Raw genomic sequence first — 54113 nt, forward strand, 5'->3', positions numbered from 1 at the left:
TGCTCGAGTTTTCTGACTACCTTTCTTCTGCAACTGATGGTCTGCCAGCGCTACATCACGACGTCGCAATGGATGCTGAACCGCCGGCTCTAGCCGCTGGCGTTATCGCCACGTTACTGGCGGGAGGTACCGCTGGCGATGTGGCGAGCCGCATGCTCGGCGCACTTCACTCGCACATTCGCGGGCGGCGCGGGGGCAGGCCTACCCCACAGACCGAGCTTGACCTGGCGGGTGCTCTTAGCGGGTTCCTCTCCTCGGGAAAGATCCGCGGCTCCAAGCGCCTGTTGATTGTCAGCGAAGTTCAGCGCATCTCAGAATTGCGGCGGCAACTGCAATTAACGGGCGACCCTGCGGAAGACTGGTTACACCTGCGCGGCCTGTTGGCATCGTCCACTGCGGAAGCCTTGAAGCAAGTAGCAACAGATGCTCGCTACCTACGACTGCTGCACCGAGGCTCAGTATTGCGAACCAATTTGGGTGCGTTGTGGCGCGCCCAGGGAGAGTACATGGGGGCTGAAGAGGCAGTCCGAAGTGCCTTGATGCAGGAGCATTTCGCTGCAGCTCAAAAGGACTGGCGTGGCATCCATCTGATGACGATACATAAGTCTAAAGGGAAGGAGTTCGACGAGGTCATCATCTACGACGGCCTTTACCAGCGCATTGCCAAAGCCCCGCAGGATCCAAAAATCTGCGCCCAGGATCTTTTAGTACTGCGGGTGGGCGTGACTCGGGCGATACGTCGGACCACCATTGTGACTCCGAAGCGCGATCCCTGCCCTTTACTGTGAATCAAGACTTCCGCTGCTTACACCTCTCCCTGCTAATCCGGCCGCAGCTGAGCGGTCGTAGGCACGCCTATCTGAAGAGGTAAAGAGCTCCTCAGTCCCAAAATTGCTGGCACAGAATGGTTCACGTTAAGTCCGCTTTTGGCCGATTCTGATGAAAAAGTCCGGCTTGGTTTCCACGGCAGAAAAGCACGCGCCTGAGATTGAAATCCTTGCTTTCAGCAGAGGCTTCCGGACTCGGATTTCACGTAGCAGCGTGCAAAAGAGGTGTATTCACCCATCAGTATTCGAGCATTTTGGGCAAACCGACTTTTTCAACAGAATCGACCGATAGTTGCCCTTCGCGACAGGCAGAAAACGACCCAATCCGGACGTTCGGTCTAGAGCTCAAAGCGCGGAGCTGCTTATCCTGTCGCTTGACACCCGTTACTCATCCCATCCTAGCTCTGCGTAGGAAATTTGGTCCTGATCGGGGAAGTCTGTCTGGTATTTACCCCATGCCATGAAGGAATGGTATTTGGTCATCGCCTCGAAGTAACTGTCAGCTTCGACCGTCCAGATCAATTGGGAGTTTGCTGAAAGAAGATTGCGCGCGTCATCACCGTGAATACCTGCCAGGCAGAAAGTCTGGCAACCATCGGGTTCCAGCCAAAGTTCATGTTTCATACTCATAGCTCGTTTTTTTGCCCGGCTTTATGGTGCCCGAAAAGCAGATCGAGTGGCCACTCTTGGCCGGTAATTGCGCGTTGGACTCAAAGGCCGCTGCTGGCCGACTTCTGCCTTCCACAACGGGCTGAAACCGACCCAAAGCTGACCTTCAGTTGGGTAAATTTTTGTCACCTCGTGAATGGCATCTTCAAGGACTTTGCGATCCGAGCTAAAATTTTTATGCATTTTTCAGAAACAACGAGCGGTGGTTCGTCAATCATGTAAAGCAGGTGTTCGAACGCTACTCCAGCCTCGTTGTGATCGACATAATCCAGAACTATTTCACCACCATTCTCTAAACCTGCCTGAGCTAATGCATGGTCTTCCGGTACAGGGCCGAGCTGGTCGTATGCAATGGACATCAGCGTCGAGATTTCCTCAAGTGCCTCAACGAAATCGGCCCTCAAGTCGTTGTTAAGGTGGCTCATAACAAACATTCCTTCGATTATGGTGACCTGCGTTCCGTTCCCGTCTGGTCGATTGTTGCCCAAGACCTGGTCTTTGCGCACGCGCTTGGGAAGCTAAGGTCGACTGTCCGCTCTTGGGTCACGCTTTACCCATTTCCTCGTACGAAGCATCGACGAACGTGATGTGCTCATCCCAAGCAGCTTCAGCTAGATCCCGGATGATTTCAGCGAGCGTCTCAACATCCACCCCCTGAGCTTCGATGCAGGCCAAGCGTCCGGGCGACCAGTCGATGACGGAACACTGTGGATACTTCCCTAGCAGTATGGACAGCGCTTCCTGAGGCGGCTCTTTGTGGGTATACATGAAGTCAAAGTACGGGGCACTGGCATTCTGAAGCGGGTACACCAGAGCCCAAGCATTTGATGGGCCGGGAAAGCATATGTGGACGTTACGATGCGCCCATTCCGGCCCACTGTGTTTGATGTGGCGAAGTACTTCGATGATCGAATGACAATTGGCTATTCGGATCATGCGATCAGGGGCAAACGTCCAGCCAGGCCCAGGCTGGGTTGCTGCGTTGCTGGTCAGAGGTGCAGTCATTCTTGTTTTTCTCTTCATCGCATTACCTTAGGTTCGAACGTCTGCTCTTGGCCGAGGCTGTGTAAAAACGTTTTTCAGCGCGACAGATACTCAAAAACGGACTGCAAATCGCGCTTCTACGAGAAATCCACGTCTGCTCACGTGCCGATAAATTTCAGATTTAACGTAGACACGCACACTTCAATTTTGGCGAAGCGTTTTTACACACCCTGGGCCGATAGCAGTCGCTCACGGAAGGGGCGTCACGGTCCTAGGACCACCATAAAAATTCCTACACAAACCTCGGAATCCCTCACCTTTCCCGCCGTTCTGATGAAGCCTATAGTCCATCTCGTCGCCCAAAATGGCGATTCGGGTTTGGCGACCCGAGATACGAATGCGAGGGCCGCCTGCTCATTTGCAGGCGTCGTCGCAACTGCAAAACCGCTGTACTATGGCGGTTGCGCGCGGGAGACCTTCGGGTCTGCCGGTTACTCGTTCCCGGTTCGCCAACCTGCGCGCAACTGCCACCCTATTCGTTTGGCGACGATCTGTTGGCGGTCTCATTTAACTGAACGAGGTCTCACCTATGGAAAGATACATGCCCCTCACCGGAATCGACCTGATCCCGGCCTCCCTGCTCATCGACACCCAAGCCCCACTCGACGTCCTGCAAGCCATGGCCGATTACCGCATCCGCACGGTCACGCAGGTGCTGGAAAACATCGCCTACCGCGGCGAACTCGGTTGCGACACGGTGGTGCTGTCGGACTTCTCCAAACTGCTGGCCATTCCGTTACGTGACGGCTGTGACTTGATGGACGTGATCGGCCGACGCTTACGGGCGGAGGTGAAGGAGTAAGTAGAAACGGGCGCCTCAATGGGCGCCCGTTTTTTTTGCAGTTGGGGTCTGTGCGTGAACGCGGCTGACGGATCTATTCGTGATCCGATTGACCGAAGCCACTTCACAAAAATATGTGAAATAAAATGTGAAGATGATTTTGTTTTAAGAACCTACAAAACCTCTGGAGGCCAGTAAATTAGCGCCTCTTCATCAAGTCAGCATGTGAAATAAAATGTGAAGATTTTCATACGGTAAAAAGCTGCTATGTGCGGTCTGCCATGGTTAGGGCGATGGATTAAATGAGAACGGGCGCCATCAAGGCGCCCGTTTTTTTGTGTCCATGATCAAAGTGGTTCCCCAGCACCCAACAGGCGGCTGACCGTCCCTCAGGAAGGCAAAGACCGGGTACCCAAGACGTTCAAGCAGGCCCTTGAAATGACAATCAAGCCCTCCGCTTAGAGCAGTTCTCCACAATGAGCCGAGTAACCGCCGCCACAATCACCTGATCCGCTTCCGGCGAGCTGAACAGCCGACATTGCGCATCCGGCAAATCCGGCAACCCTTGCCCTACCCCAATAACCGCCGAGATAAAAGGTGACTAGGATTAAAGGTGACCGATCGATTTAAAGCGTTTTTGGCGAATGGCGTGATGAAGCAAAGCAGTATGTCGCTCTGATGCATTCACACTTTTTCAGGAGGAAAAAATGATGCGAGGGATTATCGCAACGGGAGCGCTCTTGCTGGCCTTGGGCGGGTGCGCAACGTCACCTATGCGGGTTTCTGAAGCGCGGCCAGTGCCGGCCAGTGAGATGTACGCGATCAAAAGCCAGGGCACGCAAGATCCGGGACGCCTGACCATTTTCCGTGATGACGGGTTGGACGGTGCGGGATGTGACGTCGTGTTCTACATCGATGGTCAGCGCGCAGCCAAGATAGGTCCCGGTCAAAAGGCATCTTTCGTTTTGCCTGCCGGGAAAGTGAATCTCGGTGCCGGGCTCGCCGAGTCTGGATTATGTGCGGGTGTCGCGATCAAAACTGTTGCGGCCAACATCAGGCCAAGGAAAGAAGTGATTTACCGAATCAACTGGGATACGCAGGGGTTCAATTTAGACCCCTACGTTGAGTATGGACGTTGAGCCCTGGCAGACTGATGCCCGCAGATGGCTCAGGCAAATCAAGAGTCACTTGGCCTGATTCGATGGATAAAGACCGGCAAGCCGCGCGATCACAACACCCACGTAAAAGACGCCTGAAAATTCTTCGACCATCACCAGGGAGCGGGCGTGGTTGGTCAACGGGATAACATCACCGTAACCGGTGGTCGTGAGTGTCGTAAGGCTAAAATAGATCAGTTTGAAGAAAGTGCCGGGCTGTCCGAATTCGAGGTGGTTAGGGCCGAATGAGCCAGCGCTGGATATCTCGAGCAAGGCAAAGACAAAGGACCAAACAAAGGCCAGCATGATGTAACCCGCAAGCGCGCCATGCAGCTTGTCGGCTGTAATTGGCCCGCGCATGAGAATATAGCGAAGCACTCCGCTAAATGAGACAGCAAGAGACGCCACATAGGACATCCCGGCAAGTTCAAGAATCGCGATACTCTCAGCCCACAACGCCGTCCATTGAAGGCCAACCCCAAGCAACGCCAGACCCAGTTTCAGGATGAACCCCCGCCGAGTCTGCCTGGTGGCGAAAGCGCCCACGAGCAGCACGATTGAAAACAGTATGCCGAGCAACGTACGAGAAAACAGACCTTCCTCAAGAAAGGGAAACAGGAGGATCAATCCTAGTAAGAGCAGCAATAGATAGGTGCAGGGCCCTCGCCCTATTACCATCTGCGCTAAATCCTCTTCAGATTCGGCTTTATCTTGCGGATTGGCCATACCGGATTCCCAGAGATTGAAATAGCGCTCGAGACCTAACGTCGCACGGTTGAGATCTGACCTGGCGTTAGAGGCGTCGGCAGTGAAATTCTAGTCGCGAATGCAGGTAAGAGGAGACGTTCAACCAGACCCTTGAAACGACAATCAAGCCCTGCGCTTAGAGCAGTACTCCACAATCAGCTGAGTGACCGCCGCCACAATCGCCTGATCCGCATCAGGCGAGCTGAACAGCCGACATTGCGCATCCGGCAAATCCGGCAACCCTTGTTCTACCCCAACAACCGCCAATCCTTGCCCCAACTGACTGAGTGGCATGGGCGCTACCGCGAAGCCTGCCAGGGCCGCCGCCCGCAACCCGGCGGTGCTGCTGCACAACATGGCCATGCGTTGGGCGATTCCCGCCTGCGCCAGCCTTGTCAGCGCGGCCTCGCGATAAGGGCACGGCTCGGGGAACAGGGCCAGCGGCAACGGCGTGGGTAACCGGGCGACGGGTTGCGCCGACCAGGCCCACACCAGCGGTTCTTGCCATAGCAACAGCCCCGCTTCGCTGGTTTCGCACAGCGAACCGATGACCACCTCCAGATGCCCTTGCTTCATCAGCGCCAGCAACGTACTCGGAATGTTCACCTGCACCTCGATCTTCATCCCGGGGTACTGCGCTGCGAAATCCTGAACAGTGCGCAGCAATCGAGACTCGACAAAATCTTCGGACACCCCGATCCGCAGTCGCCCGTGAAACGGCGTGCGTGTCAGGTCTGTCCAGGCATCACGGTTCAGCGCGAGGATCGTGCGCGCATAAGAGACCAGGCGCTCGCCATCGGCCGTCAATTGCTGGGAACGGGTGGTGCGCGTCAACAGGGGTTTACCAATCTGTTCTTCCAATCGCCGCACGTGGCCACTGACCGCCGACTGAGTCAGGTGCAGCTTCTGAGCCGCACGGCTGAAGCCGTCTTCATCGACGACGGTGACAAATGTCTTGAGCAGCAGCGCATCGAACATAGTTTTATACGTGATCAATTGATGGCTAATTTACGATTTATATTTCAAATTCAACTATGTTGCAATGCTCACACCTGCCCTGCCCCCTCATCATTCAAGGTGTGCCATGACGACTCTTCTTCATATTCAGTGTTCTCCACGCAAGCAGCGTTCGGCTTCCCTTGAAGTCGCCCGCAGTTTCATTGCGCGTTATCAAGCCAACACCCCGGACACCGAAATCATCACCCTCGACCTCTGGAACATGGCGCTGCCGGAATTCGATGAGCTGGCCATGGAGGCCAAATACGCCGGGCTCAATGGCACGCCGTTGACCGCCGCACAACAAGACGCCTGGAACACGTTAAAAGCGTTGGCCAGCCACCTGCACCGCGCGGATGTGCTCGTGATGTCCGTACCGCTGTGGAATTTCAGCATCCCGTACAAACTCAAGCACTTCATCGACCTGGTATCGCAGAAAGACATCCTGTTCAGCGTTGACCCGGAACGCGGTCTGGAAGGCCTGCTGCACAACACACTCGCCGTGGTGATGTACGCCCGCGGCCTGGATTTTTCGGCACAGTCGAGCACACCGGCGGAGCGCTTCGACTTCCAGAAGCCCTACGTGGAAGCCTGGCTGAAATTTATCGGCGTCACGGATGTGCATTCGGTGATTGTGGAGAAAACCATCCTGGGGGAAGACGTTGATCGGCGCGCGCGTGAGGACGCGACTCAGCAGGCCACGCGCCTGGCGGACAGTGTGTCGCTGACGCTTCAGGCGCCCCGGTTGCACATCGATTCCGCACGATAGGCTGCGGACCACGAGGTCTGCGTCAATGGAGTGCAATAGCCTGATGCAGCAGGGGCGCCTGGTTCGGCCGGTGCCGGAGGAGCTTACGCTTGCCTGACAATATCAACCGAGATCTCCACCGCCGCAATCGTGCCTCTGTTCTCAAGCCAGTGCGTGGTGTTCCTGTCCTCGGGCCAGCCCACTCCCGGCCCATAATCCGTGGCGACTCCGTTTCGATGATCGGTGATCGTTCCTTGCAGAATGTAGACGGTGCCGGGTCTGTCGATATGGTTGTGAACCGGCCCGAAGACGCCTCCGGGCTCGATGGTCACCCTGCGCATCCTGAGTTGGCGCCCTGCCATACCCTCGATCTCGGGACCCAGGTCAATCGTTGCAAGTAACGTCACCGTAACGCCTTTGGTCTCAGGTGCCGCCTGTTCGTTGCTCATCGCACGCGCCCCTCTGTAGGTACAAGGCTTAACTAGAAGTAGAGACCTTAAAAGGTGTGCTCAGGCGGGAGGCGACAAAGGGTCGATTGCAGCCCATCGTGACAGGCAGAAATCGGCCACTCGATCCCAGTCACGAGTTGCTAGTTCGTCAGATGCTGAAGGTGATCCACCAAAGCAGCGTTTCGATACTGTCGCCGCGCGCCGGTCCGATATGACGAAGCGCCTGGACGACGGCCCCGGCCAAGCGCCCGGAGCAATCAAATGCTTATTCGCCCGCGTGGTCGTTGCCACCGTGCGCGGCGATGAACATGGCGACGGCCGACCGGCAATAGGATTCGATTTCGTTGTCGTCTTCTGCTCTCGCCTCATCGAAGCGCGCGATAATCAGAAGATCGGACCCTTTGAAAAGCGCGGCAAACAAGCGGGCGGACTGGAGAGGATCGGGCACGTTCAGAACCGCCTTCGCGTGCAACTGACGCAACAGGGCCTCGATTTGGGCGATGACATAGGCGGGGCCGGCTTCGTATTGGCGCTTGCTTAACGACTTTTGATTCGTCTTGTCGGCCATGATCATGGCTTCGACACTGCGCACGTCCGGGCTCAATAGCGTGCGAAGCAGGGTTGATCCCACCGCCATGAGCTGATCTTCGGCCGAACCGTCGACGCCTTCAAAAAGGGCCTGTGGTGCAAACTGATGGCAGTGGGCCGCGATGGCCGCGCTGAACAGCGCCTCCTTGTTCTCGAAGTGTCGATAGATGCTTAGCTTGGATATCTTCGCCCGCTGGGCGACCTTGTCCATTGTCGTCGCTTGAAAACCCAATTCCACAAAAAGTTCGCACGCGGCGTCGGCTATCGTTTGGCCAAGCGCCTCGTTGGCGGGCCGGCCGCGCCGGCCCTGGTTGTTTTCGGTCATAAAAATTCCAGTACTTGACAGTATTCTAATTCTTGAATTAGGGTACTTCAAAGTATCTTAAAAGCACCTTAAAAGTGCAAGCCAATCTCCCTTCATCCACAGCACGGAGCCTATCACCATGAATGACGTCATCATCATCGGCGGCAGCTTTGCCGGTCTTGCCGCCGCCCTGCAGCTTGGCCGTGCCCGCCGAAAGGTCACCGTTCTCGATACCGGCCTGCCGCGCAATCGCTTCGCCGACCACTCCCATGGCCTGCTCGGCCACGACCACAAGCCACCGCTGGAGATCCTGGCCGAGGCGCGGCAGCAGCTGGCGCGCTATCCCACGGTCAGGCTGGTCACTGCCCGGGCCGAGAGCATCTCCGGCGCCATCGACGATTTCTCCGTCCTCACTGGTGATGGCGAAAGCCTCAAGGCGCGCCGCCTGATCCTGAGCTATGGCGTCGCCGACCAGATGCCTGAAGTTCCCGGCTTTGCCGAAGGCTGGGGCACCTCCATCGTGCCCTGCCCCTATTGCGACGGCTTTGAAGTTGCCGGCCGGCATTGGGGCCTCGTCTGGTCCGGCCCGCCGTCGCACAACTACGTCAGGCTATACCACGACTGGACCGACACATTGACGGTCTTCGCCAATGGTCACGACATTCCACCCGACATCCGGGCCGATCTGGCGCGCCGCGGCATCCCTGTCGTCGATGGCCGGATCACCGAAATCGACCATGACGAGAGCCATAACACCACCGTTAGGCTCGACGCCGGCCCCGCTGTCGCGGTCGACATTCTGTTCGCGCATCCGCGCAATAAGCCGTCCGCAAGCCTGCATGAATCGCTGGGCCTCGCCACGGTCGATACCCCCCAGGGCATCGCCCTCAAGGTCGACGAGCGCCGCGAAACCAGCATGCCCGGCGTCTACGCCGCCGGCGACCTCGCCAATCCCCTCATGCCCTCTGTCACTACGGCATCATGGCAAGGCGCGACGGCGGGTATCTCCGCCCAACAGTCGATGTTGGTTTGAGAGTACAGATTCCCTTCTTCGGTGGTTGCTGGTTTCTGAATGTTGCTTCGAAGCAGCATCGATCACGCCAGTTTCAATTTCACAATAGACAGGAGCGCCACCATGGCCGACCAAAAGGCGCAAGACCGTAAATTCAAACCGCTAGACGATAAATTCCCGCTTGAGCGCCAACTCGGCATCGCGGCCGCGCCAGTCGTGCTCATCAACCTCTTCACGCTCGATTACGCCGACGAAGCGGGCTTCCTGGACGCTTTCAAGGCGGCTGCCCAGATCATAACGAAGCAACCGGGCTTCATTTCCATGCAACTGCATCGAGCGATCGGCGATAGCCCGACTTACCTGAACTATGTGGTGTGGGAATCCACCGAGACGGTCCGCGCCGGCCTCACCCATCCCGAGTTCGTCGCGAAGCTTTCGGCCTATCCGTCATCCGTCGTAGGCAGCCCGCACCTGTTCCAAAAGGTCGCCGTCCCCGGCTTTTGCACGGCCTAGTTAAGAACGAATCAAAACGAGGAGATGTCATGACAGAGCAAAATGCCTATCAGGTCGCCGACTGGAATGGCCAAAGCGGAGAGTACTGGGTCGCCAACCAGGCCCGGCTCGACGCCATGTTTGCGGTGTTCGGCCAGGCCGCGATAGAAGCCGCCGCGCCCGCGACGGGCGAACACGTGCTGGACGTCGGCTGCGGCGCGGGCGCGTCGAGTCTGGCTCTGGCCGCCCGCGTCGGCGTGGGCGGCCATGTGCTGGGCGTGGACATATCCGAACCGCTGATCGGCCGAGCGCGCGCGCTTGCGCCGCAGGATACGCCGGCCCTGTTCCAGGTGGCCGACGCCAGTAGCGCCGAGCTGCCCCAGGGCGCGTTTGACATCCTGTTCTCGCGTTTCGGAGTGATGTTCTTCGACGATCCGACAGGGGCGTTCGCCCATATGCGACGCGCGCTCCGGCCGGGCGGGCGGGTCGCTTTCGTCTGCTGGCGCGGCGTGGCCGAGAACGATTGGGTGCGCCTGCCGATGGGCGCGATCAAGGGCATCGTCCCGCTGACCGCACCGCCCGGTCCCGAAGCGCCCGGCCCATTCTCGTTCGGCGACCGGGGACGGGTGACGCGCATCCTGACAGCGGCCGGCTTCACCGATATCGCTATCACGCCCTTCGATGCTTCCATCCCGTTCGGCGAGGGCGGGACGCGGGATGCGGCGATCGACGACGCGGTGAAGATGGCGTTCGAGGGCGGCCCGCTGTCGCTTGTGCTCGCGGATCAGCCTGACGACATCCGCGCCCGCGCCTGGGCCGCGGTACGTGCCGCCTTCGCGGGCATCCCCGGCGAGCGGTCGGTGATGATCGACGGCGCGGCGTGGATCGTCATGGCACGCAATCCGGCAAGCTGACAGGGATTAACAGGGAGACGCCCCCGCCCGGTGGAGCGAGGCGTCTTTGGCCGGTGAGATTGATGTCCCTTTTGGCTTGGTCATCCGTCCCCGGCAAAAGCGAGCACTCGCGGATGGCCCAAATCGGCCAGAAGCCGTCACTCAGCGCACTTACAAAAGGAAGGACGATTCAGCTAACCTTGCTGCGATACCAGACGGCAGTAAGCGCATTATCAGCTTGGGATTTTCGTATTTCGAATTGCCCTGATTCGTGCAGGGTATGCCTCCAGCTGCTGCAACCGTAGCGCTTGGGCGCCTGCTCTGGATAGGTATTACCGATCCAGCGGATGGCTGCTTCCAGTCGAGTCCAGCCATCTTCGGCAAACTTGGCTTCTGCTTCCCGTAAACAGCAACATATTCCACTGCCAGGCCAATTGACTGAGCCATCCCCCCGGATACCATCGAAGAGCTCATTTGAGAATGCTTGGCTCTGCACAAGCAAAGCCATTTTAGCTCGTGCCTCATCCATGGCTTTGGCCCAGCATTGCAGGGTTAGGCAATGCTTATTGATGGTTTCGTAGCTTTCCTCAAGGAAACCATCCGCCGCCTGGCAGCCTGATTCAGACCAGAGATCGAAATGCTCAATGAAGTGGTGAACTAGCTTATTGCGCAGGTCGACCAGTTCCTTGATGGCGACCTTCGTTGCCTCATAGTGCTCGGCTGGCATTTCCAACTGGTGTCGATAGCTGAGCCAGATCAGGTCACCGGCATCGGCTTGCGTCTGTGATTCTTCATTTTGGGGCGACTGGGTCAGAAAGCTTTCGGTCAGCATCCCGACCAACGCGCCCATGGTCTTTTTCTGGGCTCGTGCGATCTTCTGCTCACGGATGGTATGCAGCCGATCCGCGGGACCGCTCAACTCGCCATGCGCGACTATGGCTTTCAGCTGTCGTTCGTATTGTTGCAAGCGCAAAAGGCAGCGTCCGAGCTTGCGCTGCACTATAGGTTGAAGGTCAGGTACACCATCCGAGGGGATGGTAGTGATTTCACTCATGAACAACGACTCAGGCGTAAGTGGTAGAGCTGGAGCGATTCACTGCAATACGATTGCCCTGCGAGGAGAGCTTGCAACGCGTAAATCGGACGCTTTTCAAGCTCAGTGTAGTTGAGCCAATCCGCCAAGACTTTTTCAACAGAATCGACCAAATGAAGACATTCGCCGAGCTACATGCAAGCACCCAGCAAGACCGGTCCCCTCTTCTTGTTGCCCGCCAAAACAACAAAGCCCAGCACCAGACCGGGTTTCAAGATGAGCGTGGAACGCTTATCAAGTATTCATTGAAAGGATGAGCACGATGAGCCGCACCAGCCATATCTGCCTGATGGCGACCTATAACGAGTGGATGAACGCAAAGATTTATGAGGCAGCCAGAAGCCTGCCAGATGAAGAGATCTCAGTGGACAGGAAAGCATTTTTTGGTTCAATTCTCGGGACGTTGAACCACTTGGTGGCCGGTGACACTCTCTGGTTAAAGCGATTCGCCAAGCATCCAGCGAACCACTTGGCTCTGGGACCAGTTATGCAGCTTCCTGCCCTCAAAAGCCTCGACCAGTTGCTGTTCTCAAATATCCGAGAACTTTCGGCACATCGAGCGTGGCTCGATCAGAAAATTGTCGAGTGGTCTCGCTCCATTGCAGAGTCGGATCTAGATCACACCCTCAATTACACAAGCATGAAGGGAGTACCGGCTGACAGGAGCTTTTATGGTTTGGTCATGCATTTCTTCAACCATCAAACGCATCACCGCGGACAAGTTACTACCTTGCTTTCACAAGCGGGTGTCGACATAGGTGATACGGATCTGGTCGTCCTCATTCCATCCGAGTCCCGCACAAAGTAGAAAAGCCCCCTGAACGATTTAGCCAATCTGTTGCGTCGACCGGTTGAATCCACAGCCAGGAGCGGACATTCCAGCTCCTCCAGCTTTACCCCTCAAAATTGAAGCCTCTCTTTCCTGCCAGGGGTCGTAGATGATCTCTCCGCCTTCCAACCTTGCATAGGTATAGGGGGTATGCCTATCATGCCCAGCACATAGGTAGGGGGGGTATCCCATGGGTCATATCGCAGCAAATAAAGACGATCTTCTCAAACGCGTAAAACGTATTGCCGGACAAATCCAGGCCGTTGAACGGGCATTGGAATCGGATCTCGATTGCGCCAAAACACTGCACCTTGTTGCCGCCACTCGTGGGGCTATCAACGGCTTGATGGAGGAAATCATCGAAGAGCATGCCCGGGAGCATGTTGCGAACCCTGCGCTCAGCGAAGAAGAGCGTAACAAAGGCGTCGAAGAGCTTCTTGAAGCCATTCGCCGTTACTCCAAGTGAACGCGTCCAGGGACACACTCAGGATGAGCAGCACCATCAACCACACACATGACCATGTGTTCCTTGGCTCAGCGCACGACGAAAATGCCAAGCGTACGCTTTGGGTTGTGGCACTGACCGTTGTGATGATGATTGGCGAGATCACCGCCGGCTATATAACTGGCTCGATGGCGTTACTGGCCGATGGCTTTCATATGGCGACCCATGCCGGCGCATTGGGCATCGCGGCGGCCGCCTACGGATACGCAAAACGTCATGCTTTCAGCCAGCGCTACAGTTTCGGTACCGGAAAGGTTGGAGACTTGGGCGGGTTCGCCTCGGCGCTGATTCTCGGTATGGTCTCCCTGGGGATTGGCGTTGAGTCTGTCATGCGCCTCTTGCAGCCGACGGAAGTTCAGTTCGGCACCGCTACGCTCATCGCGATTGCCGGTTTGGTCGTCAACATTGTCAGCGCCCTTCTGCTGGGTCACGGGCACAGTCATGGGCACGATCATGATGATCATGATCATGGCCATGCCCATCACGGGAACGACAACAACTTGAAATCGGCCTACGTCCACGTCGTCGCGGACGCGCTGACTTCGGTTCTGGCCATTGCTGCGCTGCTCGCCGGCCGATATCTGGGTTGGGTTTGGCTGGACCCGGTCATGGGCATCGTCGGCGCCATCGTTATCGCGCGTTGGGCATGGACCTTGATGGGGGTTACAGCAGGTGTATTGCTGGATCAGACCGATGCGCACGTTGCCGAGGAAATCCGCGAACTGGTCGAGAAACTGGGGGATGCCACCATCACGGACTTGCACGTCTGGCGTGTTGGACCGCAAGCGCATGCAGCCATCGTCAGCGTCCTGGGTGAGGCCACTGCTAGCGCCGACAGCATTCGTGAACGTCTCAAACCGGTTCATGAGGTCAGTCATCTGACGGTCGAGTTTCGACTGGCATGATTGCGCGCCTCAATCGCCTGACTCAATCACGTGTGGCCAAAGGTAACTGACAATGGCTAAAGAAATCGAAAATCCCTGCATCTCCGTTTGCCAGCTGAGTGGTGATCTGTGTGTGAGTTGCGGGCGAAGCAAGGAAGACATCAGAAAGTGGAAACGCATGAAGCGGCCTGAAAAAATGGCCGCTGTGCAAAGGGCGAATGTGCGCTTGAAAGGACTGAAGAAAACACACGGATAGTCACTTGCCCTGGAGGACCGCTTCGGGTCAAGAACGGCGCTCCGAGAGCGCCCCTCTTGGCCCCGCCAACCCACATAACCCTCAAAGCAACGTTTAAATGGCAGACTCTCCTTCACTTGATCGTTTCGGAGACCACCATGCTTCGCGCATTTGAACAAAGACTCGACCCCTTCCCGCCCGACGAAGTCCCTCCGCCACCCGAAGGCCTGGCTCGGTTCCTTTGGGCGTGCACACGGGGCGCCCGCGGCTATATTCTCGCGTTTGCGTTGCTCAGTGCCGGTGTGTCGATCTACGAAGCCTGGCTGTTTTCTTTCCTCGGTCAGGTCGTGGATCTGCTCTCGACCTGGCAAGCCGGTGGTGATGCGGCGGCCCAGGAAAGTCGCGTGTTGTGGGGTATGGGCATCGTCATGGTGGCGAGCATCGGGCTGGTGGCGTTGCGTACCATGGTGCAGCACCAGATATTGGCGATTAATCTGCCGTTGCGGCTGCGTTGGGACTTCCACCGCCTGATGCTGCGGCAAAGCCTTTCGTTCTTTTCCGATGAGTTCTCCGGCCGGGTCACCACCAAGGTGATGCAAACTGCACTGGCCGTGCGCGACGTGCTGTTCACCCTTATCGAGATCGCACCCGGCATCGGGGTGTATTTCATCGCGATCATCGCACTGGCCGGCGGCTTCGCACTGAAACTGATGCTGCCTTTCATTGCCTGGATCGTGTTGTTCGGGCTGGCCATGCTCTACTTCGTGCCCCGCTTGGGGAAAGTCGGACAGGAACAGGCCCATGCGCGCTCCTCGATGACCGGACGTATCTCAGACGCCTACACCAACATCACGACAGTGAAACTGTTCTCCCATTCCAATCGTGAAGCGCACTTCGCGCGCGCGGCCATGGAGGATTTCAAGCGGACCGGTTATCGCCAGATGCGCCTGGTCAGCCAATTCGAGATCGTCAACCAGGCGTTGGTGGTGGCGTTGATCATGGCAGCCGGCGGTTATGCACTTTGGCTGTGGCACCTGGGCGAAGTCGGCACCGGTGCCGTGGCGGCGATTACCGCCATGGCGTTGCGTATCAACGGCATGTCGCACTGGATCATGTGGCAAATGACTTCGCTGTTCGAGAGCATCGGCACCGTGCAGGATGGCATGACAACCCTGACCCGCGGCCCCAAGGTGCAGGATGCGCCGAACGCGGGCGTGCTGGTGACCTCCGGCGGAGCGGTAACCTTCGACAATGTGAGCTTCAACTACAATGGCGAACGCCAGGTGCTCGATGGCTTGAGCCTGAACATTCGCCCGGGCGAAAAAATCGGTCTGGTCGGCCGCTCCGGCGCGGGCAAATCCACGCTCATCAACTTGCTGCTGCGCTTCTATGATGTCGACAGCGGGCAGATTCGCATTGACGGGCAAGACATTGCGCACGTGACACAAGACAGTCTGCGTAGCGCCATCGGCATGGTCACCCAGGATACTTCCCTGCTGCACCGTTCCATTCGCGACAACATCGCCTACGGCCGACCCGATGCAAGCGACGCACAAATCCGCAGTGCCGCGGCCAATGCCCAGGCCGATGAGTTCATCAGCCAACTGAGCGACCGGCAAGGTCACACCGGCTACGACACCTTGGTGGGCGAGCGCGGCATCAAGCTGTCGGGCGGCCAGCGCCAGCGCGTCGCGATTGCCCGGGTGATGCTCAAGAACGCCCCGATCCTGCTACTTGACGAGGCTACCAGCGCGCTGGATTCGGAAGTCGAAGTGGCCATTCAGGAAAGCCTCGATGAAATGATGAAGGGCAAAACCGTCATCGCCATCGCCCATCGGCTGTCCACGATTGCGGCGATGGATCGACTGATTGTCATGGATGATGGACGCATTATCGAACAGGGCACCCACACCGAATTGCTCGCCAGGAACGGCCTCTATGCGCGGCTGTGGCACCATCAGAGTGGCGGGTTCCTGGGTGAGGACCTGGGGGTGACCGAGGTTATGGATCAGGAATGAGCGTGACCGGCCCAGGATGATCTGCAAGCGGCGGCTTGGAGTCCGGTTGCAGCCAGGCCGATCTGCCCCTCGCTCAGGCGGACTTCAGGGAAAAACGCGAAGCCGGGCGATTCAAGCCGTAATGCTCGCGCAGCGTACTACCCGAATATTCACTGCGGAACAGGCCACGCTTTCGCAGTATCGGCAGCACTTCATCGAGGAACACTTCAAAGCCTTCGGGGAATGCTGGCGGCATCACGTTGAAACCATCGGCGGCACCACGGCGGAACCACTGCTCGATCAAGTCTGCAATCTGCACCGGCGTACCGACCGGCACCCAATGCCCACGAGCACCCGCCAGGCGATTGATCAGTTGGCGTAGCGTCGGTTTCTCGCGGTCGACAATGTCGATGATCAATTTGAAACGGCTTGACTGGCTTTCGCTGCTGTCGAAGTTGATCAGGTGGCGCGGGAACGGTGCATCCAGATCGTGCCCGGTCAGGTCGACGCCCAACAGGCGGCGTAGCTGACCTAACGAGATATGCGGCAGCACCAGTTCGTTGAGCTCGTCGAACTTGCGCTGGGCTTCGGCTTCGGTGCTACCGATGTAGGGGCTGATGCCCGGGAGAATTTTCAGCTGGCGAGGATCGCGCCCCGCCGCCTTCGCCCGAGCACGGATATCGTTGGCGAATTCGGTCGCGCTTTGCAGGGTCTGGTGCGCGGTGAAAATCGCTTCGGCATGCCTGGAGGCGAAATCACGGCCATCTTCAGAAGACCCAGCCTGCACCTGCACCGGCCGCCCCTGTGGCGAGCGCGGAGAGTTGAACGGGCCCTTTACTTTGTAGTGGGTGCCCACGTGGTTGATCGCATGCACCTTGTCACCATCGGCAAACACCCCGGCTGTCTTGTCCAGCACCAGCGCATCGTCCTCCCAGCTGTCCCACAAGTCACCGACCACCTGCACGAATTCTTCGGCCTGAGCGTAGCGGTCAGAGGCCGAGGGATGTTTATCCAGACCAAAATTGGCGGCTGCAGCGGCCATGGAAGTGGTCACGATGTTCCAGCCGGCGCGACCCTTGCTGAGGTGGTCCAGCGCACTGAATGAGCGGGCCAGATTGTAGGGTTCGCTGTAGGTCGTGCTGGCCGTGGCGATCAGGCCTATGCGTTGGGTCACTGCGGCAATCGCGGCCAGCCAGGTGATGGGTTCGAAACGAATGCGCAAACCCTCATGCCCGCTTTCAGCCAGTGAAGGCGAATCGGCGAAAAAAATCGCATCAAGTTTCTCGCGTTCAGCGCGCAGTGCCAGTTGCTGGTAATAGCCGATATCCATGGACAATTCCGGCACCGACTGCGGGTGACGCCAGGCCGCTTCGTGATGGCCGTTCGGATAGATGAATAGGTTGAGGCTGAGCTGGCGTTCGGACATTTCCCGTTCCCTGAAAAAATTGAGTGTGAACATCAAGCCTGCGCGCGACGTCAGGCGCGGAGTCTCAGTGCAGCTCGGCAAAATCGCTCAGTACATCGTCGCGCAGGGCAATGAAGCGGCTGTCACTGCGGTTGCGTGAACGCGGCAGATCGATGTCGAGGATGCGCCGGATGCGGCCGGGGTTGGGCTGCATTACCACCACGCGGTCACCCAGGAATACCGCCTCATCAACATCGTGCGTGACCAGGATCATGGTGATTTTTTCCTTGAGCCAGATGTTTTGCAGCTCGCCCTGCAGGCGCGCACGGGTCAAGGCATCGAGGGCCCCCAGCGGTTCATCCAGTAGCAGCACGCTCGGGCGATTGACCAACCCGCGGGCGATGGCCACGCGTTGCGCCATGCCGCCGGATAGCTGATGAGGATAGGCATCGATAAAGTCTTGCAGGCCGACCAGTTCAATGTGCTCACGAACGGTGTCGCGTTTCTGCTCGGCGCTCAGGGGTGAATTCTTGAGGCCGACAGCAACGTTCTGCTCCACATTGAGCCAGGGGAACAAGCGGTGATCCTGAAATACGATGCCACGTTCCAGGCCAGTGCCTTCGATGGGTTTGCCATCCAGCAGGATGCGCCCGTCGTATTCTTCGTCCAGTCCAAGAATCAGTCGCAACAGCGTGGATTTACCGCAGCCGCTGGCACCGACGATGCTGATGAATTCCCCGGGAGCGATGTCGAGGTGGATGTTGTCGAGTACTTGCAATTGAGTCGAACTGCCCGGTCGGGAAGCGAAACGCTTGCTGATGTTTTCCAGGGTCAGGCTGTTGTTGAGCATGTTGCAATCCTTTTGAAAGTGCCAATCAACGAGGAGCGATGCCGTACAGGCGCTGCATTCGTCGCTCAAGTGTCCGGGCCAATGCGTTGAGGCCCCAGCCCACCAGGCCGATAACCACCATTCCAAATAACACCAGGTCCATCATGAAATGTTCGCTGCCATCAATCAGCGTGTTACCGATCCCCTCCCCCGATACCAGCAGGTATTCGGCACCGATGGTCGCCAGCCAGGAGTAGACCAGCGCCAGGTAAATCCCCGTGAAAATCGACGGCAAGGCGGCGGGAAGCATGACCCCGACGATGGTTTGCCAACGGGTGAAGCGGTATACCCGCGCCACTTCCAACAGGTTGGGTGGGACATTGCGTAAACCGTCGCAGGTATTCACCACCACCGGCACCAGCGCTGCCAGTGACAGGAACACGACCTTGGCCACATCGCCCAGGCCGAACCACACCGAGATCAACGGAATCCAGGCGAACAGAGAAATTTGTTTGAAGGTATTGAAACTCGGACCGACAAGACGCTGGAAATACCGCGACAGGCCCAGCAGGCAACCCAATACCAGGCCGAGCGTGGTACCGATAAAAAAACCACTGAGGTTACGCGCCAGGCTGGCAGAAATGGCCCGCCAGAATTTGCCCGAGGCAATTTGATCCCAGGCCGTGGTGGCGACTTTTTCCGGCGAAACGAGCAAGCCCGATTGGCTCCAGCCCTGGCTCGAAGCCAGCCACCACACGGCAATGGCGGCAATGGGCAAGACCCATCCGCGATATCGGCGGTGACGGCTACCGACCAACATGATCGCACTCATGACAGTCGCCCCCCGGCCGTTGGCCGACCACGACTCAAGCGTTGTTCCAGGTAGTCAAAACCTCGGTCTATCAACAGGCCGAGAGCACCGACCACCACAACGGCCGCCATCACCAGGTCCAGTTGAAACAGCTGGCGCCCATAGACAATCAGGTAACCCAGCCCCTCACTCGATGCCACCAACTCAACCACTACCAGCGATAACCAGGCTTTGGTGAAACCCAGACGCAAACCCGTGAACAGCGTCGGGATGGCCGCCGGCAACACGATGGCGGTGACGCTTTGCCGACGACTGAAACCGTAGGCCCGGCCGACTTCCAACAGCCCTTTGGGCGCCTGGTGGAAAGCCTGCAACGTACACAGCGTGATCGGCACCATGGCCGCCTTGGCAATCAGCACATACTTGAGCGTCTCGCCGATGCCGAACAGCAGCAAGGCAAATGGCAACCAGCCCAGTACCGGTATTTGCACCAACGCGTTGAAGGTGGGTAAAAGATAATCCTCTACCGTTCTGGAAAGGCCCATGGCCAGGCCCAGCGCTATGCCGACGAATGCACCCAACGCAAATCCGACGACCACCCGTTGCACGCTGGCGGAGGCGTTCAGCCACAGGTCACCGGAGGTGACCAGGTCCGACAGGGTTTGATAAACGTAGGCTGGCGGTGGCAGCACCTGCTCTGAAAGCCAACCGCGTTCCACCCCCAGGTACCATAAGCCGAGCAACACCAGCGGCAACAGCCAGGGCAAGGCTTTGTCACCCAGATTGAAGGACCAGGCTGACGTGCGCTGCACCTCGACCTTGCGTACTGAACGGGCCGGTGACGGTGGCAAGCGTTTGACGTTGTCGCTCGGTAATGCCGGCGTCGCGTACGGCTCTAATCTGACGGTCTGTGCCCTGGCCATTTTCCTAGCTCCCTTGCTTGGTCGCGGCCGCTACTGCGTTGCCAGCCGGCTGTTTGCCATCCGGACCGTAGGGCGTCCAGTAGGTTTCAAGCCCCTTGGCTTTCAGGGATTTTTGCAAGTAGCTCGTCTCGAACCAGCCATCGATGCTGACGGGGCGACGGATGAGTTTTTCTTCCTTGGCCTGGTCCGCCACGGCCTGATAGCGGCCAAGCAAAAAGTTGTCGACCAGAGGCGAGGCTTTGTCCCTGAGGCTTACGCCGGTGAAGTCGGCGCGGAGTGATTCTGCGGGTTCATTACTCTTGGCCCATTCAGTGAAGACAGCCTCACGATGGCTGTCATCCGAAGTCCATTTCGCCGCATCCACCAGCGTATCGACAACCTTTTGCACGTTGTCCGGATGTTCTTTCTCATAGGCCCCCCGAACCACCAGTGCAGTCTGCCGGGTGTAGCGCACATCCTGAGTCGGATTGTCATAAACGATGTCGATCAGTCCTTGATCGCGAAGCTTGAACAATTCGCGGCCGCCGAATGCGGCATCGACGCCATTGGATACCAATGCGGCCTGAGTGCTTCCGGTATCGAGGTTGATGACCTTGATATCGCGCTCGGTCAGACCATGCGCCGCCAAAAGATTGATCGTCACCAGATGGCCGTTGGTTCCACGAAAGACCGCCACCTTTTTACCTTTCAGGTCTTCGATGCTTTTGATCTCAGAGCCCTTGGGAACGGCCAGGTAAAGGTTGGCACGTACACCCAGTGCAGCCAGCAGTTTGGTGTCCAGCCCATTGGAACGCCCGACGACCGCGGGCAGATCGCCCTGGTAGGCGAAATCAAGTTGCTGGTTCGACAAGGCTTCGTTTACCGCGGGGCCAGCCCCCTTGAAAAAGAACCATTGCACCTCGGTACCGGTTCCAGCGAAGGCCTTTTCCAGCAGTTGTTGATTGCGCACGATGCCCAAGGTCGAGCCACTGAACGTTACCGGGTCACCGCCGCCGGCCGTCGCTACACCAATGCGCAATACGTCGGCCTGCGCCAGGGGTATTGCAAGCAGCGCAGCCAGTACTGCAACGATGCGGCCTTTGTGAAACAGAGGGATACCTTTGAGTTCCATATAGAAACCTTCCTTGTGTCGATGAGACTCGTTTGTTACGCCGCGAGGTGTTTTTTATCGGCTTCGGTTTTCGGCGAGCGGGTCTCCGGGCTTGGCTTGAGCGCTTGGCTCAAGCGACCGTCAACGCCAACCGGCACATCACCGTCGATGGTGGTTCGACGCACGATTCGTTGGGCATCGCCATAGTCGTTAATCGCGATGTGCTGCGTGGCGCGGTTGTCCCAGATCACCACGTCGCCCTCCTGCCAGCGCCAGCGCACGGTGTAGTCGACATGGGTAATACGGTCGTGGAACAAGCGAATAAGTTGTTTCGAATCGCTATGGCTGACGCCCTGAATCTGTTTGACAAAGTGCCCCAACAACAAACTTCTTTCGCCCGACTCTGGATGCACTCGCACCAAAGGGTGTTCGGTCTCATAGACTTCGGCGGTGAACTGTTCGCGATAACGTTTGATACCCGACTCGTCCGTATTACGGGGCGCCGCGTAGTCATATACGTTGGTGTGCAACGCACGCAAGCTGTCTGCCAGTTGTTTTAATGGCTCGGGCAAGTCGCTGTAAGCCGCTGCGGTATTGGCCCACACCGTGTCACCGCCATACGGTGGAATAACCACACCGCGCAAAATGGAAATCTTCGGATAATTAGCAACAAAGGTCACATCGGTGTGCCAGGAATTGGCTCGGGTTTCCTTGGCGTCCAGGTGCAGGATGGCGGCACTTTGCTCGGCGGAACGTACGGTCGGATGCGGTACCTGATCACCGAAACGCCGGGAAAAAGCTTCGTGCTCGGCGTCATCCAGATGTTGGTCGCGAAAGAACAGCACTTTATATTTCAGCAGCGCCTGGTTAATAACTTCGAATTGCTCAGCGCTGATGTTTCCACCCAATTTCACCCCTTCCAGTTGCGCACCGATTCGACCAGCAACGGGTTTGATTTGAATTGTCATCGAGCCACTTCCTGTCTCACGAGTTGTTGTGGGACCAATCATAAAGACATAAAAGCAGCTGTGACTAATCACCATTTATTCTAAAGATAGAAGATCGAGCCTATAACTAAGCCACTCTCAAAATGAGCAAACAGCTATAAGCGACCGGTTATTAGCTCATAACTTTTTAGTTAGGTATTGGCACGAAGTACGTTCAATATCGGTAGCTTTCCCCACAGGGCGGATGGGCTGCGCCGGGATTCGCGGCGTTCGCGCCCTCCATCATCGAAACCGGTACGCCGCCAGCGCAAATGAAGGCTATTCGCGAATGCCTGCGCTCGATCGGCCTGGAACCCCTATGACTGCCGGTCCCCGCGGTTTCTTTTCCGGACCGCGGCTCCGACTCACCTTTGATGTTGCGCGCTTCACATAATTTAATTGGGGCGGCTGTGGGCATTAAAACAACGGGCTACGCCAGTTTTCACTTAGCGCCAAGCAATCAAGCGACGTCAAACAAGCAACGTCAAAAATCCAGCCAATTAGCGAACTCCTCACGCCTGGAATTTTTTCATGGCACGAAGTGTAAAGTGCAAAAGGTGTCCTAGACTACACACTTAAATGGTCTGATTTCATAAATGCTGCACCGCTGTAACTACTGGGTTTTTATATGAATTCAGACATTTCAGACGCAGTACTGCCTTTATAGAATGCCCCCTATCGACCCAAGAGCGGGATGCCAATATGAATAGTAGTTCCGTAGCGGGCTCTCGATACAGCGTACTTGATGGATGGCGCGGCATAAGCATCTTGCTTGTCCTGGCGTGCCATCTGCTACCACTTAGCCCAAAGGCCTGGCAGTTTAATGCCGCCGCAGGCGTTATGGGAATGGCTATATTTTTTACGCTATCAGGTTTCCTGATAACAAATTTTCTGCTCAACAACAGCAGTGTCATTGATTTTTTAATCCGCAGAGTCTTTCGGATTGTGCCGCTCGCCTGGTTGTACATGCTCATTGCGTTACCTGTCATGAACAGCACTTCGGATGTCTACATCGCAAACTTCCTGTTCGTTGCCAACTGGCCGCCCATGTGGCTTGGCAGTGTAAACGGCCACCTATGGAGTTTGTGCATGGAGGTCCAGTTTTATTTCGCCATCGCTTTGCTGGTCGTTCTGATGAGAAACAAGTGGGTATTGATGATTCCTGCTCTCTGCATCGCCGTCACGATGTACCGGGTCATGAATGAAGTGCATGTCGCAATCAACACTTATTACCGCATTGATGAAATACTTTCCGGATGCATACTGGCACTGATATACAACAACAGACTGGGCAACATCCTTGACAAACTTCCGACACAAACATGGATCACGCAACTATTTTTATTACTCCTGTTTGTCTTGTCCTGTCATCCTGACGCGGGCTTCATGAATTATTTCCGCCCCTATCTTGCCGCAGCAATGGTGGGGAGCACGTTACTCAATAGTCAGACACGCGTTGCCCAGCTTCTGAATAATCGCGCTCTATTTTATATCGCCACTATTTCGTACGCTCTCTACGTTGTTCATCCGCTGCTAATAGATACTTGGCTGGGTAGCGGAGACACCGTCATAAAATATTTGAAGCGCCCTTTGTTGTTCGCCGCCATTTTTATCACCGCGCATATCTCGACCTTCTATTATGAAAAATGGTGGATTGCTTTTGGTAAGAAACTTTCCAAGAAAGTCGCTAGCCAACCTGTTACATCGGCCGGTTGAATCCACCGTCGATTGCCGGCCTTCACGATAGGCTGTCGTTACTTGTTAAGGCGCAGAGCGTCGAAAGCATCTCGCGCCTGGTAGGCGGTATAGGTCATTTGCGCGGCGACCAAACCGGCCAGACCAAAAGTACGGGTCAACCCGAACTTGCCGAAACCCTCGGGAATCGGAATGGATTTGGCGATTGCGTCAGCCAGAACCTCGCCCGCCACCGTCGTGGGCGCCATGCCATGACCACCAAAACCAACGGCGTGCCAGACGCCAGCATTATCTTGGCCAATCTGGGCCATTTGATGCCGGCCATAACTCATCAACCCGCCCCAGGAATATTGGATTTTTACACCTTCCAGCTGGGGATAGACGATTAAAAGATCTGTTTTGAGCAGACTGGCGGTCGCTTCCGGGCTCCGATTGAGCACCGAAATCCGCCCTCCCCACAGTAGCCTGCTGTCGCGAAGCGGTCGGTAGTAATCGAAAGCGAACCGCGTGTCGTAAACGGCTGATTCACAGTCAATAACATCTTTCAAACGGGCCCCGAGCGGTTCGGTTGCAACGACATAGGTGGCAATGGGTAGCACAGCACGTTCAACCGGGCGATAAACGCCGCGCGCGTATCCGCCACAGGAAAAAATGACATGCTCGGCATGCACTTCCCCGCCTTCGGTGTTCACAACATATTTCTTTCCACGCTTCTCGATGTTCAGGGCGGATGATTGCTCATGGATACGCACACCGAATTCAGCCACCGTGCGAGCAATGCCGTACACGTACTTGAGAGGGTGAAAGTGGAAAGCGTTACGCTCCAGCAGGCCGCCGAAATAGCGCTCCGTCTTGAGTAGCTCTTTCAACTGGCCTGGCGGCAGGTATTCCCAGTCAACCCCATAGACGTCGCTCATGAGTTTTCGCGGTGTTTCAAGTCTTGACGGGTCGTTGAACCAATTAGCCAGAATCACCCCCTGGTCAACCAGGTCACAATCGATAGCGTATTGTTTGACACGATTACGGATCAAATCAACGGCATCAAGCGTCAGCCGGTAAAGGCGTTGCGCCTCTTCAACGCCAAGGGTGGCGAGAAGGTCAGCGTTTCCCAGGCTGTAGCCTCCGAAGACGAAGCCGCCATTACGCCCCGAAGCACCATGACCGAGGCGATGAGATTCCAGAACAACGACGTCGTTGATACCACGCTCCGCCAACCCGAGTGCGGTCGACAGGCCTGCCAGGCCACCACCGAGGATGCACACTTTAGTATCGACACGACCCGATTGGGCGGGATAGGGGGTGATGTCGACCGTGGTTTCATAATAGGTTTGCTGGTAATCAGTGCTCATAAATTCATGTGGCCTCGACGGCGTCTTTATTCAATCGCCTGGTTGCAAAAGAAAGTCCTGGACGTAGGGCACAAGTCACCACCCCCTTGCAACGATAGAAACGGAGCGTAGACGCAGAAAGGATGGCTTTCCAACCGCCAAAAACAACGCTAATGTAATAATTACTACAAAATAAATAGCACTCTCTACATGAAAAACTGGCTGACACTGATTCTCGCTTTACCCACCGCGAATGCCACCGAACGCATGCGAGCCTGGCGTGCTCTGAAAGCCTCAGGTGCGGCGGTTTTGCGCGATGGTGCCTATCTGTTGCCTGATACCGGTGTCTGTCGTGAAGCGCTGGCGTCTGTCGAGCGCGACATCCTTTCTATCAATGGCACTGTTTACATCCTGCCTGTGGTCGATCCGCAGGGTGAGCGCTTTGTCGAGTTGTTCGACCGTAGCGATGACTACAGCAAGCTACGCGCAGAGATTGAAGCGTGCCGTGGGCAGCTCAATCCTGAAAACGCGTTGGCCATCACCAAACACATTCGCAAGTTGCGCAAAAACTACGATCAACTCTCCAACATCGATTATTTTCCAGGCAAGCCCAAGGAGCAGATTGATTCAGCGTTGCAGGAGCTTGAGACGGCTGCCAGCAGAGCGTTGTCTGCGGATGAACCCCATAGCCGCGACGAGCCGATAACGGCACTCAACCGTGGCGACTATCAACGTCGTGTCTGGGCAACGCGCAAGCGTCCGTGGGTTGACCGTCTGGCTTGTGCCTGGTTGATCAGGCGCTTCATTGATCCTCAAGCCCGGATCCTCTGGCTGAATACTCCACATGACTGTCCGGCAGACGCGCTGGGCTTTGACTTTGATGATGCGACCTTCAGTCATGTCGGCAATCGCGTGACCTTCGAAACCCTGCAAGCCCGTTTTGAGCTTCAAGAGCCCGGCCTGAACCGCATCGCGGCCTTGGTGCACTACCTCGATATCGGCGGCATTCAGCCATTGGAGGCTGCCGGCATCGAGCGCGTGCTGGCAGGACTGCGCGAAACCATTCCCCATGACGACCACTTGCTGGCTGCTGCGAGCGCTATCTTCGACGGCCTGCTCGCCGAGTTTGTGAAAGAGGAACAACCCAATGAGTAAGGTGCTGGCATCAACGCCTGGAGAGGATCTATCGAGGCCGAAGGCCGTCAGCTTGCGTGAAGCATTCTGGTTCTGGTTGAAGCTCGGCTTCATCAGTTTCGGCGGGCCCGCAGGACAGATTTCGATCATGCATCAGGAACTGGTAGAACGTCGGCGCTGGATCTCCGAACGACGCTTTCTCCATGCGCTCAACTATTGCATGTTGCTGCCTGGGCCAGAGGCTCAGCAATTGGCGACTTACATCGGCTGGCTGATGCATCGGACCTGGGGCGCAGTGATCGCCGGCGTGCTGTTTGTGCTGCCCTCACTGTTCATCCTGATCGCTTTATCGTGGATGTACATCGCGTTCGGCGAAGTGCCCGTGGTGGCTGGCCTCTTCTATGGGATCAAGCCCGCCGTGACGGCCATCGTGGTGCAGGCGGCACATAGAATCGGCTCTCGGGCGCTGAAGAATAATTGGCTGTGGGCGATAGCAGCCGCTTCATTTGCCGCGATCTTCGCGTTCAATGTTCCTTTCCCGCTGATCGTATTGGGGGCAGCGTTAATCGGCTATGTCGGAGGGCGTCTGGCACCTGAAAAGTTCAGAACCGGGGGCCATGGCGCTGCCAAAAAGTCCTACGGCCCAGCCTTGATCGATGACGACACTCCATCCCCGGAACATGCCCGTTTCAGCGGGTTCAAGCTGGCATTGCTCGCCCTGATTGGCTCCGTGTTGTGGGCTTTGCCGATGGGTATTTTGATTGTCCTCTTTGGTTGGGAAGGCACCCTGACCCAGATGGGCTGGTTCTTTACCAAGGCCGCGTTGCTGACTTTTGGCGGGGCCTATGCAGTCCTCCCGTATGTCTATCAAGGTGCGGTCGGTCACTATGGCTGGCTTACCCCGACCCAGATGATCGACGGTTTGGCACTGGGGGAAACCACACCAGGCCCGCTGATCATGGTGGTGGCATTTGTTGGCTTTGTTGGAGCGTACGTCTCACAAGTCTTCGGCGCCGATCATGTATTTCTGGCCGGCGCTGTCGCAGCCACCCTGGTGACATGGTTCACTTTCCTGCCCTCGTTCCTGTTCATCCTTGCCGGTGGCCCACTGGTAGAATCGACTCACAACGAACTCAAATTCACGGCACCGCTTACCGCAATCACAGCGGCGGTGGTTGGAGTGATCCTCAATCTGGCATGTTTCTTCGGCTATCACGTGGTGTGGCCGCAAGGCTTCAGCGGCAACCTCGACTGGCCTTCTGCACTGATCGCCATTTTGGCGGCAATTGCCTTGTTCCGCTTCAAACGGGGCGTCATACAGGTGCTGATGGCTTGCGCGCTTGTCGGCCTGGCGGTGCATCTGCTGCGCTAGAGAGGTTGTGATCGGCCGACGCTTGCGGGCGTAGGCGGTGAAATAAACGAAAACGGGCGCCTTGTCGGGCGCCCGTTTTGTTTTGGGTTTCGTGCTGCGCGGCTTGGTCGCTTGCAGCCTTTCACCCACTGCCGAACGATGCAGAGCATCGCAGCAAGCAGCTAAGCTTTATCAGGAGGCCTTCGCGAAACCCGGAAAAGTCAGGAGGCAAACAATGAGCAAACAACCTCAACCCCGGAGCCGCTCCAACCCCCAACCCAGATCTCGCCCGGTAGTGCCTGCCCTGCCCGGCAAGACAGGCACCCCGTCCGAGGGCTTGCGCGGTAGCTACCCACCGAAGAAGTCCAATTGAACTCAACCGCGCGGCTGGCTGTGCAGCTGAGTCTGTTGTACTTCCCTATCAGCCGTTATGACTGATCAGTGCGACTTTTTCGATACCGATGTCCCGGCTTTGCTCAACCCTTTCGTGTTGTGATCGCCTGGCGTCGTGGCCGAGATTGCACTGGCTTTGGTCACACCGTGAGTATCTTTGGAATTGGCTATGCCTGAAGTCGCTTGGCCATGACCGCGATCACTATTACGATCATTGCCGTAGTGGTTTCCGCTTACACCATGGTCGCGAACAGCCTTGCCGGCATGATCGCTGCTCAGGCCATTGCCGCGCCCGTTACTGTTAGCACCGCCGGAGTGATCTGAACCGCTGTGACCGCTGCCTATGCCGCCGCCGTGGCCGCCGCCGTTACCACCTCCGTTGCCTCCCCCATTACCACCACCGTTACCGCCGCCGTTACCGCCACCACCACCATCTTTCGCATAGGCGGAGTTCATGATGGACAGGTCAGCAGGGAGTAATGGGGCGGCTGCCAGCATCAGGGCGCAGGTCATTACAGCAATGAGACTCTTATTTTTTAAAAGCATGATGGCTTCCATAGGGTTGATATCGCGATTGTTATGACGCTTTAAGCCCCAGACAGTTCAAGTCCTGCGACCGACGGATGTAACGCGTTCGGGATCGTCGCGGCACAGGTCTGCCACGCCCTGTTCAACCACGAGCCACCCTGCTTGCTCGCCGGGTCGAGCGGAACTTGAAGTGGATGACCACCGGCCGAGAGGGAAATGTCTCGATGCTCACGAATCGGCGCACGTCCCACATGAGCAGGCCTGCGTCGAGTTCGTCATCGCGAAGGCGACTGCCGCGAAGTGTGCGAGGCCGCCAGAGCTCACGCCGTGACGATCGTGTGCGGCATCAATGAATGCGACCGGCTAAAAGGGAGGCGGCACGCTCTACAACAGCGTAGTCGTTATTGGCACGAACGGGGAAATACTCAACCGCCACCGCAAGCTGATGAAGCCAATCCCAAGCGCATGATGCTTGGATGGATTACCCAAGTTGAAGATGTCCCCAACGAATTAGGCGGATCGGGCATCAGCATGGATGAATAGCGCCGGTTGCCACCTGTTCGGCAGCAACTCGGCAATTTCATGGGCAGCCGTTTCAGAACAGCCTTCAAATGGGCATATGGATCATGCCCATTAATCAAACGCACCGTTGAGCACTTCATAGATGAGCCCGGTTGCCAGCGCGACCAATATCAAGTCGGTGCCAACTTGCTGCCATTCATACCCATCATAATGAGGCAGCCTGCCGATCAACCGACCGTCCAGTTTTTTGGCAATCCCGGGTGGAAGCGGCTTGCCTCGCGCGAGGTTCTTTTGAATTCCGGGTGGCAATGCAGGGCCGGGGCTCCAGTAGTCCCGATACCCGCCAATAACCCCAAGAATGCTTGCGTGATTGATGCTTGGGCCATTATCCCAATCACCGCCCCCGGAGTTTTTACCTTTGCCTCCCTGGTTGCCATGAACCTGGCTGTTTTGCGGATGCCCCTTGCCATTTCCCTGGCCCTTTCCATTACCAGGGTCGGCCAATGCAGTCACCGAACCGGAAACCAGCGCAAGGCATGTAATAGCTGCAATCAACGAGCGAGATTTGAGCATGAGTCGTTCCTTCAATGGCGGGACATCACTCTGCAATTTAGACGCTATCGACGATGTGGGTTCCATTTCTTCACATCGACACCCAAGCACTACTGCGCGTCACTTCAGCATTATTTGCCTCTATTTCTGACATTGTTTCCCGTGTTCACCGTCGAACACGGGAGGCGTGATGGCAAACAGCTACTCTCTTCACGGTTTCTCATGTAGGCCCCGACGTGCCGGAATGACCTGGTTTTTTCCGGCTCAATTACATGGCGTAAAAGTGAATGCCTTTGCCCCCTCGTTTTCTTGACCACTACCGCAAGGCCGACCGAATCATGCTGGGTGCCAGCAATGGCTGTACTTAGCCAGGCTGCGTGTACGGGAGATAGCTGGCGGGGGAACGTGTAACAAATTAAGTCACGAACGTTTACCTACAGCGCAGATCCTTATACGATGAAGTCCGCATATACTGCTCTCCATCAGGCAGAGTAAACCATGGTTATATTTGACAAATCGGGCTTAACAAATTGTGTTTTTATGGTCAAGCAAATCTTGTGCAGACACCTTAGCGAAAGCTGTAGACATGTTCAATTATTCCTACAATAAAATGCTATCTCATTGGGCGTCTGAACGATGAATAACACTAACTTTCTGGCTGACAACTCTAAAACCTTCAGCATAGTTATTGTCAATTACAAAACACCAGAAATCACCAAGATATGCTTGGACTTATTGCACCAGCATGTGGCCAGCCACAACATCCCAGTATGGGTAGTTGACAACTATTCCGCCGATGAAAGCACTGAGTATTTACGTACGCTTGACTGGATCAATTTAATCGAGCGTTCTGTTTCCGAACCAGAACCTGGGCATGTCGCGCATGGCAAAGCACTTGACCTGGTTTTGGAGCGAGTTGAAACTGATTATTTATTTCTAATGCACACCGATACATTTGTTTTCGATAAAAATGTTTTTCCGATGATGCTGAATAAATGCTTGAAAAACCAAAAAGTCGTAGCCGTCGGCTGTGTTGAGCAATTAAACCGCGGCACCACGAGAACGCTTTGGCGCTTTAGCTCACGCCTGTTCAAACACCATTTCAGGCACCTGAAAATCTCCATGGGATTACGTTCCAGAGAACCAAAACCGTACAGAGAAGTCTACTTGAAAAGTTTCTGTACATTGTGGAACTGCAAACTTATCAAACAGCACAACATGCATTTCTCGATGGATGATCGCGTGCCAGGCTACACCCTCCAAGACCGCATGACCGAGCTTGGCTATGTCGTTGAAATGTTATCCCCGCGAAAAATCTTCAGTTATCTGGATCACATCCAGGCCGGCACAGTCGCCGCGGCTGGCGGCTATGAAAAGACTCATAGACGAACCAAAATGTACAACGATATTCTTAAGCGTCTGAAAAAAGAAGACAGCAAAAGTTAAGCGATGAAGAGACACAACGAGCTGTGCGCTGGACGCTGCTTGAAGTCACTCAAACGTCTTTATATCAAGTTATTGGAGCGGTAATGGCACCCATCACTCAAGCACTACCCATGACCCTCTCCCCGGAGCTTGATTTCGACCAGAACGCCGCCAGCGCCTTGGGTTCGTCATTGGCCAGTGGCTATGTTCAGGCTACGCCATTTCCGCACATCGTCATCGATAATTTCCTGGATGAAGCGCTGATTGCGAGTATCTGCTCGCACTTCCCAACTGAACCCACCAACAACGAAATGCTCTATGAGCGCGGCTATAAAGGTCAACTAAAACGTCAAATCAGCCCCAACGAATGCACCCCCTATTTGAAGACTATCTTCAATGCCTTCAACTCAGCCCCCATGCTGCAGTTTCTTGAGAAGCTCACAGGTATTGAAGGCTTGATACCCGACCCCTACTTTACTGGTGGCGGCCTGCATGAAACGAAAAGTGGTGGCTTCCTGGGGGTACACTCGGACTTCAGACTCAACAAAAAGCTTAATGTTGAACGCCGACTGAATATCATTATTTATCTAAATGAAGACTGGCGAGAGGAGTACGGCGGCAACCTTGAACTTTGGGATGTCGGGATGAAGACCTGCCTTAAAAAAGTCCTGCCCATTTACAATCGCTGTGTCATTTTCAACACAGACAAAGACAGCAATCATGGGCATCCAGAGCCTTTAACAACTCCAGAGCACATCACCCGTAGGTCCATTGCGCTTTACTACTACACCGCAGGAACCATGGTGATCGATCCTGCACAAAGAAATAAAACCCACTACAAACCAAGGCCCAAAGATCGTTTAAGCCTAAAGTACTACCTGGCTAAACTGATCAAGAAAAAAAACTAGACTACGAAAGCAGCCATTGCGCGCCATTCAGGGAAGATCATGGACATTCGATTGACGGAAGCCAAAGACTGGATGTTTTTGAAGCAAGTCCGTCTCGCTGCGCTGTTGGACACGCCGACAGCGTTTGGTGTGAGTTACCAAGAGGCCGCTCAATACAGTGACGAGCAGTGGAAAAAACGCGCCTCGTCAGCGGCCGGACCGGAATTCTGGCTGGCCATCAAGGACGGCAAACCGGTGGGGATGATCGGTGCCGGGGTCAGTCAAGCGAATCGCTACAACCTGATCGGAATGTGGGTAGAACCCGCTGCACAGGGTTCTGGCGTGGCAGCTCAGCTTGTCGAGGCGGTAAAATCTCGCGCGATCGGCAAAGGGCATGATCGCGTTTTTCTGGATGTCTCCCCGGACAATGCAAGAGCCTCCCACTTCTACATAAAGCAGGGTTTCTGTTTCATCGACGAATGGGAATCTTTGGCCAGTCATCCGCATATCAGGGTTCAGACCATGCTGTGGACTGTACGGAACTGATTAATCAGACGTGGCTGACCTCTCAGCACGCCCACGTTTGCCCGAGCGTCTCCAGACCGGACTTTTGCAGATCCTCTGGGCTCATCACAATACGGAACTTGCAGGTGGCGTTGAAGTTGAGAAAAAAGGGCTCCGCCAATGCGGGGATGTCGGAGGGGTCTTGTACGTCGACCACAAAAATCCCACCACGCTTGCCATCTTGCTCGGTAAAGTACGCCGCCTCCGGTTTGATGCTGGCCAGGATGCGCTCAACAACCTCGCCCACCTTCCCGGCTTTGACAAGGGTATTGAAGGGTTCATTAGGGCACTCGACCATCAGTAACATCCTCATCATTCAATCCTCTGTTCAACGTGCAACGCTGCAGTGTCATAGAAGAATAGCCAAGCGTGAGCCAGCCCTCGTGCCGGGTTACGAGTGGTCATGAAACATAGCGATTTCGGGCTGCTAAAAGCGCTAAACCACGTATCATCCTGGCCGGATCGACTTCAGGCTTGTCGCACTAACAAGTGGGCCAAAGCGGTCAATTACGCTCCATTTCGTCTACCCTCACAAAGCGCCATGCAGCAACTAGCTTGCGCTTGGCGGATCGACATTTTTGCCTTAATGCACCGGAGAATTTGCATGCTCAACCGTACCCTGGCATTGGCTGTCGGCGTGACGCTGTCTTTTTGTACCCTGTTGGCGCAGGCCGCCGACACCCTGAAAGTCAGTGCGATTCCCGATGAAGCCCCGACCGAACTGCTGCGCAAGTTCAAGCCGCTGGGCGCCTACCTGGAACAACAATTGGGCATGAAGGTCGAGTTCGTTCCCGTGAGCGACTATCCGGCCGTGGTCGAGGCGCTGGCCACCGACCGAATCGATATGGCCTGGCTGGGCGGCTTCACGTTCGTGCAGGCGCGCCTGAAAACCGGCAATGCCATTCCGCTTGTACAGCGCGAACAGGACGCCCAGTTCACCAGCAAATTCATCACCGCCGACCCGGCCGTCAAGTCCCTCGCCGATCTCAAGGGCAAGACCTTCGCCTTCGGCTCGGTGTCCTCCACGTCGGGCAGTCTCATGCCGCGCTATTTCATGCTGAAGGACGGCATCAAACCAGAAACCTACTTCAGTCGCGTAGGTTATTCCGGCGCGCATGACGCCACTGTCGCCTGGGTCCAGGCCGGCAAGGTCGACGCCGGGGTACTGAACGCCAGCGTGTGGGAAAAACTGGTCGCTGCCGGCAAGGTCGACACCACCAAGGTCAGAGTGTTTGAGACCACCCCGGCCTACTTCGACTACAACTGGACCGTGCGCGGGACCCTCGACCCGGCACTGGCAGCCAAGATCAAGGCAGCCTTCCTGGCGCTCGATCCGGCGAACCCGAAGGACAAGGAGATTCTGGATCTGCAGGCCGCCAGCCGATTCATCGAAACCAAACCCGAGAACTACAAGGGTATCGAGGAAGCCGCACGCGCTGCCGACCTGCTCAAATGACGTTGCATCTGACCCAGGTCAACCTTACCCACGCCAACGGCGTCCAGGCGTTGCGTGGGGTGGACTTGCACATCGGTGCCAGCGAACAGGTCGCCATCATCGGTCCGTCCGGCGCGGGCAAGTCGAGCCTGCTCAACCTGCTGGCCACCGCCCTGCGACCGGACAACGGTGAGCTGCAGGTGCTCGGCGAGCGCGCCTGGCAGCTGTCTGCCCGTCAGCGTCAGCGTCTTCGCGCGCGCATCGGCCTGATCCATCAAGCGCCCCCGCTGCCGCCGCGCCAGCGCGTGGTCACTGCGGTTCTGGCTGGAAAGCTGGGTCAGTGGGGACTGGGTAAAAGCCTGCTGAACTTGCTGCGTCCGGTGGATGTTCCGGGCGCACGTGCGGCGTTGGCCAGGCTGGACCTCAGCGACAAGTTGTTCGCGCATTGTCAGCAACTGTCCGGTGGACAGCTACAGCGCGTGGGCATTGCCCGCGTGTTGTATCAAGCGCCCGAGGTGTTGCTGGCCGATGAGCCGGTCTCGGCCATGGACCCGGTGTTGGCCGAGCACACGCTGTCGGTACTCTGCCGCCATGCCCGGAAGCACAACGTCACCCTGGTCGCCAGCCTGCATGCGGTGGAGCTGGCCCTGGCGCACTTTTCGCGCATCATCGGCTTGCGTGATGGACAGATCCTGTTCGACCTTGCGGCCAGCGAAGTCGACCGCGAGTTGCTCGATAAGCTTTACGCCAACGAGCAGCTGCAATCCCCACCGATTACTCCGGCGCCCTTGAGTGTGCAGATCCCCCGATGCTGACCCGTGATACCCGAGATCCGGCCACCCGGCCCCGCCTGCTGCTCACCTTGCTGGCCCTTGCCCTGCTGTGGCCGGGCATCCACTTCAGCGAGCTGGACCTCAGTGTGCTGGTGGCGAGTGACAGTCAGAGCGAGATGGGACGATTTGTCTCAGCCTTCTGGCCACCGGCCCATGGCGAGGAATTCATTGAGCTGTTAGTGCAAGCCACCTTGCAGACCCTGGCCATCGCCACGGCCGGCATGGCGCTGGCGTTGCTGTTGGCCGTCCCCGCCAGCCTGCTGGCCAGTCGGGCTCTGTCGCTGTCTGCTGCCTCCTGCGCCGGCCACCCGAGCTATTGGGGCCAACTGCTGCGTTGGCCGGTACGCGGTTTACTGATCTTCCTGCGCAGCGTGCCGGAAATCGTCTGGGCGCTTTTGTTTGTGCGCGCCGTCGGCCTCGGCCCGACGGCCGGCGTGCTGGCCATTGCCATTACCTACAGCGGCATGTTGGGCAAGGTCTACGCGGAAATTTTCGAGTCGATCGACCAGCGTCCGGCTCACGCATTGCTGCAGGCTGGCAGCGGTCGTCTCGCCGCCTTTTTCTACGGGATCCTGCCCAATGTCGCTGCGGAACTGCTGTCGTACACGGTGTACCGCTGGGAGTGCGCCATCCGCGCCTCGGTGGTGATGGGCTTCGTCGGTGCCGGTGGTCTGGGCCAGCAAATGGATTTGTCGTTGCGCATGTTCGCCGGCGGTGAAGTGGCCAGTTTGTTACTGACATTTCTCGTCCTGGTACTGCTCGCCGATCAACTCAGCCGTCTGCTGCGCTGGAGGCTGGCATGAATCGCCTGATCAACCTGGTGCTGCTCCTGTGTATCGCCGCGGCGGTGGTCGCCTCGTTCATCTACTTGGGCATCGACCTTGACGAGCTCGGTGGCAGCGGCAACCTGAAGCAGATGGGCGCTTATGCGCAGCGTTTTCTCAGCCCGGACTTGAGCGCAGGCCACCTGCAAGCCATCGGCCACGGTGCTCTGGAAACCCTTGCCATGTCCGCCCTTGGCACCCTGCTCGCGGCGGTATTCGGTCTGCTGTTGGCATTGCCCGCGGCCGGGCGCTTCGGCTGGCCTCTGCAAAGCGCGTCGCGCCTTGTGCTCAACGCCTTGCGCGCGGTTCCGGAACTGGTGTGGGCTGCGCTGATGGTCCTGGCCGCCGGGCTCGGCCCCAATGCCGGCACCCTGGCCCTGGCCTTGCACACCACCGGCGTGCTCGGTCGGCTGTTCGCCGAAGCGCTGGAAAACACCCCACCCGAACCGGCCGAAGCCATCCGCCTACAGGGCGGCAATGCCGTATCGGCGTTCTGCTACGGATCACTGCCCAACCTGTTGCCACAACTATTGGCCTACATCCTGTACCGCTGGGAAAACAATATCCGCATGGCCAGTGTGCTCGGCTTCGTCGGCGCCGGTGGTTTGGGGCAAATGCTCTATGTCAGCCTCAGCCTGTTCCAGGAAGCTCAAGCCAGCACGGTCATTCTGGCCATGCTGTTGCTGGTATTAGCCGTCGACACCTTGAGCAGCTGGAGCCGTCAACGCTGGGTCAAGGCCTGACGGTTCGCAGAACCGGATGGCAAAGCGTTGATCCAGACTAAGCCTCACGCTACGGTTCGCGCAGCGCTCGCTTTCGCGTATCGCGAGAGACCGATCTTGATGCCAACCAGGATGGGCGCGGCGACTACAAACAGCAGGGCAACCGCGATGAACGCGGTGTCGAAGGCAATCACAGTGGCCTGACCTGACACGACCCGGCCCAGGAGGCTCACCGCTGCCCGGCCGGCGGCCCCTGCATCCATCCCTTTCACCGACAGCATGGCTGTCGTGGTCGTCAGCCGTTCGATGACCGCAGTTCCTCCCGGGGAAACATTGGCACCGAGAACCACAGCATTGGCGAAGACGTTATGGTCGATCAATGTCTGGAGTCCTGCGACGCCCATCAGACCACCCAACTGGCGCCCCGTATTGAACAGACCAATACCGAAGGCGAGGTTTCGGCTGTTGAGGTCACTGAAAGCGATCAGCGTGATCGATAGAAACAGGAAGCCAAGGCCCAGACCGCGCAACAGGATGGCGGCCATCATGTCGTCCGTGCCGCTTTCGCTGGTCGAACCGGACAGCATCCACATCGCACCCATGATCATCAGGATTCCAAAGGGCACCGTGGCGACCGGCGGAACGCGGCGGACCTGCATGAGATAAGCCGATGTGAGCAGCCCGCCGATAAAAAAACCGCCACTGGGCAACAGCAGCAGGCCAGCGTCGGTAGGCGTGAACGCGAGGACCGACAGGGCGAACGCCGGGATCAGGAACGCGCTGCCGAACAAGGCGGCGCCGGCAACAAAACTGACGATAAAGGCGAAGCAAAAATCGCTCGATTTGAACAGGGTGAAGTCGAACAGACCTTGGCCTTTGGCCAACACTTGATGGCCGAGAAATCCCAGTAGCGCAGCTGTGCCGATCACGCTCAGCCAGAGGATGCGTGGCTCTTCGAACCAGTCCCATCGGCTGCCCTGGCTGAGAACGTAAGTGAAGCAGAACAGCGTGGCAGCGATCAGCGCGAAGCCGACCCAGTCAAATGGACGGTGCCGGACCTTGGCTGGCATCGGGCCGTCTGCGATCAACAGAAGTCCGCTCGCCGCCAGGGCCACCGGAGCAACGCTGAAGAAAATCCACGTCCAGGACTGGCTATCGATCAACCACCCTTGAAGGGCCGGGGCAAGCGTCGCGGACGCGACAACGGCGCCCATGGCAAACAGGGCTTGAAGGATGGGTTGGCGAGATCGCGCAAAGGAGCGAAATATGATCGCCTGCCCCCCGACCAGCAGAGTGCCGCCAGCGAAGCCTTGAATAACTCGAAGCGCGATCAGCAGGTCCAGCCGTGCCGTGATGGCAGCAATGCCGCATGCCATGCCCATGGTCAGGGTTGAGCCGATGATCATATGTCGTGGATTAAAACGCTTCAGCAGCCAAGGCGCGGTCATGAACCCGATCAGCTTGAGCGCGGTGTAGCCGATATCCAGCCAGGCGAACTCATCAGGCGTTGCGTAGGTGTCGCCGATAATGTCGCCGCGTCCGAGCGACAGAACGGTGCTGGCGATCGCCTCCGTCAGCGTGGCAAGCACAATGCCCACCATGAGCAAGACACCGGTTATAACGCGGGTGTTGCACCGCGTCGCGCTGGCATCCGCGTTCATGATCCCTCCCCGTGCGCAACCTCGACACGGGCGGACAGGCCCGGCACGATGCGGCCCGGCAACGGGTTGTGGACAAGCCGGATCTTCACCGGAACGCGCTGCACGACACGCACAAAGTTGCCGGTTGCATTGTCGGTGGGGAGCAGACTGAACGCCGACCCGCTACCCGGTGCAAAGCTGTCGACCACGCCTTCAAGTGCCCCGCTGGGGTAACCGTCGACCGTGATACGCACGCGCTGACCGGGGCGGATTTGTTCGAGCTGGGTTTCCTTGAAATTCGCCACAACCCATACGTCGTTGACCGGCACGATATCGAGCAAGGCAACGCCCGTCGTAACAAAGCGGCCGATGCGAACCTGACGGTTACCGACCACGCCATCAACCGGCGCGCGTACCACGGTGCTGTCGAGATCGATCTGGGCAAGATCGCGAGCGGCCTGCGTCTGCGTCACCGCAGCAACGGCAGCTTCGCGCTCCGCCACGAGGACGGCGATGCGTTGCTGTTGCGCCTCGACCGTTGCGGAAGCGCCGGATACCGTCGCCTCGGCCCTCAATCGCGCCGCATCGCTTTCATCGACGAGGGCTTGGCTGACCGCGTTGCTGAGAATCAGTTTGCGGCTGCGATCATTGGTTTTGTTCGCCAGATTCATCTCGGCCACGCCCGAGCGTTTCTGGGCTTCGGCCTGGCGAATCAGGGCACGCTGAAGCTGGGTTTCCGCATCGACATGGGTCAGGCGCGCCTGGGCAGCGCTGACGTTGGCCACGGCTTGCGCCAGCCGTGCGCGATAGTCACGGTCATCGATACGGAACAGGACGTCACCGGCCCGGACGGTTTGGTTGTCCTCGACCTCGACCGCAGTGACATAACCGGCAACCTTTGCCGCGAGCGAGGTGACATCGCCGCGCACATACGCGTTATCGGTGGAGGTCGCACCGCTCGAAAGCACCATGGCCCATCCGCCAGCCAGGACCACCACGGCACCGATGCACAGCAGGATGCCGATCTTCTTTCTCTTGCCTTGCCGTACCACCACGACAGGGGGCTCGGCGCTTGCGCCGGTGGCAATGGCGGCCTTGTCCTGAAGCGCGTTCATGTTGTCTTTTCCTGTTCAATGCCTGGGACTACAGCAGCCACGGGCGGCAGTGGCCTGCCGCCCGGCTGTCGAGCATTCATGAGCGCGTGATTGGCTCACTTTTTGATCGGTGTCACGAGCGTCGTTTCATCGCTGTCGAGGACGAACACGGCCAACAGGCGTGCGGGTTGGGTGTCGCTGGCGTTGGCGCTGACTTCATGCACGGAGCCCGGCTCCTCTACGAAGTTTTCGCCGACCTTGTAGATCTTTTCCGGCTGGCCTTTGACTTTGATGCGAAACGAGCCCTCCAGAACCGTTGCATAGATGAAGGCCGTTTTCGGATGGGTGTGGGACGGCGACGCGGCGCCCGGCCCGTACTCGACGACGACGCCCTTCATGCTCTTGCCAGGGATGTTGGGAATGGGACGGTCAAACACGACCGTCACCTTGCCGGGGGGCGGCTCAGCGGCCGACACTGCGCTGATCGACAGCACTGCAAAGGCAGCGGCCAAGAGGTATCGGGCAAACATGACAAATCTCCTTCGTGGGTGTGTGATTTGACGACGAGCCCCGTTACCCGGCCGTCGACTGAGCGAGCCAGTCTTCGAAGCGGATCGCGCCAAGGCGCGCGTTCTTGCCGGCGGTCAGCGATTGATCGTCGAGCACATCGCCGAAGTAGCGCGCGTTCACGTCCGGCACGACCTTCCGGTTGTCCTGGTTTACCCGCAGAAAGCGCCTGGCCAGATCGTCGAGGGGCATGGTTTCAGGACCTGCGACTTCGACCGTGCCATTGACCGGCGCTGCCAACGCGACATCGGTCAGCGCTGCCACCACGTCGACGGCCGCTATCGGCTGGATCAGCGCTGGCGAAACACGAATCTCCTCGCCAACGGCGAACGACTGGACAATGCCGCCAACAAATTCGAAGAACTGCGTGGCACGCAGGAGGGTGTAAGGAATGCCGGACGCCTTGATGAGGTTTTCCTGCGCGACCTTGGCCCGGAAATAGCCATTCTCGGGAAGCCGTTCGCTACCGACGATCGACAGGGCAACGTGATGACGAACACCGGCGGCAGCTTCCGCAGCCAGTAGGTTACGGCTCGACGTTTCGAAGAAATCGAGGACGGCCTGGTCTTCCCACGACGGCGCGTTCGCCACGTCGACGACCACCTCAGCGCCATCCATTGCTTGGGCCAGGCCCTCGCGGGTGATGCTGTTCACGCCCGTACTGGGGGAGGCGGCGAGCACGTCATGGCCGCGCTCGCGGAGGTTCTGCACAAGTTTCGATCCAATGAGGCCGGTGCCTCCGATGACGACGATCTTCATGGGGTCTCTCCCTACGCTTCTCGACAGCAACCATTGCTGTCGATGTAGAAAGAGAGTGCCTGCGCGTGTGAGGGAAGTCCTTGTGTCGGCCTTGAGTTTGTCTTCAGGCAAGCTTGGTTTTTCATCCAGGGAACAGGCAGACGACGGGCATCCCCTGCGGACGGTGCAGCGGATCAAACGCTGCCGTATTATCGACACCTCGTACTAATCGCCAGCTCGGACACGGAGTCGAGGGCGCTCGACCAGGGGATATCCGCCTTGCCATTCGTGTTTGAAGACTATGTGCTCGATCAGGAGCGCCGGGAACTGACCTTGCGCGGGCAAGTCGTGGCCGTCGGGCCACAGGCCTTCGATCTATTGCTGCAGCTCGTCAACAACCGCGATCGCGTCGTCAGCAAGGACGACCTGCTCAAGGCAGTGTGGAACGGCCGGATCGTCTCGGAATCGACGATCACCAGCCACATCAATGCGGTACGCAAGGCCATCGGCGATAGCGGTGAGGAACAGCGACTGGTGCGCACGGTCGCCCGCAAGGGCTACCGCTTTGTAGGCGAGATCAAGGTCGACGAGATCGACGGAGCCCGACAGCCTGACGGGCCTGGCACCGGCGAAACTGCTTCCGTGGACCCGACGCCAACACCGCCCTCCTCGCTTGTCCTCCCGGACAAACCCTCCATTACCGTCCTGCCCTTCCACAACCTGAGCGGCGACCCGGAGCAGGAGTATTTCGCCGACGGCATGGTCGAGGACATCATCGCCGCCCTGTCGCGAATCCGCTGGCTGTTCGTCATCGCACGCAATTCGAGCTTCACCTACAAGGGCCGTGCGGTGGACGTCAAAGGCGTCGGCCAGGAGCTCGGTGTGCGCTACGTGCTGGAAGGCAGCGTGCGCAAGTCCGGAAACAAGGTACGCATCACCGGGCAGCTCATCGACGCAACAAACGGGACGCACATCTGGGCGGAGCGCTTTGAAGGGCTGCTCGACGACATCTTCGAGTTGCAGGATCAAATCGCCGAAAGCGTCGTCGGCGCCATCTCGCCGCAGCTGGAACGGGCGGAAATCGAACGCGCCAAGCGCAAACCGACGGAAAGTCTGGACGCCTACGACTATTACCTGCGCGGCATGGCGAAACTGCACAGCGGCACCCGGGAAGCCGTCGAGGTGGCGCTGCCATTGTTCTACAAGGCCATCGAACTCGACCCGGAATTTGCATCGGCCTATGGCATGGCAGCCTGGTGTCACTTCTGGCGCAAGTTGAATGGCTGGATGAGTGATCGGACTCGAGAGATCGCCGAAGGCATACGGCTTGCGCGGCTGGCGGTGTCGCTCGGCCGAGATGATGCGGTGGCGCTGACGCGAGGCGGACATGCGCTGGCCCATCTTGCCGGCGATGTCGATGGCGGCATTGCCCTGCTCGACAGGGCACGCCTGCTCAATCCCAACCTCGCCCCCGCCTGGTACCTGGGCGGTATTCTGCGCGCACTGCGCGGTGAAACAGACGAAGCGATCGAGCATTTGAGCCATGCCGTTCGCTTGAGTCCGCTGGATCCGGAAATGTTCAGGATGCAGGTGGGAATGGCGCTCGCGTATTTCTTCGCCGGGCGCTTCGACGTCGCTTCGGCCTGGGCGGAGAAAGCGCTGGGGAACCTGCCCACCCTCCTGCCCTCGGTTGCCCTGATGGCGGCCAGTCATGCGTTCACCGGGCAAATGGACAAAGCGAAGCAGGCGATACAACGCCTGCGCGAGCTGGAACCCTCGTTGCACGTCTCCAATCTGAAGGACTGGCTGCCCATCCAACGGCCCGAGGATCTCGCGCGGCTCGCAGAGGGACTGCGGCTGGCCGGCTTGCCCGAGTGACCGCGTCCGATTGCAGCGTTAAGATCCGACGGTTTGGTTCACATTTCTGAGGATGACCACGGTATGTCCAGGCTCGACACCTCCCTGCAAGACTCCGCCGCACCTGAAGGCGTTTGTTATGGCTGCGGCAGCAGTAATCCGCACGGGCTTCACATCAAGAGCGTCTGGCATGAAGACGGCGTGCATGTCATGGCCGAACACATGCCCGATGCCAAGTATTGCGGCTGGCCGGATCTGGTTTACGGCGGGCTGATAGCGATGCTGGTTGACTGCCATTCAAACTGGACGGCGATGGCTTATCACTACCGCGCGGAACACCGCGAAGTCGGAAGCCTCCCCCACATCAATTGCGTCACCGGCAACCTCGGCATCAAGTTCATCAAACCGACCCCGATGGGTGTCCCGCTGACCCTGCGTGCGAAAGTCGAAGGCGAGGTCGGACGCAAAACTCGCGTCATCTGTGAGGTCTATGCGGGGGATGTGCTGACGGCTATTGGAGACTCCGTTTTTGTTCGTGTGGATACCGAGCAACTGGCTGCGGTTGCTCATAGTCGATAGGTTGCATCCGTCCAGGCACCGCCCATCGGCGGTTGCACGTTCATAGAAATCTCTTCAGATCGCGACGCAATGGACCTGACGGTATCGGGGATTCAGCCGATATCGACGTTCAAGGCGATGTCCCAAGTGCCGGCGCCGTTTTTCGCCAGGCCGATCATCATCAGGCCGAGCGCCTCGAGCGTCTGGGCCATGTGCAGGCCGCCGACATCCAACGGGCGCAGCCCGAGACTCTCGATGAAGGTCGAGACGCGCGCCTTGGCCTGCGGATCGTCGGCGGCGATGAACGCGTCGAGGCGCCCGCCCTTAGCAAGGACGTGGCCGAAGAGGGTGTTGAATGCTTTCACGACATGCGCGCTGGCGGGAGCGATCTTGGCGATCTCCTGCGCACCAGAACTGCCGGCGGGAGAGACGAGGCCCGTGAGGTCCGGGGAGGCCGTGTTGGTGATGTCGATGATCACCTTGCCGTCGAGCGCGTCCCCGTAATCGGCCACCACCGACGCCGCACCGGTGTACGGCACGGCGAGGATGACGATGTCGCCGGCCGGAGTGGCCCCGTACGTCCCGGTGGTCGCTCCGGCTGCGAGCTTGTCGGCCAGTGCCTGCGCCTTGGCGGGGTCGCGGCTGACCACCTCAACGGTGTATCCAGCTTTGGCAGTACGACCGGCGATCGCCGCGGCCATGCCTCCTGAACCGATGATGCTGATAGTGCTCATGTGCAGTTTCCTCGTGAATTGAAGTATTGCTCGTTGTCTCAACGGCACCCCACGATTGATATCCCGTGTGCGCCGAGCTGCGTGCGTCATTCCTCATGCCATCCCCGGGTCGACAGCATCGTTACCCGAACGGATCACGCATCGCGACATGCTGTCCGCCGGGCCCGTTGCGCCCGGCGCCCTCCTCAACTCAGGCGGCCGGGAAGTAGTGGCCGTTGTCCAGGTCCTCGAACAGGCCGGGCTGAACAGGCTCCCAACCGAGGGTCTGGCGGGTGATCAGGTTGGACGCCGGGAGGTCCAGCGTGACCAGATTCGCGAGGAACCCAAAGTATCCCGGCAGCATCAGGACGTCCGCGGGAATACTCACGGCCGGCACGCCCAGACGGCTGCCAATGGCCTCGGCGATCTCACGGAACCGGATGCCCTCACTCTCGACCCCGTGCCAATATTTGCCAGCCTCACCCTTCTCCAGCGCCAGGCGGAACAAGATGGCGAGGTCACGGGCGTGCACGGCCGGCCACAGGTTCGCGCCTTCTCCCGGGTAACCGATGACGCCCTTTTCCTTCGCCAGCCCGATCAACAATGGAAGGAAGGCGACGTCGGTCGTGCTGTGCGCGATCGTAGGAATCCGCACGATCGACGACCGCACGCCGCGTTCTGCGAGGCCGATCACGGTGGTTTCGACGACGTTGCGAACCCGCAAGGTCCCCTTGTACGCATCGCCGCCGGGAAGTGACGGGTCTTCCTCGGTGGCTGGTCGGCCCAGGTTTTCCCAACCCGGCGCGCCGATGCTCCCCGACACGACCAGCGGCTTGCCGCTTCCAGCCAGCGCTTCGCCGTACGCGAGCATGATCTGGAGTTCCGCAGCGGCCACGGCGTCGATCCCGCCAGTGGGAAGCAGGTCTTGCCGGTGCGCAACGTGGATAACGCCGTCTGACTCCGACGCTGCCGCCTTAAGCCCCTCGAGGTCGGAAATATCCCCGCGACGCACCTTGGCGCCGAGTGCGGTCAGCGCAGCCGCGGACTTGTCGGACCGGGCCAGGCCGGTGACCTCGTGGCCGGCGGCGATGAGCTCAGGGATGATGTACGAACCGATATGGCCGGTTCCGCCAGTGACTAAAACGTGCATGTTATGACTCCATAGGCGTGATGTGATGCGAGAATTGGTGATACGAGAACGCTCAGCCGAGATGGCTGACGCCGATTGAGAAGTTGGTGTGCTTGACGAAGTGTGCGATGAGGCCCAGCGAAAGCAGGCAGGCATGCTCCAGCGTTCGCGCCATGAGCAGCGGCCCGGTGTCCATCGGGCACAGTCCGAGGCGATCCGGCGAACTCATTCAACGTACGATCCATGCTGGTCGCTTTACTTGCAAAAAGCAAGTGATCAACTGAGTTTTACTTGCGACATGCAAGCGATGCTAAGATCTCGCCATGAAAACACCATCTAAAGAAGACGTTCGGTCCCATTGCGCGGTGAACTACGGCGTGGAGATTTTCGGCGACCGATGGTCGCTCTTGATCATTCGCGACATCGTTTTTGTGGGTAAGAAGACGTATGGCCAGTTCCTGAAATCGGAAGAGGGAATCGCGACCAATGTTCTTGCTTCCCGACTGGCCTTTCTTGAGGCGCAAGGGATTCTCTCGAAAACGCCCAGCCCCGATGACAGGCGCAAGGACTTTTACACGTTGACCGAGAAGGGTCTGGACCTCATTCCGATTGTGATCAGCATTGTGCTCTGGAGCGCAAAGCATGATTCGAAGTCGTACGTGCGGCGCCGCGAGGAGTTTGTTGCTCGATTAAGTCAAAACCCCATGCAGGTGAGTGAGGAAGTGAAGGCGCTGGTCCGCAATGGCGGGTGCATCTTTCCTGAGAGCGGGGGATGAACAAAGCGGCAAACGCGCCCTGTCACGGCGCACAAATCAGATGCACACACCACCGCCTGCAGGACGCTTGAGGGAGGACAAGCCTCTGCATCAGCGCAGCCAAGGCAACGTCGAGTGGCGCCAGGCCCAAGATCAATGCATCAACCTTTTTGTGGGCCGTCTCGGTAATTTGGGCCTGGAGTTCGCGACCATCCTTGAGGCCCGCGCCAGTGCTTGCGTGTCCATCAGTCGAACTTGACCAAGTCCTTGAAGATCAGTTGACCCCAACTATTTCCACGCGCCTGCACAAGCAGTCCACCTTCCGAAAGCCCACCCAGTTTGATCGGCGAGAAACCGAGATTTTCTGCAAGCGCACCCATCTCCGCTGCGGCGCCGTCATCGTCGCTCGCCAGGAACACGACTCTCCTGCCACCCTGTACAGCCGGATCCTGGCCAAGGACGGCGGCGCCCAAATGGTTGAAGCCTTTGACCAGTCGTGCACCAGTAAAGGCCTGCGCGACGACCCTGGAAGAAGGCTCTCCTCCCAGTTCCTCAGGGGACACGCCGTAGGCATTGGTCACGTCGATGATGGTCTTTCCCTTCCAGGTCGGCAGCACCTTCGCGACATCCGGGTGCGACTCGAAACGGACAGCCAGAAAGACGATGTCCGCCTTGACCGCGTCCGCCAGTTTCTTGGGAATGATTTGGGGGCCGATGGCGGCCGCGGCGGATGCAAAGCTTTGCGGGTCGCGCGTGGTTGCGACGGATACTTCGATGCCATTGCGGGCAAACGCCTTGGCCAGGGCCTGGCCGATATTGCCGAAGCCGATAATTGCGTAGCTCATATATTCTCCTGAGGTTTACCGAGTTCTACGGCGCTCCGAATAATCCAATGGAGCGCCTGGGCGCAGGGCGTCAGAGTTGCGCAAGACCGCCGTCAACGGCGACTTCGCTGGCGGTCATGAAGCTACTGTCCGGCGACGCGAGAAAGGCGGCCACGGCCCCGATCTCCGCCGGATCAGCCATGCGCTGAAGCGGGGTCATCGCGGCGTAGGCCTTCTGGCCCTCCTCGCCCAGCGCTTCCTTCGCGAGTTCGGTCGCCGTCGCCCCGGGCGACAGCACGTTTACCCGGATGCCCGTGCCTTTCAGGTCCTCCGCCCAGGTCCGCGCAAGGTTGCGCACTGCCGCCTTACTCGCGCTGTAGGCGCTCATTCCCGGGGCGCCCGTGGTGCCGGCGCTCGACCCGGTCAGGATGATCGAACCGCCCTGCCCCATCAGCGGCAGCGCCTTCTGGACTGTGAAGATCGTCCCCTTCACGTTGGTGTCGAAGGTTTCGTCAATGTGCTCGGCGGTGATCTTGCCGAGCGCAAGCTGACTTCCCGCCCCGGCATTGGCGAAGACGATGTCGAGGGTTCCGCGCTCGGCCTTCACCGCCGCGTAAAGTCGGTCGAGGTCGGCCAGATCGGAGACAGAGCCCTTCACCGCGCGGGCATTGGGCCCGAGTTCGGCTACGGCGGCATCAAGCGCTTCCTGCCGGCGACCGAAGATGAAGACGAAGGCGCCCTCCTCGATGAAGCGTTTTGCGGCGGCGCGGCCGATGCCGGTAGCGCCACCGGTAATGACAGCGGTCTTTCCATTCAGTCGGGTCATGTCGTGCATCCTTCGTTGGAGTTGTACCCAAGCAGGGAATTGCTTGCTTGAGACGAGGATGCATCGCTGATAACCTAAGGACAAGTATGCACCTTTTGGTAAGTATCAAAAATGACGACGACTTCTGAAATCTGTGACACCGGTTGCGGGCTCAACGCCACGCTGCGCATCATCTCGGGCAAGTGGAAACCGCTGGTCTTGTTTTTCCTGCGCGGCGGCCCGAAGCGCTACGGCGAGCTCAAGCGTTTGATCCCGGGCGTCAGCGACAAAGTGCTGATCCAGCAATTGAAGGATCTGGAAGCCGATCACGTGCTGACGCGGACCGACTACAAGGAAGTGCCACCTCGCGTGGACTACGCGCTGACCCCGCTCGGTCGCAGCCTGGCTGAAGCGATTGTGCCGCTGTGCACCTGGGGAACCGAGAACGCTGCGGAAATGGCAAGCATCTTCGCCAAGCGCGACGCTTTGCCCTAGCAGAATGCCGAAGAATCGCTGAGTTGGACGACACTGCGCATTCGTGAACGGGCGGCAGGTCGAATTCCTCCGGGTCAGACCGTCAGGATGCGCGGTTTGGGCGCTCTGGCCCATGTTTGGGTTGAAGCGATAGCCGAAGGTCCGCTTCTTGCCGTTTTCTGCCCTTCGCAACAGACTACAATCGGCCACAAGCGGACGTTTAGAGCAGGGTAAATAAATCCGTTCCCTTTCTCCGCAGACTGAAACAGCTCAGCGTTCCCGCCGCACGTATGCCGATCGAAGCCTACTGGCGCCGGGCAAGACAGGACTGATTAAAGGTCAGTGTGATGACACGAAGGGTGACGGGGTTGTCGGTGCCGGCAACGCATAGGTCCGTTTCATCCACGCCACCTCCGCTATCGGTGTGCGACCGAAGAGGCGCTTGAAGTCGCGGCTAAATTGCGAAGCACTTTCATAGCCCACCAGAAATGCCGATTTGGCTGCTGTCAGGTCGTTACGCAGCATCAGTAATCGAGCTTGATGCAACCGTGTCGACTTGAGGTACTGCATAGGCGAGGAATCGGTCACTTTGCGAAAATGCAGATGAAAGTTGGGCACGCTCATCTGCGCTTCCTGGGCCAGGACTTCTACATCCAGATGCTCGTGGTAACAGCTGTGGATTTTGTGAATGGCGCGCGTCACCTTGCCGAACTGGCCCTGCTGGGCGATGGCGGCGCGTAGGGTGCCGCCTTGTTCGCCGGTGAGGATGCGGTAGTAGAGTTCGCGCAGCATCGCCGGGCCGAGGATTTGCGCGTCGGTGCGGTCGGCCATGACTTCCAGAAAACGCAGGGTCGACTGGCGCAGCGGTTCATCCATGGGCGAGGCGTACATGCCCATAGGCTGAGCCGAGCGGAAGTTCCATACCTCATCCACCTGCTCAATCAGCTCGCCGACCAGGGTGAAGTCCAGACGCAGGTACACCGCCAGCATTGGCTGAGCCTCGCTGGCGTCGGTCTCCATCGTAAAGGGCACTGGCACCGACACCACCAGATAATGCAGGGCGTCATAAACGTAAACTTCATCACCCAAATAGCCGCGTTTCTGCCCCTGACAGAGGATAACGATGCCCGGTTCATACAAAACCGGAGTGCGCGTCAGTGGCCGGTTGGAACGCAGAAAACGCACATCATCCAGCGGGCTCAGGTTGTAACCCTCCAGCGGCGCAAGCTGGCCCATCAAATGCACCATACGTGATGTGCTCGGGTCCTTGGGTTTCGGCATCGACTGCACGCTCTCCACATTTATGCTCAGCCATCCGTAGAACAGCTAAGCGCCTCCCATTGCTTAATACTCTCCGCCCCCCGGTGCAGCTTGTCACGCACCAGGGCCAGGGCGTCACTGCCCAGCAGCAGGTGAGCCGGCGGGCTGGGACTGGCGATAATCGTCAGCATGGCGCGTGCGGCTTTCTGCGGGTCGCCCGGTTGATGGCCGCTTTTTTCCTCACGGGCTTTGCGCACCGGGTCGAAACTCGCATCGTAGTCACTGATACTGCGCGGCGTACGCTGCATCGAACGGCCTGCCCAGTCCGTGCGAAACGACCCCGGTGCCACGGCCGTGACAAAAATATCGAAGGGTGCAAGCTCCTTGCTCAACGTGTCAGAGATGCCCTCCAGCGCAAATTTGCTGCCGCAGTAATAGGCAATGCCTGGCATGGTGATATAGCCGCCCATGGACGTGATATTGAGGATATGCCCCGCCCGCCGCTGGCGAAAATACGGCACAAACGCCTTGGTCATTGCCACCGCGCCGAATACATTTACGTCGAACTGGCGACGCATTTCCGCCAACGACGACTCCTCGAAAATCCCCTCGTGGCCATAACCCGCGTTGTTTACCAGCACATCCACCGGGCCATGCTTGTCCTCAACAGCGGCGACCACCGCGTCGATGGCATTAAAGTGGGTAACGTCCAGCACCACACCATGGGCCCGCCCAGGCGAGAGCGCCTCGAAGGTTGCCAGAGAGGATTCGCTGCGAACAGTGCCGATCACTCGATGGCCCAAGGCTAGGGCTTCCTTAGCCAGGGCCTGGCCAAATCCACTACTAACACCGGTGATAAAGAGGGTTTTTTCTGCACTCATGGGGCGTACTCCTGAAGATACAAGGTGAGGCCATGCTAGGGTGGAGAGTGCTGGGGGACTATGCCGAATTGGATTTGAGTATTGCCTAATCCTATCGGCGTGATCGGTGGGCAACCTGAAATCTGGTGGCAAAAAACGAGACCAAAGGAAGACGGATTTATTTACCCTACTCTAAACGTCTGATTCTGGCCGATTGCTGCATTCCGCGACGGGCCGCTATGGGTCGTTTTCTGCCCTTCGCAACAGACTGCAATCGGCCAAAAGCGGACATGGAGCGCCAACGAAAGCTCAGTATCGCTATCCGTTGTATAGGCACTTTCCTGAAGAATAGGAAAGCGGGCCTCCTGCAAATTCGCAAAGGTGACCCAGCTCCACGATCGCACCAGGCTAAGTCCCGCCATACGAGACACTGGACTGATATTTATGACTCATCTGACTAAAATGGCCTTCACCTCCAGCAGATGTTTGCGTAACCGGTCTGCATAATCCTCGGCGACAGCAGCCTGAACGCTAGCGCGATTGGCCAGTGCATGACGCCACTCTGCAATGCGAACAAGTCCATCGAACAATGGATGACCTGGTTCGAACCCTAGTATGTCGAAGTAGCGGAAAACTGGAGCAACGGCTATATCCACCATGCTGAGCTTCGCACCAGCGAAGTGATTACCGTCCGATTTTTCAAGTTCGAATCGCTCTAGTTTGCCTCTCAACGCTGCTGATTTGCTAAGCGCTGTCTGCTGATCCGCTGCATTCAAATATCCCCACGCATCCGCGAGCATGGCAGTGGCGAATTCGATCCAGGCACGGTGTTGAGCACGGGTGATTGCATATTCCGGGTGCAAAGCAGGCTCCGGATACACCTCTTCGATGAATTCACAGATTGCCACGCTCTCAAAGAGCACATTCGCACCCTCGTCGCCTTTTTGCACCTTTAGAAGTGGGACTTTGCCCGTTGGAGACATGGCCAGAAACCAGTCGGGCCTGACCTTCAGATCCACATCAATGCGCTGAAATGGAACCTGCTTTTCGAGGAGTAAAATTGCCACTCGCTGAACAAACGGACAAAGCCCGTGGCTAACAAGCGTGAGCCGTGATTGCGACATTTGAATACCCACTGTTATTTCGACAACTCCCGCTTCCGGGCAGGAAGCGGGATGTACAGACTCGAAGGCGTGCCTATCTCGTTAAAGCGAGCGACCACCATCAACAATAATTTCTGTTCCCAACGTCCAACGAGACTCGTCCGACGCGAGGTACAGCACCGCCTTAGCTACTTCTTCAGGCGTGCCAAAACGGCCAAATGGGATAGTCGCAGCAATATCTTTGTTGACCTGCTCGCGGTAGGCATCGGGAATACCCGCCTTGTCGTACAGCGGCGTGTCGATCGGCCCAGGGCTGACCGCATTTACTCGAACACCACGCGGTAGAAGCTCGCTAGAGAGCGTTTTCGACATGTTTAGAAAGGCCGCCTTTGTTGCGGCATAAATGGATGAACGCGCGGCGCCCAGGTGCGCACTGATCGAGGTGTTAAGAACCACCGATGCAGGGTTTGAGAAGACCGGCAGCAGTGCTTGCAGGAGGAAGTAAGGACCTTTGACATTGATGTCGAAGGAGCGATCAAACATCTCCTCGTTCCAGTCTTCGATTGGCTTCCAGACGGATACGCCAGCATTGAGGAAGGCAACGTCGAGCTGCCCGTAATGAGACTGAACAGCCTGCGCCAGCTCCTTCTGGGCTGCGACACTAGCTGAGTCGGCTCGCAGCACCAGGACTTCGCTACCTAAAATAGCTTGAGCATTTGCCATGGACTCAGGATTAACACCTGTGACGATCACGCGTGCGCCTTCGGCGAGAAATTGCTTGGCGGTTTCCAGACCGATGCCGCTTGTACCGCCAGTGATGAGGGTACGCTTGCCTTGTAAACGGGACATGTAAATTTTCTCTCTTTTGGGGCGGCCAGCCGGACGACTGACCTTCTGAGAGCAACTATGTATTCATGCCATCACGCTGATAAGATGGGCAAATAGAATAGATCTCATGCAAAATCTGCATGAAAAGGGGCGTGATGGACCGGTTGTTACTGATGAGCTGTTTTGTACGCGCTGTCGAGACAGGTAGTTTTTCTGCTGCGGGACGTGATCTAGGACTAGGGCAACCGAGCGTCAGTCGTTACGTCGCTGCTCTTGAAGACCATTTGCAAACCAGGCTGCTTCACCGATCCACACGAAAGCTGATGCTCACGCCCGAGGGTGAACGGTACTACGCAGATGCGCGGCGTATTCTGGACTCAGTGGAACAGTCAGAGTCCTCACTGAGAGGGAACGTAGCGCCGTCTGGATTACTGCGCGTCGCTTGCCCGACCGCATTGGCTCACACCTTCATCGTACCGCACGTCGCGAGCTTTCTAGGGCGTTATCCCGAACTGTCGCTCGATCTTCAAATCAATGATCGCTACGTCAATTTAGTCGACGAGGGGGCAGAACTCGCGATTCGTATTGGGCACCTGGAGGACAGTGCAATGCGAGCCCGGCCACTAGCGTGGTTCGAGCGTGTGTGCGTTGCCAGCCGTGCGTACCTAGAGAAACGTGGCTCTCCCTCTTCGCCTGATGACCTGAAGGAACACGACTGCCTCATTTATACCCTCCTATCCACTGGAACCAACTGGCGGTTTAAGGATACTGATGTCCCGATCTCCGGACGACTGCGTGTCAACTCGCCAGAGGCGATACGTGAGTACGTCAATGCAGGATTGGGAATCGCGCAAGGGCCTCAATGGCTTTATGAGGAAGGGCTGAGAAGTGGCAATCTTCAATTGCTGCTTAACGAATACGTGGCGCCACCCGTCCCGATCCAAATCGTATACTTAGCGAATCGGCTGCTGCCCCAGCGAGCCATCGTTTTCATGGATTTTATGGCGGATGTTTTTGCTGCATTCCATGAGCGCCCTGAATAGCCTCCTGGCCCACGGCCAGGGTGCGAGCGGAGAATCATCAGCATGGCGGCCCCTTGGGCGAAAATCGCTGCACACTCACCATTCTTGCTCGTCAACGGGGCTTTAAGTAGTCACACCGGACTGCAGGGAGGAAATGAACGACCAACCTGAACTTTCCCTTCGTTAATCTCCGCGCCAGATGGCACTTTTAAACACCGCTATATTGATACACCGTCGCACTCCAATATTGGCTGCCGTTACGTTTTTGGCGAACCCATCCATCGGCCACCAGTTGTTTGGCGATCATTCGATTCATAAAGCCATGACCGAGCAGCAGAACCGGTCCTTCGTTGGCAAGGGACTGAAGTCGTCGAGCTGCCGTGCTGGCGCGCATCCTCGCAGTTCCGGCGGATTCGACGTTACGTGAGTAACCGCACAACCATAAGACTCGAAGGATAAATGCCCAGGTAAACGACGATAGCCGTGGCAGTTTCCAGTGACCATAAGGCAGTTGCGCTTCACAGAAAAGCGCGTCGACAAGGGCGGGCTTCAGGCCAAGAGCCTGGACGGAGGTCAGCGCACGAGGCGCGCTGCTTGAGACAATCACCTTGGCGGTTGCGGCGAGCTGCATGCTGGCATCCGGGACGGGTTGGTTGGTAATTTCGGACCGGTTGTATTGCTCGATCCAGTCTTTCATATCGAGCGCTGACATTTTGGCGGTTGCGACCAGCTTTGGCTGGCCGTGACGCATCAGGATTATTTCCCTCCTCACGGTATGTTTACGTCCTTGTTCAGGTGTGCGGTCAATGTGGAAGGAGCGCGGTTCCGGGAACTTAAGGTGTGACTCTCAAACCAATCGTGATCGCGGTACCACGCCACCGTGTCGGTGATTGTCAGCTCTAGTGGCCGGAAACTCAGGCCAAGCTCTTGCTCACTCTTGCCGTGGTTGAAACAGGTGCGGTCCTTCTCTCGTACCAACAGGCGCAACGTGGCCATGCTCAGCAGAATGGGCTTGCTGGTAATACGCGCATACATCTCCTGCACAGCCGCCAACGTGTATAGAAAGGGGAGCGGTAGTTGTCGAACGGGTGTCTTGACGCCCGCTATACGTCCAAGCATAGGCACCAGCTCACGCATTGTCATATGCCGGCCCGCCGCGAGATAGCGCTCACCTCGCCGCCCATGTTTGGCTGCGGCAATCTGCGCCAATGCCACATCGCGGGCATCGACAACGGAGAAACTACCGGGGATCAGTCCGGGCTGTTTGCCGAGCACGACATCGTTAACCAACTGTCCCGAGGAGGTGGGGCCCATGTCGGCTGGGCCCCACATCCAGCCAGGCAGGACCATGCAGGCATGCATCTCGGGATGGACCTCCAGGAACGACAAGACGGCACGG

60 protein-coding genes and 2 pseudogenes (2 of these 62 cut by a window edge) are annotated in these 54113 nt (G+C 57.7%); 28 read left to right on the forward strand and 34 right to left on the reverse strand.

The window, feature by feature from the left end:
* On the forward strand, positions 1–788 hold the end of the coding sequence (locus DFS28_RS04975) for a UvrD-helicase domain-containing protein (RefSeq protein WP_111448822.1). It extends 925 nt beyond the left edge of the window; the window shows 788 of its 1713 coding nt (coding positions 926–1713); its start codon lies off the left edge, out of view; its stop codon occupies positions 786–788.
* Positions 789–1211: 423 nt separating this feature from the next.
* Here DFS28_RS04975 and DFS28_RS04985 read toward each other — a convergent pair whose 3' ends face one another.
* The 3 genes from DFS28_RS04985 to DFS28_RS04995 form a co-directional block, all read right to left on the reverse strand.
* Entirely contained in the window at positions 1212–1451 is a 240-nt protein-coding gene (locus DFS28_RS04985; protein ID WP_111448824.1) for a hypothetical protein, read from the reverse strand.
* A 170-nt stretch (positions 1452–1621) separates the two neighbouring features.
* Complete coding sequence (locus tag DFS28_RS04990) at positions 1622–1921, reverse strand: MafI family immunity protein (protein ID WP_016984859.1); 300 nt, start codon at positions 1919–1921, stop codon at positions 1622–1624.
* A 118-nt stretch (positions 1922–2039) separates the two neighbouring features.
* Positions 2040–2501 (reverse strand): hypothetical protein, encoded by a 462-nt coding sequence (locus DFS28_RS04995; protein ID WP_256596782.1) that lies wholly within the window; start codon positions 2499–2501, stop codon positions 2040–2042.
* Positions 2502–3069: 568 nt separating this feature from the next.
* Here DFS28_RS04995 and DFS28_RS05000 point away from each other — a divergent pair.
* Complete coding sequence (locus DFS28_RS05000; RefSeq protein WP_008154643.1) at positions 3070–3342, forward strand: hypothetical protein; 273 nt, start codon at positions 3070–3072, stop codon at positions 3340–3342.
* A 686-nt stretch (positions 3343–4028) separates the two neighbouring features.
* Positions 4029–4460, forward strand: coding sequence for a hypothetical protein (locus DFS28_RS05010; RefSeq protein ID WP_111448827.1), 432 nt, complete (start codon positions 4029–4031; stop codon positions 4458–4460).
* Positions 4461–4505: 45 nt separating this feature from the next.
* Here DFS28_RS05010 and DFS28_RS05015 read toward each other — a convergent pair whose 3' ends face one another.
* Together DFS28_RS05015 and DFS28_RS05020 are read right to left on the reverse strand one after the other, a co-directional pair.
* Complete coding sequence (locus DFS28_RS05015; RefSeq protein ID WP_111448828.1) at positions 4506–5204, reverse strand: ion channel; 699 nt, start codon at positions 5202–5204, stop codon at positions 4506–4508.
* 144 nt (positions 5205–5348) lie between these two features.
* Positions 5349–6203, reverse strand: coding sequence for a LysR substrate-binding domain-containing protein (locus DFS28_RS05020; RefSeq protein ID WP_111448829.1), 855 nt, complete (start codon positions 6201–6203; stop codon positions 5349–5351).
* Positions 6204–6309: 106 nt separating this feature from the next.
* Here DFS28_RS05020 and DFS28_RS05025 point away from each other — a divergent pair, with 106 nt between their 5' ends.
* Complete coding sequence (locus DFS28_RS05025) at positions 6310–6990, forward strand: FMN-dependent NADH-azoreductase (RefSeq protein WP_111448830.1); 681 nt, start codon at positions 6310–6312, stop codon at positions 6988–6990.
* Positions 6991–7073: 83 nt separating this feature from the next.
* Here DFS28_RS05025 and DFS28_RS05030 read toward each other — a convergent pair whose 3' ends face one another.
* Positions 7074–7418: a cupin domain-containing protein gene (locus DFS28_RS05030; protein WP_111448831.1), complete on the reverse strand. Its 345-nt coding sequence runs from the start codon at positions 7416–7418 to the stop codon at positions 7074–7076.
* A gap of 265 nt (positions 7419–7683) precedes the next feature.
* Entirely contained in the window at positions 7684–8331 is a 648-nt protein-coding gene (locus DFS28_RS05035) for a TetR/AcrR family transcriptional regulator (RefSeq protein ID WP_111448832.1), read from the reverse strand.
* Positions 8332–8449: 118 nt separating this feature from the next.
* Here DFS28_RS05035 and DFS28_RS05040 point away from each other — a divergent pair, with 118 nt between their 5' ends.
* From DFS28_RS05040 to DFS28_RS05050, 3 genes are all read left to right on the forward strand, one after another.
* Complete coding sequence (locus DFS28_RS05040; protein ID WP_111448833.1) at positions 8450–9343, forward strand: NAD(P)/FAD-dependent oxidoreductase; 894 nt, start codon at positions 8450–8452, stop codon at positions 9341–9343.
* Between the two features lie 102 nt (positions 9344–9445).
* Positions 9446–9835, forward strand: coding sequence for an antibiotic biosynthesis monooxygenase (locus tag DFS28_RS05045; protein WP_111448834.1), 390 nt, complete (start codon positions 9446–9448; stop codon positions 9833–9835).
* 29 nt (positions 9836–9864) lie between these two features.
* A complete protein-coding gene (locus DFS28_RS05050) occupies positions 9865–10728 on the forward strand; it encodes a class I SAM-dependent methyltransferase (protein ID WP_111448835.1) in 864 nt (287 codons plus the stop codon).
* Positions 10729–10897: 169 nt separating this feature from the next.
* Here DFS28_RS05050 and DFS28_RS05055 read toward each other — a convergent pair whose 3' ends face one another.
* A complete protein-coding gene (locus DFS28_RS05055) occupies positions 10898–11761 on the reverse strand; it encodes an OST-HTH/LOTUS domain-containing protein (protein WP_111448836.1) in 864 nt (287 codons plus the stop codon).
* Between the two features lie 301 nt (positions 11762–12062).
* Between DFS28_RS05055 and DFS28_RS05065 the strand changes: the two genes are divergently transcribed.
* From DFS28_RS05065 to DFS28_RS05085, 5 genes are all read left to right on the forward strand, one after another.
* On the forward strand, positions 12063–12608 hold the full coding sequence (locus DFS28_RS05065; RefSeq protein ID WP_111448838.1) for a DinB family protein: 546 nt from the start codon (positions 12063–12065) through the stop codon (positions 12606–12608).
* A 211-nt stretch (positions 12609–12819) separates the two neighbouring features.
* On the forward strand, positions 12820–13095 hold the full coding sequence (locus tag DFS28_RS05070; protein WP_069900955.1) for a metal/formaldehyde-sensitive transcriptional repressor: 276 nt from the start codon (positions 12820–12822) through the stop codon (positions 13093–13095).
* A 23-nt stretch (positions 13096–13118) separates the two neighbouring features.
* Entirely contained in the window at positions 13119–14039 is a 921-nt protein-coding gene (gene dmeF / locus DFS28_RS05075; RefSeq protein WP_111448839.1) for a CDF family Co(II)/Ni(II) efflux transporter DmeF, read from the forward strand.
* Positions 14040–14091: 52 nt separating this feature from the next.
* Positions 14092–14274 carry a DUF1289 domain-containing protein gene (locus tag DFS28_RS05080; protein ID WP_081757405.1) on the forward strand — a complete coding sequence of 61 codons (183 nt, stop codon included), beginning with the start codon at positions 14092–14094 and terminating at the stop codon, positions 14272–14274.
* Between the two features lie 137 nt (positions 14275–14411).
* The gene (locus tag DFS28_RS05085; RefSeq protein ID WP_111448840.1) at positions 14412–16271 is read left to right on the forward strand and encodes an ABC transporter ATP-binding protein; all 1860 of its coding nucleotides are present in this window, start codon (positions 14412–14414) and stop codon (positions 16269–16271) included.
* Between the two features lie 73 nt (positions 16272–16344).
* On the opposite strand, the gene DFS28_RS05090 is transcribed toward DFS28_RS05085, so the two are convergent.
* The 6 genes from DFS28_RS05090 to DFS28_RS05115 all read right to left on the reverse strand — a co-directional run bounded on the left by DFS28_RS05090 (position 16345) and on the right by DFS28_RS05115 (position 22276).
* Positions 16345–17676 (reverse strand): LLM class flavin-dependent oxidoreductase, encoded by a 1332-nt coding sequence (locus DFS28_RS05090; protein WP_111448841.1) that lies wholly within the window; start codon positions 17674–17676, stop codon positions 16345–16347.
* A gap of 64 nt (positions 17677–17740) precedes the next feature.
* Positions 17741–18505 carry an ABC transporter ATP-binding protein gene (locus tag DFS28_RS05095; protein ID WP_111448842.1) on the reverse strand — a complete coding sequence of 255 codons (765 nt, stop codon included), beginning with the start codon at positions 18503–18505 and terminating at the stop codon, positions 17741–17743.
* Between the two features lie 25 nt (positions 18506–18530).
* Entirely contained in the window at positions 18531–19316 is a 786-nt protein-coding gene (locus DFS28_RS05100; protein ID WP_111448843.1) for an ABC transporter permease, read from the reverse strand.
* The gene (locus DFS28_RS05105; RefSeq protein ID WP_111448844.1) at positions 19313–20218 is read right to left on the reverse strand and encodes an ABC transporter permease; all 906 of its coding nucleotides are present in this window, start codon (positions 20216–20218) and stop codon (positions 19313–19315) included. The genes DFS28_RS05100 and DFS28_RS05105 overlap by 4 nt, the downstream gene beginning before the upstream one ends.
* Before the next feature lie 4 nt (positions 20219–20222).
* The gene (locus tag DFS28_RS05110) at positions 20223–21329 is read right to left on the reverse strand and encodes an ABC transporter substrate-binding protein (protein ID WP_111448845.1); all 1107 of its coding nucleotides are present in this window, start codon (positions 21327–21329) and stop codon (positions 20223–20225) included.
* A 35-nt stretch (positions 21330–21364) separates the two neighbouring features.
* The gene (locus DFS28_RS05115; protein WP_111448846.1) at positions 21365–22276 is read right to left on the reverse strand and encodes a TauD/TfdA family dioxygenase; all 912 of its coding nucleotides are present in this window, start codon (positions 22274–22276) and stop codon (positions 21365–21367) included.
* 206 nt (positions 22277–22482) lie between these two features.
* On the opposite strand from DFS28_RS05115, the pseudogene DFS28_RS05120 reads away from it, so the two are divergent.
* Positions 22483–22669, forward strand: a pseudogene (locus tag DFS28_RS05120) (glutathione-dependent formaldehyde-activating protein); the annotation flags it as partial.
* A gap of 327 nt (positions 22670–22996) precedes the next feature.
* On the forward strand, positions 22997–24010 hold the full coding sequence (locus tag DFS28_RS05125) for an acyltransferase (protein ID WP_111448847.1): 1014 nt from the start codon (positions 22997–22999) through the stop codon (positions 24008–24010).
* Positions 24011–24048: 38 nt separating this feature from the next.
* Here DFS28_RS05125 and DFS28_RS05130 read toward each other — a convergent pair whose 3' ends face one another.
* A complete protein-coding gene (locus DFS28_RS05130; protein ID WP_111448848.1) occupies positions 24049–25338 on the reverse strand; it encodes an FAD-binding oxidoreductase in 1290 nt (429 codons plus the stop codon).
* Between the two features lie 189 nt (positions 25339–25527).
* On the opposite strand from DFS28_RS05130, the gene DFS28_RS05135 reads away from it, so the two are divergent.
* Positions 25528–26472: a chromate resistance protein ChrB domain-containing protein gene (locus tag DFS28_RS05135; protein ID WP_111448849.1), complete on the forward strand. Its 945-nt coding sequence runs from the start codon at positions 25528–25530 to the stop codon at positions 26470–26472.
* Positions 26465–27823, forward strand: coding sequence for a chromate efflux transporter (gene chrA / locus DFS28_RS05140; RefSeq protein WP_111448850.1), 1359 nt, complete (start codon positions 26465–26467; stop codon positions 27821–27823). Before DFS28_RS05135 ends, chrA begins: the two co-directional genes overlap by 8 nt.
* Positions 27824–28240: 417 nt before the next feature.
* Here the strand turns inward: chrA and DFS28_RS30585 are convergent, their stop codons facing one another.
* The 3 genes and pseudogenes from DFS28_RS30585 to DFS28_RS05160 all read right to left on the reverse strand — a co-directional run bounded on the left by DFS28_RS30585 (position 28241) and on the right by DFS28_RS05160 (position 29818).
* Positions 28241–28741: a hypothetical protein gene (locus tag DFS28_RS30585; protein ID WP_178082198.1), complete on the reverse strand. Its 501-nt coding sequence runs from the start codon at positions 28739–28741 to the stop codon at positions 28241–28243.
* Between the two features lie 84 nt (positions 28742–28825).
* Positions 28826–29018 (reverse strand): annotated as a pseudogene (locus tag DFS28_RS30730) (transcriptional regulator); the annotation flags it as partial.
* Between the two features lie 338 nt (positions 29019–29356).
* On the reverse strand, positions 29357–29818 hold the full coding sequence (locus tag DFS28_RS05160) for an anti-virulence regulator CigR family protein (RefSeq protein ID WP_111448851.1): 462 nt from the start codon (positions 29816–29818) through the stop codon (positions 29357–29359).
* Between the two features lie 615 nt (positions 29819–30433).
* Here DFS28_RS05160 and DFS28_RS05165 point away from each other — a divergent pair.
* From DFS28_RS05165 to DFS28_RS05175, 3 genes are all read left to right on the forward strand, one after another.
* Positions 30434–31243 (forward strand): glycosyltransferase, encoded by an 810-nt coding sequence (locus DFS28_RS05165; RefSeq protein WP_111448852.1) that lies wholly within the window; start codon positions 30434–30436, stop codon positions 31241–31243.
* An 83-nt stretch (positions 31244–31326) separates the two neighbouring features.
* On the forward strand, positions 31327–32130 hold the full coding sequence (locus DFS28_RS05170) for a 2OG-Fe(II) oxygenase (protein ID WP_111448853.1): 804 nt from the start codon (positions 31327–31329) through the stop codon (positions 32128–32130).
* Between the two features lie 39 nt (positions 32131–32169).
* Positions 32170–32655 (forward strand): GNAT family N-acetyltransferase, encoded by a 486-nt coding sequence (locus DFS28_RS05175; protein ID WP_178082197.1) that lies wholly within the window; start codon positions 32170–32172, stop codon positions 32653–32655.
* A gap of 22 nt (positions 32656–32677) precedes the next feature.
* Here the strand turns inward: DFS28_RS05175 and DFS28_RS05180 are convergent, their stop codons facing one another.
* Positions 32678–32986: a panthothenate synthetase gene (locus tag DFS28_RS05180; RefSeq protein WP_111449121.1), complete on the reverse strand. Its 309-nt coding sequence runs from the start codon at positions 32984–32986 to the stop codon at positions 32678–32680.
* A gap of 291 nt (positions 32987–33277) precedes the next feature.
* Between DFS28_RS05180 and DFS28_RS05185 the strand changes: the two genes are divergently transcribed.
* From DFS28_RS05185 to phnE, 4 genes are read left to right on the forward strand one after another with little or no spacing between them, the layout of a single operon-like run.
* Positions 33278–34129, forward strand: coding sequence for a putative selenate ABC transporter substrate-binding protein (locus tag DFS28_RS05185; protein WP_111448854.1), 852 nt, complete (start codon positions 33278–33280; stop codon positions 34127–34129).
* On the forward strand, positions 34126–34923 hold the full coding sequence (locus tag DFS28_RS05190; protein WP_111448855.1) for a phosphonate ABC transporter ATP-binding protein: 798 nt from the start codon (positions 34126–34128) through the stop codon (positions 34921–34923). Before DFS28_RS05185 ends, DFS28_RS05190 begins: the two co-directional genes overlap by 4 nt.
* Entirely contained in the window at positions 34917–35744 is an 828-nt protein-coding gene (locus tag DFS28_RS05195; protein WP_111448856.1) for an ABC transporter permease, read from the forward strand. Before DFS28_RS05190 ends, DFS28_RS05195 begins: the two co-directional genes overlap by 7 nt.
* Positions 35741–36508, forward strand: coding sequence for a phosphonate ABC transporter, permease protein PhnE (gene phnE, locus DFS28_RS05200; RefSeq protein ID WP_111448857.1), 768 nt, complete (start codon positions 35741–35743; stop codon positions 36506–36508). The genes DFS28_RS05195 and phnE overlap by 4 nt, the downstream gene beginning before the upstream one ends.
* A gap of 44 nt (positions 36509–36552) precedes the next feature.
* On the opposite strand, the gene DFS28_RS05205 is transcribed toward phnE, so the two are convergent.
* The 4 genes from DFS28_RS05205 to DFS28_RS05220 all read right to left on the reverse strand — a co-directional run bounded on the left by DFS28_RS05205 (position 36553) and on the right by DFS28_RS05220 (position 40547).
* Positions 36553–38148, reverse strand: coding sequence for an MFS transporter (locus tag DFS28_RS05205; RefSeq protein ID WP_111448858.1), 1596 nt, complete (start codon positions 38146–38148; stop codon positions 36553–36555).
* Complete coding sequence (locus DFS28_RS05210; RefSeq protein ID WP_111448859.1) at positions 38145–39242, reverse strand: HlyD family secretion protein; 1098 nt, start codon at positions 39240–39242, stop codon at positions 38145–38147. The genes DFS28_RS05205 and DFS28_RS05210 overlap by 4 nt, the downstream gene beginning before the upstream one ends.
* A gap of 95 nt (positions 39243–39337) precedes the next feature.
* Positions 39338–39751 carry a cupin domain-containing protein gene (locus tag DFS28_RS05215; protein WP_111448860.1) on the reverse strand — a complete coding sequence of 138 codons (414 nt, stop codon included), beginning with the start codon at positions 39749–39751 and terminating at the stop codon, positions 39338–39340.
* A 43-nt stretch (positions 39752–39794) separates the two neighbouring features.
* On the reverse strand, positions 39795–40547 hold the full coding sequence (locus tag DFS28_RS05220) for an SDR family oxidoreductase (RefSeq protein ID WP_111448861.1): 753 nt from the start codon (positions 40545–40547) through the stop codon (positions 39795–39797).
* 258 nt (positions 40548–40805) lie between these two features.
* Here DFS28_RS05220 and DFS28_RS05225 point away from each other — a divergent pair, with 258 nt between their 5' ends.
* A complete protein-coding gene (locus tag DFS28_RS05225; RefSeq protein WP_111448862.1) occupies positions 40806–42404 on the forward strand; it encodes a winged helix-turn-helix domain-containing protein in 1599 nt (532 codons plus the stop codon).
* A gap of 63 nt (positions 42405–42467) precedes the next feature.
* Complete coding sequence (locus tag DFS28_RS05230) at positions 42468–42962, forward strand: PaaI family thioesterase (protein WP_111448863.1); 495 nt, start codon at positions 42468–42470, stop codon at positions 42960–42962.
* A 92-nt stretch (positions 42963–43054) separates the two neighbouring features.
* Here DFS28_RS05230 and DFS28_RS05235 read toward each other — a convergent pair whose 3' ends face one another.
* From DFS28_RS05235 to DFS28_RS05245, 3 genes are all read right to left on the reverse strand, one after another.
* Entirely contained in the window at positions 43055–43675 is a 621-nt protein-coding gene (locus DFS28_RS05235; RefSeq protein ID WP_111448864.1) for an NADPH-dependent F420 reductase, read from the reverse strand.
* 190 nt (positions 43676–43865) lie between these two features.
* Positions 43866–44804, reverse strand: a complete 939-nt coding sequence (locus DFS28_RS05240; protein ID WP_111448865.1) for an SDR family oxidoreductase — start codon at positions 44802–44804, stop codon at positions 43866–43868.
* Positions 44805–44856: 52 nt separating this feature from the next.
* On the reverse strand, positions 44857–45012 hold the full coding sequence (locus tag DFS28_RS05245) for a hypothetical protein (RefSeq protein ID WP_256596783.1): 156 nt from the start codon (positions 45010–45012) through the stop codon (positions 44857–44859).
* Between the two features lie 94 nt (positions 45013–45106).
* Between DFS28_RS05245 and DFS28_RS05250 the strand changes: the two genes are divergently transcribed.
* On the forward strand, positions 45107–45559 hold the full coding sequence (locus DFS28_RS05250; protein ID WP_111448866.1) for a helix-turn-helix domain-containing protein: 453 nt from the start codon (positions 45107–45109) through the stop codon (positions 45557–45559).
* Positions 45560–45783: 224 nt separating this feature from the next.
* Here DFS28_RS05250 and DFS28_RS05255 read toward each other — a convergent pair whose 3' ends face one another.
* Both DFS28_RS05255 and DFS28_RS05260 read right to left on the reverse strand, forming a co-directional pair.
* Positions 45784–46383, reverse strand: coding sequence for an NADPH-dependent F420 reductase (locus DFS28_RS05255; RefSeq protein ID WP_111448867.1), 600 nt, complete (start codon positions 46381–46383; stop codon positions 45784–45786).
* A gap of 70 nt (positions 46384–46453) precedes the next feature.
* On the reverse strand, positions 46454–47188 hold the full coding sequence (locus tag DFS28_RS05260; protein WP_111448868.1) for an SDR family NAD(P)-dependent oxidoreductase: 735 nt from the start codon (positions 47186–47188) through the stop codon (positions 46454–46456).
* A 111-nt stretch (positions 47189–47299) separates the two neighbouring features.
* On the opposite strand from DFS28_RS05260, the gene DFS28_RS05265 reads away from it, so the two are divergent.
* Positions 47300–47662 carry a helix-turn-helix domain-containing protein gene (locus tag DFS28_RS05265; protein ID WP_111448869.1) on the forward strand — a complete coding sequence of 121 codons (363 nt, stop codon included), beginning with the start codon at positions 47300–47302 and terminating at the stop codon, positions 47660–47662.
* Positions 47663–47980: 318 nt separating this feature from the next.
* Here DFS28_RS05265 and DFS28_RS05270 read toward each other — a convergent pair whose 3' ends face one another.
* The 4 genes from DFS28_RS05270 to DFS28_RS05285 form a co-directional block, all read right to left on the reverse strand.
* Positions 47981–48922, reverse strand: coding sequence for an AraC family transcriptional regulator (locus DFS28_RS05270; protein WP_111448870.1), 942 nt, complete (start codon positions 48920–48922; stop codon positions 47981–47983).
* 26 nt (positions 48923–48948) lie between these two features.
* Positions 48949–49782, reverse strand: coding sequence for an oxidoreductase (locus DFS28_RS05275; protein ID WP_111448871.1), 834 nt, complete (start codon positions 49780–49782; stop codon positions 48949–48951).
* 428 nt (positions 49783–50210) lie between these two features.
* Positions 50211–50897, reverse strand: a complete 687-nt coding sequence (locus tag DFS28_RS05280; protein WP_256596784.1) for a glutathione S-transferase family protein — start codon at positions 50895–50897, stop codon at positions 50211–50213.
* A gap of 69 nt (positions 50898–50966) precedes the next feature.
* A complete protein-coding gene (locus DFS28_RS05285) occupies positions 50967–51713 on the reverse strand; it encodes an SDR family oxidoreductase (RefSeq protein ID WP_111448873.1) in 747 nt (248 codons plus the stop codon).
* Positions 51714–51847: 134 nt separating this feature from the next.
* Between DFS28_RS05285 and DFS28_RS05290 the strand changes: the two genes are divergently transcribed.
* Positions 51848–52735 (forward strand): LysR family transcriptional regulator, encoded by an 888-nt coding sequence (locus DFS28_RS05290; protein WP_165933967.1) that lies wholly within the window; start codon positions 51848–51850, stop codon positions 52733–52735.
* Between the two features lie 187 nt (positions 52736–52922).
* Here DFS28_RS05290 and DFS28_RS05295 read toward each other — a convergent pair whose 3' ends face one another.
* Both DFS28_RS05295 and DFS28_RS05300 read right to left on the reverse strand, forming a co-directional pair.
* Entirely contained in the window at positions 52923–53465 is a 543-nt protein-coding gene (locus DFS28_RS05295) for a histidine phosphatase family protein (RefSeq protein ID WP_111449122.1), read from the reverse strand.
* A 17-nt stretch (positions 53466–53482) separates the two neighbouring features.
* On the reverse strand, positions 53483–54113 hold the 3' portion of the coding sequence (locus DFS28_RS05300; RefSeq protein ID WP_111448875.1) for an SDR family oxidoreductase. It continues 458 nt past the right edge of the window; the window shows 631 of its 1089 coding nt (coding positions 459–1089); the start codon falls outside the window, past its right edge; its stop codon occupies positions 53483–53485.

Origin of the sequence: Pseudomonas sp. 478, assembly GCF_003254125.1 — a bacterium.
In the GTDB taxonomy this organism is placed as follows: Bacteria; Pseudomonadota; Gammaproteobacteria; order Pseudomonadales; family Pseudomonadaceae; genus Aquipseudomonas.

Excerpts from the sequence above, each read along its gene's own strand:
- DFS28_RS04985 (WP_111448824.1), bottom strand. The coding sequence starts at position 1,451 with ATGAAACATGAACTTTGGCTGGAACCCGATGGTTGCCAGACTTTCTGC.
- DFS28_RS04990 (WP_016984859.1), bottom strand. The coding sequence starts at position 1,921 with ATGAGCCACCTTAACAACGACTTGAGGGCCGATTTCGTTGAGGCACTT.
- DFS28_RS04995 (WP_256596782.1), bottom strand. The coding sequence starts at position 2,501 with ATGACTGCACCTCTGACCAGCAACGCAGCAACCCAGCCTGGGCCTGGC.
- DFS28_RS05000 (WP_008154643.1), top strand. The coding sequence starts at position 3,070 with ATGGAAAGATACATGCCCCTCACCGGAATCGACCTGATCCCGGCCTCC.
- DFS28_RS05010 (WP_111448827.1), top strand. The coding sequence starts at position 4,029 with ATGATGCGAGGGATTATCGCAACGGGAGCGCTCTTGCTGGCCTTGGGC.
- DFS28_RS05015 (WP_111448828.1), bottom strand. The coding sequence starts at position 5,204 with ATGGCCAATCCGCAAGATAAAGCCGAATCTGAAGAGGATTTAGCGCAG.
- DFS28_RS05020 (WP_111448829.1), bottom strand. The coding sequence starts at position 6,203 with ATGTTCGATGCGCTGCTGCTCAAGACATTTGTCACCGTCGTCGATGAA.
- DFS28_RS05025 (WP_111448830.1), top strand. The coding sequence starts at position 6,310 with ATGACGACTCTTCTTCATATTCAGTGTTCTCCACGCAAGCAGCGTTCG.
- DFS28_RS05030 (WP_111448831.1), bottom strand. The coding sequence starts at position 7,418 with ATGAGCAACGAACAGGCGGCACCTGAGACCAAAGGCGTTACGGTGACG.
- DFS28_RS05035 (WP_111448832.1), bottom strand. The coding sequence starts at position 8,331 with ATGACCGAAAACAACCAGGGCCGGCGCGGCCGGCCCGCCAACGAGGCG.
- DFS28_RS05040 (WP_111448833.1), top strand. The coding sequence starts at position 8,450 with ATGAATGACGTCATCATCATCGGCGGCAGCTTTGCCGGTCTTGCCGCC.
- DFS28_RS05045 (WP_111448834.1), top strand. The coding sequence starts at position 9,446 with ATGGCCGACCAAAAGGCGCAAGACCGTAAATTCAAACCGCTAGACGAT.
- DFS28_RS05050 (WP_111448835.1), top strand. The coding sequence starts at position 9,865 with ATGACAGAGCAAAATGCCTATCAGGTCGCCGACTGGAATGGCCAAAGC.
- DFS28_RS05055 (WP_111448836.1), bottom strand. The coding sequence starts at position 11,761 with ATGAGTGAAATCACTACCATCCCCTCGGATGGTGTACCTGACCTTCAA.
- DFS28_RS05065 (WP_111448838.1), top strand. The coding sequence starts at position 12,063 with ATGAGCCGCACCAGCCATATCTGCCTGATGGCGACCTATAACGAGTGG.
- DFS28_RS05070 (WP_069900955.1), top strand. The coding sequence starts at position 12,820 with ATGGGTCATATCGCAGCAAATAAAGACGATCTTCTCAAACGCGTAAAA.
- dmeF (WP_111448839.1), top strand. The coding sequence starts at position 13,119 with ATGAGCAGCACCATCAACCACACACATGACCATGTGTTCCTTGGCTCA.
- DFS28_RS05080 (WP_081757405.1), top strand. The coding sequence starts at position 14,092 with ATGGCTAAAGAAATCGAAAATCCCTGCATCTCCGTTTGCCAGCTGAGT.
- DFS28_RS05085 (WP_111448840.1), top strand. The coding sequence starts at position 14,412 with ATGCTTCGCGCATTTGAACAAAGACTCGACCCCTTCCCGCCCGACGAA.
- DFS28_RS05090 (WP_111448841.1), bottom strand. The coding sequence starts at position 17,676 with ATGTCCGAACGCCAGCTCAGCCTCAACCTATTCATCTATCCGAACGGC.
- DFS28_RS05095 (WP_111448842.1), bottom strand. The coding sequence starts at position 18,505 with ATGCTCAACAACAGCCTGACCCTGGAAAACATCAGCAAGCGTTTCGCT.
- DFS28_RS05100 (WP_111448843.1), bottom strand. The coding sequence starts at position 19,316 with ATGAGTGCGATCATGTTGGTCGGTAGCCGTCACCGCCGATATCGCGGA.
- DFS28_RS05105 (WP_111448844.1), bottom strand. The coding sequence starts at position 20,218 with ATGGCCAGGGCACAGACCGTCAGATTAGAGCCGTACGCGACGCCGGCA.
- DFS28_RS05110 (WP_111448845.1), bottom strand. The coding sequence starts at position 21,329 with ATGGAACTCAAAGGTATCCCTCTGTTTCACAAAGGCCGCATCGTTGCA.
- DFS28_RS05115 (WP_111448846.1), bottom strand. The coding sequence starts at position 22,276 with ATGACAATTCAAATCAAACCCGTTGCTGGTCGAATCGGTGCGCAACTG.
- DFS28_RS05125 (WP_111448847.1), top strand. The coding sequence starts at position 22,997 with ATGAATAGTAGTTCCGTAGCGGGCTCTCGATACAGCGTACTTGATGGA.
- DFS28_RS05130 (WP_111448848.1), bottom strand. The coding sequence starts at position 25,338 with ATGAGCACTGATTACCAGCAAACCTATTATGAAACCACGGTCGACATC.
- DFS28_RS05135 (WP_111448849.1), top strand. The coding sequence starts at position 25,528 with ATGAAAAACTGGCTGACACTGATTCTCGCTTTACCCACCGCGAATGCC.
- chrA (WP_111448850.1), top strand. The coding sequence starts at position 26,465 with ATGAGTAAGGTGCTGGCATCAACGCCTGGAGAGGATCTATCGAGGCCG.
- DFS28_RS30585 (WP_178082198.1), bottom strand. The coding sequence starts at position 28,741 with ATGCTTTTAAAAAATAAGAGTCTCATTGCTGTAATGACCTGCGCCCTG.
- DFS28_RS05160 (WP_111448851.1), bottom strand. The coding sequence starts at position 29,818 with ATGCTCAAATCTCGCTCGTTGATTGCAGCTATTACATGCCTTGCGCTG.
- DFS28_RS05165 (WP_111448852.1), top strand. The coding sequence starts at position 30,434 with ATGAATAACACTAACTTTCTGGCTGACAACTCTAAAACCTTCAGCATA.
- DFS28_RS05170 (WP_111448853.1), top strand. The coding sequence starts at position 31,327 with ATGGCACCCATCACTCAAGCACTACCCATGACCCTCTCCCCGGAGCTT.
- DFS28_RS05175 (WP_178082197.1), top strand. The coding sequence starts at position 32,170 with ATGGACATTCGATTGACGGAAGCCAAAGACTGGATGTTTTTGAAGCAA.
- DFS28_RS05180 (WP_111449121.1), bottom strand. The coding sequence starts at position 32,986 with ATGAGGATGTTACTGATGGTCGAGTGCCCTAATGAACCCTTCAATACC.
- DFS28_RS05185 (WP_111448854.1), top strand. The coding sequence starts at position 33,278 with ATGCTCAACCGTACCCTGGCATTGGCTGTCGGCGTGACGCTGTCTTTT.
- DFS28_RS05190 (WP_111448855.1), top strand. The coding sequence starts at position 34,126 with ATGACGTTGCATCTGACCCAGGTCAACCTTACCCACGCCAACGGCGTC.
- DFS28_RS05195 (WP_111448856.1), top strand. The coding sequence starts at position 34,917 with ATGCTGACCCGTGATACCCGAGATCCGGCCACCCGGCCCCGCCTGCTG.
- phnE (WP_111448857.1), top strand. The coding sequence starts at position 35,741 with ATGAATCGCCTGATCAACCTGGTGCTGCTCCTGTGTATCGCCGCGGCG.
- DFS28_RS05205 (WP_111448858.1), bottom strand. The coding sequence starts at position 38,148 with ATGAACGCGGATGCCAGCGCGACGCGGTGCAACACCCGCGTTATAACC.
- DFS28_RS05210 (WP_111448859.1), bottom strand. The coding sequence starts at position 39,242 with ATGAACGCGCTTCAGGACAAGGCCGCCATTGCCACCGGCGCAAGCGCC.
- DFS28_RS05215 (WP_111448860.1), bottom strand. The coding sequence starts at position 39,751 with ATGTTTGCCCGATACCTCTTGGCCGCTGCCTTTGCAGTGCTGTCGATC.
- DFS28_RS05220 (WP_111448861.1), bottom strand. The coding sequence starts at position 40,547 with ATGAAGATCGTCGTCATCGGAGGCACCGGCCTCATTGGATCGAAACTT.
- DFS28_RS05230 (WP_111448863.1), top strand. The coding sequence starts at position 42,468 with ATGTCCAGGCTCGACACCTCCCTGCAAGACTCCGCCGCACCTGAAGGC.
- DFS28_RS05235 (WP_111448864.1), bottom strand. The coding sequence starts at position 43,675 with ATGAGCACTATCAGCATCATCGGTTCAGGAGGCATGGCCGCGGCGATC.
- DFS28_RS05240 (WP_111448865.1), bottom strand. The coding sequence starts at position 44,804 with ATGCACGTTTTAGTCACTGGCGGAACCGGCCATATCGGTTCGTACATC.
- DFS28_RS05245 (WP_256596783.1), bottom strand. The coding sequence starts at position 45,012 with ATGAGTTCGCCGGATCGCCTCGGACTGTGCCCGATGGACACCGGGCCG.
- DFS28_RS05250 (WP_111448866.1), top strand. The coding sequence starts at position 45,107 with ATGAAAACACCATCTAAAGAAGACGTTCGGTCCCATTGCGCGGTGAAC.
- DFS28_RS05255 (WP_111448867.1), bottom strand. The coding sequence starts at position 46,383 with ATGAGCTACGCAATTATCGGCTTCGGCAATATCGGCCAGGCCCTGGCC.
- DFS28_RS05260 (WP_111448868.1), bottom strand. The coding sequence starts at position 47,188 with ATGACCCGACTGAATGGAAAGACCGCTGTCATTACCGGTGGCGCTACC.
- DFS28_RS05265 (WP_111448869.1), top strand. The coding sequence starts at position 47,300 with ATGACGACGACTTCTGAAATCTGTGACACCGGTTGCGGGCTCAACGCC.
- DFS28_RS05270 (WP_111448870.1), bottom strand. The coding sequence starts at position 48,922 with ATGCCGAAACCCAAGGACCCGAGCACATCACGTATGGTGCATTTGATG.
- DFS28_RS05275 (WP_111448871.1), bottom strand. The coding sequence starts at position 49,782 with ATGAGTGCAGAAAAAACCCTCTTTATCACCGGTGTTAGTAGTGGATTT.
- DFS28_RS05285 (WP_111448873.1), bottom strand. The coding sequence starts at position 51,713 with ATGTCCCGTTTACAAGGCAAGCGTACCCTCATCACTGGCGGTACAAGC.
- DFS28_RS05290 (WP_165933967.1), top strand. The coding sequence starts at position 51,848 with ATGGACCGGTTGTTACTGATGAGCTGTTTTGTACGCGCTGTCGAGACA.
- DFS28_RS05295 (WP_111449122.1), bottom strand. The coding sequence starts at position 53,465 with ATGCGTCACGGCCAGCCAAAGCTGGTCGCAACCGCCAAAATGTCAGCG.